Raw genomic sequence first — 57,671 nt, 5'->3', positions numbered from 1 at the left:
GAAAGGGTCGGTTTATCGACTTCTTGTAGATGAGAATTCGAACCTCGTTACGAGAGCCTCAGGTGACCAAACCTTTTTTAAGGGTGACGGTACGATTTCGCCCGAACTGCAAGAGGTCCAGACTTACCTACGAGCCTGTTCAAAAGCTCTAGAGGAAACACAGAGCATATGCCTATCAATTGAGAAGCTCGGCTTGTTTGAACAACTGGACTCTTATGAGAATGTAAGCCTTCCACCAGGTTCTCTTGGAATAGCACCTGAAAAACTTGAAACGTTACCAAAGACAGATAAAGCCAAGTTGCTGGACTGCGGAGCTATCCAGCTGATCTACGCGCACAACGTATCGCTTTCTCACTGCCGAACTCTGGCACAGGCCCAGCTCAGTTTGATTTCGAATTCTACGCCACAAAAATACACCGAAAATTCAGATGTTTCAGCTTTCCTCTACGCCATAGCGAACGCGCAAAACGACGACTTTCCTGAAACCATTGAGGTGTGAAACACCCATGCCAATTCTAAATCACGCTTTAAGAGCTATTTGCGTGCTGCAATTTGCAGCAGCGGTGTCCGCCTGTACCCCCTCACCTGATTTGGTGGGAGTAGAGGAGTCATTTTCGGTTGGATCCGTGGGTGCTGGCGCGACCCCAGTTTCACTTAAACTGACCAAAAGTGATTTTGGGAACCGCATTCGGGTAGCGGTAGAAACCAACCCGGAGTTGGCTCAAAGCAGCAGCAGATTGGAGACCGCCTCAGCGAACGAGGACGCCGCGAAAGGGGCGTTCTTGCCGCAACTTTCCGTTGGAATAAATGCCAGATCTCAAAGGGTAAATTCTGATGTCGCTGATGTAACCCCCTACCTACGGGTATCGCAACTGGTATACGATGGTGGCGCTGCGTCAGGTGATCTAACCGCTGCCAAAGCACGCGTTTTGGAGAGCAAGGGCAATCAAATCCAAACTGCTTCAGCTGCCGCTCTGTCCGCTATTGAAGCTTACATTTTAGTTTTAGACAGACGAGAAATCTTGGAGATTTCTACCCGCAATCTCACCGTCCACAAAGAACTGCTACAGCAAATCTCCAAAAGATCCGCGCAAGGAGTGGGTTCAAACGCAGACGTTCTGACGGCCCGGTCACGAATGGCAGATGCGCGTACGAGAATGGCAGATGCTAAAGCGAGATTGGACCGAGCAAACGCACGCTTCCAAGAGGTGTTTGGATCTGCGCCTGTAGCGCTTGCCCCGCCCGTTACCGCTCCAAAACTCATGCGAACCGACACAGAAATCGTCATGGACAGCCCTCAGGTAAGGCGAGCAGATGCCGCTTTGTTGGCGGCTCGCGCCGATCAGACCGCCGCAATTGCACGGCGGCATCCAGATGTGAGAGTTGCCGCATTTGCTGATCGTGGGGAAGACAACGACCCAAATTTTGGCGTCGACTTTTCGGTCAACTACGAATTGGACAGCACAGGACAAAGGCGTGCGGCAGTCGCCGCCGCCGAAGCACAAGTGAAAGAAGCCGAATTTGTACGGGAGTCCGTAATCCGAGATATCCATCGCGAGTTGGGGTTCGTTCGGTCAGATCAAAAAGCAGGTGCTGAACGTTTGCAGGCCGCACGAATTGCCGTTCGGGCCAATGCCGATAGTGTTGCAGCCGCGCGTTCGCAATTCACTATTGGGCGCCGCAGCATGGTTGAGATTCTGGACGCCCAACGAGACTACGTGAACGCTCAGGAGAGACTAATACTTGCCGAGCAAAGCTTTTTTCTCACCAACTATGCTGTGTTGAGTTTAACGGGTGACATTTTGGATCTGCTTGGAATTTCAACGCTAGATTGGGGCACAGGCTTATGACATCGCTGAGAACTGTGCCGAAGGCATTACCTCTTTCCGCCCTCGAAACCTGCGTTTTGCACATTTCCGCCCATTTGGATCGGCCAATAACATTTGCTGCGCTTTATGCGGCTCAGACCGGAAACGAAGGCGGGCTGAGTATCCGGGATGCTCTTGAAGCGGCACATCGAGCAGGGTTGCAAGCCGCTTACGGCAAGCAAAAATTGTCTGAGTTTGACAACAATCTGACCCCCGCAATCTTGCTGTTAGAAAATGATCGTGCCGTCGTTTTTCACGGCCTTACGCAAGACGGGAACTCGTTGATCTTCGACCCAGAACTAGGTGAGGGAATTGGCGAAATAACAAAGGATACACTGAGTTCAGTTTACACTGGCTACGCCCTTTTGTTTCGACGCGGCCATAGTCAGCCGACTGCGTCGAGCGCCACTTCCTCAATGGGTCACTGGTTTTGGTCAGCAATGGCTGCGAACCGATGGTCGTATGCTCAGGTTATACTTGCCGCTGCACTTGCGAACTTTCTGGGCCTATCCACTTCAATCTTTATCATGGTTGTTTACGACCGTGTTCTACCTAATGAGGCCACAGAGTCCCTGATCGCTCTAACCACCGGGGTCGGCTTGGCACTAGCGTTTGATTTTATTCTCAAACTCTTGCGTGCAGGCTTTATTGATCGAGCGGGGCAAAATGCTGACCTGCTAATGGGGCGGCGCGTATTCGACCAAGTTCTCAACATAAGGATGAAGTCGCGCACAGGATCGACAGGCGCAATGGCAAACACCATTCGAGAGTTTGAAACTCTGCGTGAATTCTTCACGTCTGCGACCCTTGTTGCCTTGGTCGATCTGCCGTTCATCGGCTTGTTTATACTGGTGATCTACGTGGTTGGCGGACCCTTGGCGACTATTCCCGCTCTCGCAGTACCAATTGTACTGCTCACCGGAATCGCGGTTCAACCAGTATTATCTCGTCTGGCCGAGAAGAGTCTTTCCACTGGACAGTCGAAACAATCTGTTTTGGTTGAGACAGTTTCAGGGCTCGAGACTATCAAGACAACAGCAGCTGCCAGATCAATGCGGGCTAGATGGGAAGCTGCAATCGAACAACAGTCCGCCCACGGGACACAAAGTCGAACCGTAACTCAATTCGCGCTTAACCTTACTGGTTTCACACAACAGGCAGCGCAGGTGTTAATCGTATTTTATGGTGTGTTTCTGGTTTCTGATGGACAGGCTAGCATGGGGGCGTTGGTCGCATCTGTAATGTTAACCGGGAGGGCTTTGGCGCCTTTGGGCCAACTGGCGCAAACCTTGACAAGAGTGAACCAGGCACGCAGCGCCTATCGCAATCTAAACAGTTTGATGTTGGCCGAAAGTGAGCGTCCGGAAGGGCGAATCTGGATCAGCCGATCCAACGTCAACGGCTGCATCACTTTCAAGGACGTGAAGTTTTCTTATCCCGACCAGACAGAAGACACATTGAAAGGGGTTTCTTTCACGATTCAGCCCGGTGAAAAAGTTGCGGTTCTGGGCCCTATCGGATCAGGGAAAAGCACTATCACACGTCTATTGCTTGGACTGTACGAGCCCGGATCAGGATCTGTAATGCTTGACGGCGTCGACATCCGCCAAATTGATCCGGGAGATCTTCGGAGAAACGTGGGATCTGTTTTGCAGGACATCTGGCTATTCTCTGGATCGGTCCGAGAAAACATCATGAGCGGGGCTGTTCGCCCAAGAGACGAAGATTTAATTCATGCTGGGAAGGTTGCAGGAGTAGAGGATTTCCTTGCCAGCAATCCGAACGGCTATGATCTCCAGTTGGCCGAACGAGGAGAGGGTCTATCGGGGGGCCAACGCCAAGCTATAGCGCTCGCCCGAGCGCTGATTGGGCGGCCTCCGGTCCTTCTGTTAGATGAGCCAACCAGCGCGATGGATGTCAAAACCGAAGCAGAAGTGATCCAGCGCCTCAAAGAAGCAACAGGGTCTACGACAATGCTGATAGTCACTCACCGGACAAGCCTATTGGAACTCGTAGATCGGGTAATCGTAATCGACAAGGGTCGTATCGGGGCAGACGGTCCGAAGTCTATGCTCGAACAAAACGTGCGCAAATCGCGGAGGCATCTGAATGTCGCGGCATCCTGACCTAGCACAGCTCGCGCGTGAAATGCGCGGCCGTTCTACGCTTAGAGGATCACTGCTATTGCTGGCGATTTGCTCCTGCCTAACGGCCTTGATGCTTTGGGCGCAATGGGCGGAATTGGATGATGTGACCCGGGTGGACGGGCGCATTGTTCCCTCTGCGGACGTGCAGGTCATCGAAGCAACCGAACCCGGTGTGCTGCAATCTCTTAAAGTACGCGAAGGCCAGGTTGTCGATGCCGGCACATTGCTAATGGAATTCGACACCACCCAGATCGACAGTCAGTTGCTTCAAGAACAACAAAAAGCTTTTGGATTAATGGCCCGCGTCCAACGTTTGCAAGCTGAAATCAGCAGCACAGATCTTAGTTTTAGCGCTGCACTGATTGAAGGTGCACCTGAAGTCGTGAAGTCTGAGACCGCGCTGCATCGAGGTCGTCAGACCGAATTACATTCGGAAATCAGTATCTTAGAACGTCAGCGACAACAACGTCAGCAAGAATTTGAAGAAGGGCTGGTAGATCACATTACAGCTGAAAAAACGCTGGATCTGTTGGCTAAGGAGCGGGCGATAATGGAACCGTTAGTAGAGAAGAGAATGGAGCCAGCGACTACTCTTTTGACTCTTCTGCGCAGTGAAGCAGAGTGGCACGGTCGAAAAACCAGAGCAGAAGCTGCCACAGCCAGGCTTAAGACCGGTCTGGATGAAATTGATGACCGCATCCGTGCCACACGAAGCAGGTTTCGCAGCGCAGCATTGACGGATCTTGCTCTAGCTACAACTGAGCTTGCGGCCCTACAGCCAGTTCTACCGGCTTTACAAAACAGGGCTGATCGCGCCCTAATCCGGTCTCCAGTCAGGGGTATTATCAACCGCATCCACCGTACAACAATTGGTGGCCTGGCACGCAGCGGTGAAGAGCTTGTTGAAATAGTCCCAATGAACGACACGTTGTTAGTGGAGGCGTATGTTCGACCGGAGGACATCGCATTCTTGCATGCAGGTCAGTCGGTGAAAGTCAAAATCACCGCGTATGATTTCGCACGTTACGGTGCTTTGGATGGTGAAATAATCCGAATTGGCGCGAGTACGATCACACGATCGGAACGCAATGACGAAGAAGTATTCGTCGTCGAGATAGAGACGCAAAACTCTATGCTGGACGCAAATGGTATTGCCGTCGAGATTATTCCCGGGATGGTCGCTGAGGTCGACATACTCTCCGGGAAGAAAACGGTTTTGGAGTACCTTTTGGAACCCGTGGTAAAAGTGAAAAACAGAGCTCTGAGAGAGTGAAGTCGAGACTTAGTCAGCTTGAACCAGAAGCGTAGCCGTGGCCGAGAACTTCGGCCATGGCTAGCAAATCAAACTATGTTACGACACTGGCTGTTTGAATTGCTGATCAAACAACTTTTTAAACGCACCTTCCTGTTTCGTCAGCGCTGCGAGATCACCTTCTTCAACAACACGCCCCTCTTGGATGACCATAATTTTGTCTGCCTCCAAAACGGTCGAAAGACGGTGCGCGATCACGATGGTTGTGACGTTCTTCGTCAGCTTATCCAAAGCAGTTTTGACCAGAGCTTCGGACTCAGCATCAAGAGCGCTAGTCGCCTCATCCAGCAGAAGAATTTCTGATTTTCGAAGAATTGCACGTGCAATGGCAAGTCTTTGCTTCTGCCCACCAGACAAGAAGGCACCGTTTTCGCCAACCTCAGTGTCATAGCCATTATGCAACTGGGTGATGAAGTCGTGCGCATGGGCCGCTCGGGCTGCCTCCATCACTTCTTCATCCGTCGCATCAGGACGCGCAATACGAAGGTTCTCCATCACCGTTGACGAGAAGAGAAACGTCTCCTGACCCACGTACGAAATCTTCTGGCGTAGAGAAGCGAACGTAATGTTCTGCAAATCCTGATCGTCGATTTCAACCCTACCCCGAGCGGGATCATAAAACCGCATGATGAGCCCGAATATTGTGGACTTACCGCCACCTGACTGACCAACCAAAGCCGTTGTTTTACCAGCTTCGAATGTCACGTTCATATTCTTGATAACATTTGGTTTGCCCGGGTACCCGAACGTAAGGTTCTTGAACTGAATTTTCCCAGGGCCCGGCTCGAGTTCTTTGGCGCCTGGCTTTTCGCGCATTGGTTCTTCTTGATCTAGCAGTTCAAACATCATGCCAATCGGAACCAGCGTTGTTTCGATGACAACACGCATTTTGGACAAACGTTTTGCAGGCTCGTAAGCCATCAACAATGCAGTGATGAAAGACATCAATTGACCAGCTGTTGTCGGTTCGCTTCCCGCAATACCCATCGTGCTGATGATCAGAACACCAGCCACGGCAAGACCGGCGAGAAACTCCATCAGTGGGCTCGCGACAGACTGAAGCTTGGAAATTGAGTTTGCACGATTTTCAACTGACCTGATCGCGCCGTTCATACGCTGTGTCATATGATCTTCCAGCGCGAAAACCTTGATGATCGTGATACCGCCCGAGGTTTCTTGCAGCACTTTGATGATTTCCGAAAGCGCCTTCATCTCGGATTGCATGATGGAGCGAACGCTTTTCAACAAATAGCGTATGCAATACAGCGCAACAGGACCGACGACAAAGAACAGAACCGAAAGAAGCGGCTGCTGATAAACCATCACGAATACAAGGCCGACCAGCGTTAATGCATCGCGCACAAACCCGGTGACAATAACATCAACCAAGCGCCTGGCGGCCTGTGCACCTTGCGTGACCCGCATCAACAGACTGGAGGACTCGGTTCTGGCAAAAAACCCCACACCACGCTTGATCAGCTTTGCAAAAAGCCTCTCTTGTTGAACAGCGATAATCCTGTTGCCGGCGCGCGCCAAGAACACTGATTGAACGAACGAAGCGGCTGCCTTGCAGAAGAACAAGGTAACAACAGCGCCCGCAACCAGATAAACTTGGGACCGCTTATCAGGCTCAGTCATGGTATTGACGATGTTTTCCATCATCCACGCCGTCCCGGCAGTGGTCGCGGCAACCACGACCATCGCGATCATGGAAATCCCATACAACCAACCCTGGCTTCGGAGACTTTCGCCCAGAAGGCGGCCAATATGACCCGAACGCCATTTGGCCCAGGCTTCTTTGATCATTCTACTCTCCAAGACCTTTTGTCGTTTCGATGCCTATCAGTGCTGTTGTCAATTGGTGACCCAAGTGGCTTATAGGAGCGGCAACAGCCGGCAAAACGGGATGCTGTTAGTTATGCGCGACTGTCCAAAGAATCCATAGTTAGCACGCAGAATATAAAATCTGTTGTGTCGATATTGGGCTCTCTTAGCAACAATCTATGGCTATTCCACTGTTTTCAAACGTTTAACCTATGATCTCGACCAGCTATTTTTGCAAGCAGATCGGACCCCATCAGCGCATTACCGCCACTCAACATCACCCAAAAAGATATACCCGGCGCCATAAATCGTTTTGATCAGGCGTGGATTTTTCGGATCTTCACCCAGTTTTGTGCGCAATCGAGAAATACGCACGTCCATCGCTCGGTCGAAACTGTCACCGGCCGCCCCGCCCAACGCTTCTTGCATCTGGGCCCGGCTGATCAGACGCTTTGGACTTTCCAGAAACAACCTCAGAACCTCCCCTTCCGCATGGCTGAATGGGGTTTCAACGCCGTTGCCGTCTTCCAAAATGTATCGATCGAAATGTGCCGTCCATCCATTGAAACGGGCAATTTCAGACTGCAGAGTTTTGGTGCGGGGTGTACGCAGTCGAGCCCGGATGCGCGCGACAACTTCGGCAGGATCAAATGGTTTGGTGATATAGTCGTCAGCCCCAAGCTCGAGCCCAGTCACCCGATCCTGTACTTGAGCGCGACCTGAGATGATTATGACTGCCGCCCCCTGCTCAAGCGCCAGCCTGTGAACCAAAGCCAATCCATCGGTGTCCGGTAAAGACAGATCCACCAAACAAACATCTGGTGTAACACTCTTGAGCGAAGCCTCAAACTCGCGAGCGCGAGAGAAACTGTGCGTCCGAAAACCGGCATCTTCCAGCGCTTCGGTCAAGATGCGGCGGATTTCGGGCTCATCATCTACGATTGTGACCAGCGGTTGTGTCATCAGGCGGCCTCGGTTCGGATCAGGGAAGAAAGTTGTGCCATTGTAAACGGTTTGCGCAAAACCGGCGCCATAGTCAGCGCCTGTCGGTGCAAAGGGTCGGAATACGGAAGCGACGTCATAAGAATACACGGCAGCGCAGACTTAAGCTTAGATAACAAGTCCAGACCGGTTCCCTGCCCTTCTAGCCGAATATCCGACAACACAAGGACTATGTCGTCTATTTCTGCCGTCAGAGACAGCGCTTCGTCTACTGACGTTGCTTCGATGACAGTGAAGCCCATTTCAATCAACATGTCCCTAAACTGGCCGCGCAATTCATCGCTGTCCTCGACCAGCAAAACAAGCCCACTCTGAATTGGCGGCGCAGGACGGTAAGGTAGCCGCAGGATAACGGACGCGCCGGACGGAGTGTTGCGCAGACTCAAGTCACCGCCGGCAAGCTTAACGGTGTCGTAGACCATTGGTAGACCTAAACCCGACCCTTTGTTGCCTTTGGTGGTGAAGAACGGGTTCATCGCCTTTTCCAAAGCCTCGTTTGAGAATCCAGGCCCTGTATCTGAAACAGCTATCTCGATCCAAATCGCACCTATTCTGTGGGCGCTGATCGTGATCTGGCCAAACTCTCCACAGGCGTCACGGGCATTCAGAACCAAGTTTAGCAAGGCGTCCTGCATCATGCCCGGGTCCAGCATCAGCGCCTCGTCCGGCAACGTGTTCACCACCGACAATCCTACGCCACGCGGTAATGAGGGCGACGCCAAGATACGCAGGTCTTCCAACAGACCCCGCATGTCGGTTGCCTGAGGATGCGGCGTCCGGTTGCCGGTCATGTCAGCAATCCGGTTCAAAAGCTGCCCCCCGCGCCGTGCTGTTTGCTGCGTCGCGGACACGAGTTCACGAGCCTCTTCTTGCAAGTCCATCTTCTCCAACCGGGCCTGCATGCCCAGAATAATGGTCAATAGATTGGAAAAGTCATGCGCCAAACCGCTTGTCATCTGTGCGGCCATTGCCCTGCGTCGTGTCTGTTGCAAGGCAACCCGGGCCTGCGTTTCCTCGGTGATATCCACCGACATCACATAGACACCGCCTTCCCCGTCAGGCGTAAAGGACACTCGAATCCGCCGAGAATCCTGATGTTCGGTGAACTCGAAAACCGAAGGTTCACCCGCATACGCCTTGTTTAGATGTGGTTCGACCCGAACGAAGGCCGTCGCACCAAGCGCGTCCGAAATATGCATGTCCAGAATATCAGACGGCCGCCCCGGCAGGACCGCGCTGAGCCTGCGGTTAGAGTAGTCATATCGCCCGTGACGATCCAGATGCGCGATATGCGCCGGCATCATCTCGGTCGTCATTCGCGTTCGGGCTTCAATCTCGGTCAGCTGGTGCTTGGCTTCCTCTAGTGCCGCGTTCGTGGCTGCAAGCTTACGATTGGCCGCTGATAATTCCTCTGCACGGTCCAGCAGTTGGTCGGACAACTCCTCGGATCGTGCGCGCAACAAAGCTTCGGCCTGTTTGGTGTTGGTGATATCGGTGTAAACCGCCACCCATCCCCCTTTCGGCAAAGGAGCACCTTCAACTGAGATTACTTGGCCATCGGCGCGAACACGTTCCAGGTAATGCGGCTCAAAGTTAAGGGCCTGCTTGACCCGTAGATCGACCATTTCTTCGACATCTACGTCTTCGCCGTATTCGCCCCTTTCAGCCAGATACCGGATAGTGTCTGTAAACCGGGCGCCGGGTTGCACCAGCTCGTCCGGCAATTCGAACATTGTCTGGAATGGCCGATTGCTCACCACCAGTCGCAGTTGGCTATCATAGATCGACAAGCCCTGCCCGATCAGGTTTAGACCGGCGGTTGTCATTTCTTTCGCATGTTGTCCGGTAACGTCCAAAATTACCCTCCCCGTAACACATGCGTAACATCGGATTTGTCACAGGTGTAGAGGGCAAAGACGCGACACATTGGGGCCAGTACGAGCGAAATGCAGTTAGTATCTGGTTTTCGACTTAGGCCCGTCAGCCGTAATCGAATGGAGAGACAACGTGTGATCCATGTTCTGCATACGGTGCCGCAACATCTGCCGTCCCAGTCGCGCCAGATCAGCCGCATATTCGGGTTGGTCTGCGACGTTTTCCAACTCCCCCTTGCCCTCATGGTCGAAAAGGATTGGAGATAATTCTGCGGCGAACTCGACGAGAGTAAACCTTTCGTCTCGCAGTATACCCAAGCAAGAGTCGCTGTTGCCCGTACCCAGACGTTGCTGCCAGAGAGTAGGTTTCTCTGGTGCCGCAAAATCCAATTCACTAAATGAATACGCCCGCCAGCTCTCTGGTTTCTGTCCCTTAAGCAAAGGCATCAGCGATCGTCCGTCCATGGAATTCGGAATCGATTGCCCCACCCAGTCAAGTATGGTCGGTGTAATATCGATGGACTCGGTCGGAACAGTTACAATTGACCCAGCCTGTGACTGATTGCCCGGAGCTCGAATGATCAGCGGTGTATGATAAGCGGCGTCGTAAACCGTCATCTTACCCCAGCTATGTCGATCCCCCAGCATTTCACCGTGATCGGCGCTGATCACCACCAGAGTGTCATCGTATTGCCCGCTGTCTTTCAGAAACTGCAAGACACGGCCTATATGGTGATCCACCTCGGTCGCCAAGCCAAGATAAACTGCCCGCAATGCCTGAATATTTTCAACTGTCGGCTCGACGGTATCAAAGCCCTCAACAAAGTCTGCAGGCGTCTGTTTGTCCATTGTCGGACCAAAGAACGGGTGGATAGCCCGTTCCTTTGACGGATCAATATGCCCATTCGGCACCGGCAAACCCGTTGGGTCGTACATGTCATTGTAAGGTGCTGGTGCCACCAGCGGCGGATGGGGCCGGATGTAAGTCAGATGCGCGAACCAACCCTGCCCAGCAAATGGTGCCATGCTGTTGATGAACGCATCGGTCAGAAACGCTGTGTCGCTGTCCTCGGCCTTATATGGGGCCGGGTCATTCAAGCGGGTATCCCCGCCTGTGGGCGAAACCGGTTTATGCAGATCCCAGTAATCCTCGAACACATACCCTTTTTGCATGAGATCCGCTCGCCAAGGATAGGATTCCTCAAGACGCATTTCGATAACTTCATGAAACCCAGTCATTGGTTGTTCATAGGATTTCAGGATCGGGTCGTTTGAGTGATGCGCACGTGGATCAGCGGATGTGTCGGTGTAACCGAACAACATGGGCAGATACCCGGCCTTACGCATTTCAGTTGCTATATTAGGGGTATCGTGGCGCAACGGTGTTCCATTGCGAACCGACCGATGGTTCATTGCATATTGCCCCGTCAGGATCGAAGCCCGGGACGGTCCGCACGGATTGGTCACGGAGAAATGCCGATCGAAGGTTACCGCGTCCTTCATGAACGCACGCAAGTTCGGTAAATCAACATGGGACGCCAAAGCCCCATTGAGGCAATCCGCCCGCAATTGATCAATGATAACAAACAGAACATTCCCGGCGTGCGGCATTTCATTTCCTTTTGATTCCACGATTGTGGGTCGGGCGAACCATGTCTGCGTTCATCAATCCCGACAACCGATTTGTCACGCATGATTTTGTTTGAGCAGCAAAGGGCTGGGAAGAAAAAAGAAAATATGCCGCATACCAATAGGGCAGGTTTACTGGCGCAACTTGGATCACTACGTCTCGAAACTGTCACACCCACGCTATTGCACCATGAGAAATACCATCGACGTTGCAAAAATACATTGCAGCTCAATTTGGTTTCACTTCACATACGCCCATGACGCAGCCAGCGATACATTCAGACCGAACATCTGACGGTGTTCACCTGCGGGTCACGGGCGAGTTGCTGACGCAATCTTTGGCATCTGTTGAAAAGGCCTTCGCTTCGTTTCAACCGGATGGCAGCGACGTCACAGTTGATTTCTCGGAAATTCAGGCGCTGGACACCGGCGGAGCGTGGCTGATTGCGAATTTGGCACGACGCGTCCGCGCATCTGGTGCAGAGGTCACATACAACGGCTTGAGCCCGGCCCATTCTGCGCTGCTCGACACTGTCGCAGACAATATACCTGACGATCCTGGCACTCCGGTTGAGCATCGCAGCATTTTAGGCTGGGTCGCAGGCGTTGGCGAACGCACCGTTGGGGCTTGGAAGGACACGCTGTCGATGGTGGGCTTTCTGGGGTTAACATTGCACAGGCTTGCCCGCACAATTCTGATGCCGCACCGACTGCGAAGAGCCGCTCTGGTATCGCAGATGGAAGAAACGGGTTTCAAAGCCATTCCGATTGTAGCGCTAATGGGCTTTTTGATCGGCGTCGTGTTGGCTTTTCAGGGCGCCACCCAGTTGAAACAGTTCGGAGCCGAGATCTTCGTGGTCGAATTGATTTCGATCTCAGTACTGCGCGAACTGGGTATTTTGCTCACCGCCATTATTGTCGCTGGCCGATCCGGATCGGCATTCACCGCGTCTATCGGCTCCATGAAAGTTCAGGAAGAGATCGACGCGATGCGAACTTTGGGGCTGGACCCAGTCGAAGTGCTGGTTATCCCGCGGGTTGTTGCCCTGCTGATCATGTTGCCGATCCTTGGATTCATCGCCGATATTTCGGCTTTGATCGGAGGCGGCTTGATGAGCTGGATCGACCTAGACGTCAGCCCCGGCATGTTCACGACCCGGCTGAAGGAAAACACTGGCATTTGGCACTTTGCGATTGGGATGATCAAAGCGCCCTTCTTTGCGCTTGTGATCGGCGTCATCGCATGTTGGCAGGCGATGCAGGTGAAAGGGTCGGCTCAGAGTGTTGGCCAAAGAACCACTGCATCGGTAGTGCAGTCGATCTTTATGGTTATCGCGCTGGACGCACTGTTTTCGATCTTCTTCTCGGTTCTGGGGGTCTGACATGGACGGAACCGTATTGGAACAGAACTCTAAAGCCGACGCTCAACGCGAAGCCGTAATTCGCGTGCGCAATCTGACGAACCAGTTCGGCACACAGGTCGTGCACAAGGATCTAAATCTGGATGTCTGGCGCGGAGAAGTCCTGGGCATTGTCGGCGGGTCGGGTACGGGCAAGTCTGTTCTGCTTCGTACTATCGTTGGGTTAAACACACCCGCGGCCGGCAGTATCGAGGTACTTGGGGTCGATGTGCTGAACGGGCCTGAGGAAGAACGCCGCCGCATCGAACGCCATTGGGGAGTGGCCTTTCAGGACGGAGCACTGTTTTCCTCACTTACTGTACTGCAGAACGTCATGGCGCCCTTGCGTGAGCATACCGGGATCAGCGAGAGCCTGATGCAGGCCCTCGGAAGCCTAAAAATTAGTCTTGTCGGTCTTCCCCAGCTCAGCTGTGGAAAGTTTCCGTCCGAGCTTTCCGGCGGGATGCGCAAGCGCGCGGCCCTTGCGCGCGCTTTGGCGTTGGACCCCGAAATCGTGTTTCTTGACGAACCGACCGCCGGTTTGGATCCGATCGGGGCGGCCGCCTATGACGAACTGATCGGTGAACTTCAGCATGCTTTGGGCTTGACGGTCTTTATGGTCACGCATGATTTGGACAGCCTATACGCCATTTGCGATCGGGTCGCAGTTCTTGCTGAAAAACGCGTGCTGGTTGAAGGACCGATTGAAGAAATGACGAAAGTCGAGCATCCTTGGGTGCAGGAATACTTCACCGGCCCCCGGGCGCGCGCAGCGCAAGAGAAGGGGTAGGACAGGTAAAGGCTATGGAAACCCGAGCGAATTACATTCTGATCGGCGCTTTCACCCTTGCGGGTATCTTGGGCGCATTTGGTTTTTTCCTCTGGCTGGCCAAGTTCGAGGTATCGCGGCAATACGCGTATTATGATGTTCTGTTTGACAACGTATCAGGCCTTTCGGCGGCAGGCGGCGTCAGCTTCAACGGTCTTCCGGTTGGACAGGTGATTTCTCTTCAACTTGACGACGACGACCCATCCAAAGTGCGGGTCAAGCTTGAAGTAGATGCGGACATTCCCGTGACCGAAAACACAATTGCGCAATTGCAATCGCTTGGCGTGACAGGGGTTAGTTATGTGGAACTGACCGGTGGTTCCGCGAGCAATGAACGGCTGCCGCAAAACAGCGTTATAAAAAGCAAACGCAGCGCGATCCAATCCCTGTTCGAGGGCGCGCCTAAAGTTCTCGATGAGGCCGTTACGCTCCTCGAAAACCTCAACGCTGTTGTAGACGACAAAAACCGCAAATCTGTCAGCGACATTCTGGAAAACCTCGCCTCTGCGTCCGGCAAACTCGAGAAAACACTGAGCGACTTCGAAAGCCTTTCAACAGATCTGGGTGGCGCCGCATCCAAACTTGGCGATTTCACAACGCGCCTAGACCAGTTGGCTGATACAGCAGAGAAAACTCTGAACGCAGGAACGGATACGCTTACAAGCGTTAAAACCGCGTCAGAGTCAGCAACGGCTGCTTTGGACAGTGCGAAAACGACAATTGAAACGGCCGATCAGGTGATCCGACAAGACGTGAAACCGTTCATCGAACGAGCTTCGGCTTTGGCAGAAAATCTATCGGGGTTGTCTGACGAGGGCGGTGTCGCACTGGCAACCGTCACTGAAACCTTCTTGAACGCGAACAAGACCCTTGGTTCTATCACAGGTGCGATGGAAACAGCCAAGACGACACTAACGTCTGCAGAGCAGGCCTTTGACTCGGCCAACAAGGTTATCAACGAAGACATTGGTACGGTAATGGCCGACGTTCGAAATGCGGCAAACGAAGTTGCGAGCACGGTTAAGAACGTGACCACAAAGCTCGACGATATTTCTGCGGACATACTTAGCGCTTCACAATCCGCATCGGAATTGCTGGGCACCATCGACGGCATCGTTCAGGACAATCGCCGTCAGCTGTCCGACTTTATGCGCGTTGGCCTGCCACAGTTCACCCGCTTTATCGAAGAGGGACAACGCCTTGTCATCAATCTGGATCGATTGGTGGACAAACTGGAACGTGATCCCGCCCGCTTCTTACTGGGAACCCAGGCATCGGAGTTTCGTCAATGATTAGGTTTTTTCTTGTTGTTCTGTCTTTGGCAGCTCTTGCTGGGTGCGCCGGACTTGGAACGCTCAAACAAGCATCAAAACCGAATGATCTGTACTTGCTGACGCCTAAAAGCACGTTCTCATCTTCGTTGCCGCGCGTACAGAAACAGATCGTTGTACAGGAACCGACGGCAACCGCTGCCGTCAACACCGATCAGATTGCCGTCCAACCCACGCCTTTGCAGGTACAATACCTGCCTCGCGCCCGCTGGGTGGATCGGGCCCCACTGATCGTTCAGGCCCTGCTTGTTGAGAGCTATGAAAACAGCGGAAAAGTTGCAGCTGTAGGTCGCTCGACCGTTGGTTTGCGCGCAGATTATGTCGTTGTTCCTGATCTGCGTGAGTTCCAAGGGTTGGTCGTCAATGACGCCGACGGTTCACGCACTGTTCGAGTTGAGGTGCGCATGAACATTAAGATCATCGACGAATTTGAAGACAAAATCATCGCGTCCAGTTCCTTTCAGGAATACGTGGTTTCAGCCAGCGACCAGACACCGGACTTGGTAAATGCGTTTGACATAGCGTTGGGTAAAACAATGCGGGACGCTGTCGAATGGAGTGTTCGCAAAATCAACAATCACGCCGCCAAAAACCCAAGACAGTATTAACGGGCGCTGCTCGGCGGCAACGCCCTTGTGGTAGATCTATTGGTCCAGTGTTTCCGCAAGGCGCATCATGGTGACAGCTTCTGCCCTGTAGCCAAACAGATCTTCCCCTTTTGCCGAATTGGCAAGGTCGATAGCGTCGTCATATGACCACGACCCCAGATATGACCCGCCACGCAGCAGCTCGCCAAACCCAGCAATAGCGTACGAGAACTGAACGTCTTCTGTCACAAAGCCCTGCCCTGCAAAAATCGGCTCCTCAATCAATTGGCTGTTGTGTGTTCCAGGCTCTTTGTAGCGCATTTTGAAGTACCCTATTTCTTCTGATCCTTCTGAAACCGACCGTTCCGCATAGCGCAGCGGACCGTTTCGGATCGCATGAGATCCAACCGGAGTAACCTCGTAAATCGCAGTTACAGTGTGGCCGGCACCTATATCGCCAGCGTCAACCTTGTCGTTCGAAAAGTCTTCGCGTCGCAAAGAGCGGGTTTCATACCCAATCAGACGGTACTCGGCGATTTGGGCAGGATTGAACTCGACCTGTATTTTTACGTCATTTGCGATCGGAAAGAGCGCTCCTGTCAACTGGTCAACCAACACTTTGCGCGCCTCGCCCAGTGTATCGATGTAAGCGGCCTGTCCATTCCCATTTTGCGCCAGAGCCTGCATCGTCGCGTCGTCCAAGTTTCCTCGACCGAAACCAAGAACACTTAGGAAAGTACCGCTGTCGCGTTTACCAGCAATGAACTCTTTCAAGGTCTCTGGGTCCGACAAACCAACGTTGAAATCTCCGTCCGTTGCAAGGATTACGCGCGTTACTTCGCCGTCCGTAGCCATGCTTTCGGCAACTTGGTAGGCCTGTTGCAACCCGGCTTGGCCTGCCGTCGAACCTCCGGCTTCAAGTTGTTCAAGTGCCGCAAAGATTTTCGCTTGGTTCGATGCTTCCGTAGGCTCCAGCACCTGCCCGGCGCTACCTGCATAAGTAACGATCGAGACCTGATCTTCGGGTCGCAATTCCGAAAGCAAAAGGCGGAAGGATTGCTTGAGCAACGGCAGCTTGTTCACATCCTGCATCGAACCTGACGTATCGATCAGAAACACAAGATTTAGCGGAGGTCGATCCTCGATCAGAGGCAGCGCCCCTTGGATACCAATATGAACCAACTGTGTACCTTCGTTCCAAGGTGTAGGGTTGACAGTTATCGTAGGACGAAACGGTGCATCATCTTCTGGAGCGGGGTAGTCGTAAGGGAAGTAATTCACCATCTCCTCCACCCGAATTGCATCTTTTGGCGGTAACTGACCGCGCATTAGCGAAGAGCGGACAATCGAATAGGAGGCCGTATCAACATCAATAGAAAAGGTGGAAACCGGGTCTTCTGCCGTAACTTTCAGCGGATTGGCATCCGCATTTGCGAACACTTCGGTATCGGCTTCGACTGTGACGCCCAAGTCTTGAACAGGTGCAGGTGCCACCAAGGGTCTGACTGCGTTTGATGTATCACCTGAAATGCCAATTCGCGCACTGCGATTGACCTCCGACTCGTAGGAACGCAGTTTTTGCGTAGGCGCGATCTCTTCAGCAACAACAAGCGGGGCCTCAACGACTGGTTCGTCCATTCCCGCAAAATCTGCCTCTAACTGCGATGCTGGCGGCGTCGCAACTCTGCTTTCCTTTAAACCGGTCGGGTTCACCACATAGTCCCGCGTCTGCGGCAGGATCATAACCAGCGCCACAGCGGCAATTGCGGTTGTCGCAGTTAAAGCACCGCGATGTGAGAGGGCATTCAACATGGTTTTCGCTCCTTCTGTCAGGCGGACCTTCAGGCCTCGCTTAACAGTCGGACGTTTCTCAACCGGCGATCCTTGGGTATTGGCGAAGATTTTCTGCGCCTGTTCCAGGTTTTTTGCCCGGCGCTGCGCGTTCGGCGTCGGGGTGGCCGAGCTCATAAGCGTTTTCAGATCTTCAAAGTCGTCTGTCATTCCGCCAACTCCTCTTGCCGCAAAGCGCGCAAACGCTTTCGTATATCAGACATGCGCCAGGAAACTGTGCCCTCGGACACTCCTAGAACTTCGGCGGCTTCGGCATGGGTCATTTCATCTTCTAAGGTCAGTGCCAGCGTATCCTGCAACTCTTGCGGCAAAGACCGCATGGCGCGCTGCAACCAATCGACGGCTTCGGCAGACTCCGCCGCCTCGGCGCGACGCATCTGTTCCACGTCACCCCATCCTTCGGCGGCCCGGTTATGGCTGGTTTGACGGCGACGTGCATCCTCTGCCGCGTTGACGACCACTCGATAAAGCCAAGTGGTGAATTTTGCCTGCCCTCGAAAACCTACGATCTTGACGGGTAAAGCAGCACATATATCCTGCGTCAAATCCTCGGCCTGATCAGCCCGCCCAGTCAGCCGGAAAGCCAGTCGAAACACGCTATCGTAATGCCGCTCCAATAGCGACGCAAACGCATCAGCGTCGCCCCGCGAGGCGGCCTTTGCCAGGTCTTCATCCGTTGTTGTCATACGCATCACATTGGATAAGACGGATCAGATGGGCCATTCCTTGGCGGCTGTCCCCAAAAAAATTAAAAATGATCAGCCGACGCCATCTTCCAATCTGCAGCAAACTCAATCGGGATCTCATTCGACAACAAAATACCCTCGTCTACAAAGTTGTAGAGATCGGCATAAGACTGCTCCCGCTCATCTGCGGTTCGGCGGCGAATGTCCTCGGGCTGAAGTTCCGAAACTCTTTCTTTACCCATCGCGCCCAACAACTCTCGGAAGCTTTCCAGAGTGGCGTCATGATACCGGTGAACGCGTTGACGTTTTTGTGGGACGTTAACGGCCCGTCCCCGTATAGGATCTTGCGTAGCGACACCGGACGGGCAGCGGTTCGTATTACAATGCAATGCCTGAATGCACCCCACGGCAAACATCATGGCCCGCGCCGCGTTGCACATGTCAGCACCCAAGGCAAATTTCTCGACCATGTCATACCCTGTGGCAACTTTGCCGGAGCAGATAATCCTGATCTTGTCTCGCAAACCGACTCCGCGCAGGCAATTGTTTACAAAGATCAGGGCCTCATTCAGAGGCATCCCAAGACGGTTAGTGAACTCAACGGGCGCAGCGCCGGTGCCGCCTTCTGAACCGTCGATGGTGATAAAGTCCGGTAAGATGCCGGTCTCCAGCATCGCCTTGCAAATCGCTAAGAACTCCGATCGTTTTCCAATGCAAAGTTTAAAACCGATGGGTTTCCCATCTGACATTTCTCTTAGGTGTTGAACGAAATGCAACAGACCAGTCGGACCTTCAAAAGCCGAGTGGATCGGGGGAGAGATAACGTCTTGATGTTCAGGCACCCCACGGATCTCAGCGATTTCCTTGTCTACTTTGGCCGCAGGCAGCACACCACCATGAGACGGCTTCGCCCCTTGCGACAGTTTAATCTCAATCGCCTTAACCACGTCTTTTTTGGCCTTCTCTGCAAACAGGTCTTTGTCAAACCCGCCTTCGGATGTGCGGCATCCAAAATAGCCGGTGCCGATTTGCCAAATGATGTCACCCCCTTCGGCCAAGTGATGCGGTGACAAACCACCTTCGCCTGTGTTGTGGGCAAAGCCACCATCCTTTGCACCACCGTTCAGCGCCCGGATCGCATTGGCGCTAAGCGCGCCAAAGCTCATTGCAGATACGTTTAATCGAGATGCGTGATAGGGTTGGGTGCATTGCGGCCCCCCCAGCATTACCCTCTCCTCGCTTTCATCCACCTCTTTCGGCGAGAGCGAATGGTCAGCCCTGTGATACCCCACTGAAAGAATGTCATACTGAGTTCCAAAAGCTTGGGTATCCACCTGCCCTTTCGCCCGAGAATAGACCAGACTGCGTACAATTCGATTGAAGGGACGCCCGCTTTCGTTTGTTTCAACAAAATATTGGCGGATTTCCGGGCTTACAAATTCCAGCATATAGCGGAAGTGACCCAGGACAGGGTAGTTATTCAGAACATTGTGCTTGGTGGTCAACATATCATAGAGACCAACCACAGCGTAAGGGATCAGAATGACCAGCAGCCATAAGGCAGGTGGCCAAAAATATCCCCAAAGCAGGGTTAACGGCAGGCAAACGTAGCTCAGGATGTAATAGAGTCTGCGTACAATCATTCGTGCTCTCCCAAAGTTCCGTTAAGCTGACCGTGCTCCAACCGTGATACAAATCGGCTTTTGATTGCAAGCGTTTGTGGCGCATCTCACGGCAACGAGCGAATTCGTGAAGTATGAAAAAGACTTAGCCAGAGTTGATCCACCCAGAGGCACACGGTATGCCCAGTAAAAGGCGAACCTGGGCAGGAACATCAGCCGTGACACAATCCAAACCTGCAGTGCGGACCACAGCTATTATGTTTGTGTCTGTCTTCGTCGGGGGCGCGGCAGGGTCGTTGCTGCGCGAAGCCTTTGCGGCGCAAATCCCGGGTGCTTCTGTTCTGACGGCCACGTTCGGTATCAATGTAGTGGCGTGCTTTGTGCTGGGGTGGCTCTATGCCATACGCCACCGAGTGCACGCACATGTGCTGCACTTAGGGGCCGTCGGGTTTTGCGGTGGGCTTTCAACGTTTTCCTCTTTTGTTGCCGAACTTAACCGCATGGCGGCGTCCAATATCTGGAATGCACTGACAGCCGCCTCATTAGAAATCGCTGTGGGCCTCGCCGCCGCCGTTCTGGGCGAAGCAATCGGTCGCCGTATGTGGAGGCCACAACAATGAGCGACCTCTATCTGCATGCAATGTTTGGCTTAGGTGGCGGTTTGGGTGCTGTGTTACGACATTGGATCGCATTGCGGATCAATCACGACTTGCCGGTCTCAACTCTGATCGTGAATGTGTTGGGAAGTTTGCTACTCGGTCTATGGATCGGATATTTGGGTGGCCCCATAGACATGAGCGAAGAAGAAAAGCGTTTGGTCTTTGGCTTCTGCGGAGGCTTCACCACGTTCTCAAGTTTCGCATATCAATCATTGGAACTACACAGAGAACGCACCATTGCACTGGCAGCAGGTAACATCCTGTTGAGTTTGGCGATGTGTTGGCTCGCTCTTTGGATGGGCCTTGTCCTGATGCGTTAGTGTGCGTGAACAGCGGCTTGCGTCCCGGGTTTCGGCGCCTTGCAGAAAAACAATAATGGTATTGTCGCAAGTGCTAGTAATCCAAGGTTATTGAACACAGTCAAATAGGAAATCAGTTCGGCCTGACGGCTGATCTCTTGACCCAGAATAGCTGCGCCTTGCGCGCTGTCTGGCGTCAGACCTAGCGGTTGCAAGTACGCCTGGGCCGCGGGGTTGTAAGGCGTAACGTTCTGACTGAGAACAGCCGTATTGGTCTGCAACCCTCTCACGACCCATGTACCGACCAGCGAGATGCCAACCGATGAACCCAATTGCCGCGTTACGTTGAACAGCCCCGATGCCTCATCCTGCCGGGACTTCGAGATACTCTCAAACGCCAGGATCGACATCGGTACAAAGACGAGCCCCATACCAAGCCCACTCACCGCACCAGGCCAGGCGAGCTCCCAGAACCCGGCATCCAAGTTAACCGCCCCCAGCATAAAATTACTTACCGCGGTTAAGAGCATACCAACGCCCGCCAACAAGCGCGGGTCAAAGCGCGTGACCAGAACGGCTCCAGTTCCGACCATCGATATTCCTGCAGCAATGCCCCTTGGTATGAAAAGGTGCCCAGACTCGATAACTGGGTAGTCGAGCAGGTTTTGTACAAAGGTTGGCAGAATGGCGATCCCGCCAAAAAGGGAAATTGCAAACCCGGCAATAACCAGATTGCACAAGGCAAAATTACGATCTGCAAACAAGCGCAGATCGACCACCGAGTGTTTAGTGGTCAGCGCATGGACGATGAACCCCAATGCACCCAGTACTGATGCGATCACCGCCACCTGAATGACACGTGAGGACAGCCAGTCTTTGGTTTCTCCTTGATCCAGAATAAACTGCAAGCACCCGATACCGAGGGCCAGCAACGCCAGACCAATCCAGTCGATCTGAACTTTTTCCGTTTCGTCATCAGGTAGCTCTCCGGCCAACAGCAACAAAGCCATGGCTGCCACCGGCAGGTTTACGAAAAACACCATCCGCCACGAAAAGTACTCGGTCAGGATCGCACCAATCGTTGGCCCCAGCACCGGGGCCACAACGACACCCAGCCCGAAAACCGCCATAGCCTGCCCCCGTTTTTCACGCGGAAAAGCGTCGAACAGGATGGACTGTGATAGTGGGATAAGGAATGCACCAAACATGCCTTGCGCCAGTCGGAAGATCACGATTGTCTCAAGACTCCAGGACAGGCCACACATTATGGACATTGTGGTAAAGCCAATAATAGCAGTCAGGATCAACCTGCGACGCCCAACCCGACGGGCCACAAACCCGGTCAAAGGCATAACAACCACGGCCGAAACGATGTAGCTGGTCAAAATCCAAGTCGCTTGATCCGTGGTCGCACCAAACGCCGCCTGAATATGAGGAAGGGCAACGTTGACAATAGTACTGTCGAGCACTTCAAGAATGGCGCTAAGCACCACGGCTACGACAATCACTGGATTGACGCGGCCTGCCGCCGAAGCTGTCATTTGCCGGCCTGATCTGCGGTGGTGTCCACGGTTACCTTGCTACTGCCGCCAACACGCAGTGGTACGTCGGTCGGGTCCAGCGCAACACGCACCGGAAAGCGACGCGTGACCTTGACCCAATTGCCGCTGGCGTTTTCGGATGGCAAAAGCGAGAAAGTGTCACCTGAACCTCGTCCGATCGACGCCACTTTGCCGGTCAAAGTGACACCAGGTAACATGTCCACCTTTACGGTGACCAACTGACCCGGATGAATCCGAGCCAGAGACGTTTCCTTAAAGTTGGCATCCACCCACCATTCGGCGGATTCAACAATGGAAAACTGTGGTGAATTGGCGGAAACCGCTGATCCGGGTCGCAGGCTCAGATTGGCAATCCAACCATCGGCGGTGGCATAAACCTTGGTCCAGTTCAGATCGGCCTGCGCAATTTCAAGTTGGGCACGGGCGGACAGGACATCATCCTGTTTGGCCGCCAAGCCGCTTTGAAGAGCTAAAAGGCCGGACTGGCTGGTGGTCAGCCGGGCAGAAGCCTGTGCGAACTCTGTCGTAGCCTGATCCAGCGAGACTTGGGCCACATCCCCGTCTGAAAACAACGCCTTGGTACGCTCAAAGTTATTCTTGGCTGTGTTGAAGGCAGACTGGGCAGATTCGACGGCCGCCTCTGCCGCAGTAATCTGCGTGGAATAGGACTGCGCCTGCTGCATAGAACTATCGAGATCAGCCTGAGCCTGATCCACGGATGCTTTGAACTGAGTGTCGTCGATTGTGAACAGAAGATCGCCTGCCTTGATCGGTTGATTATCGGTTATCGGAACCTCGGCAACCTGACCGGTCACCTGCGCCGCGACGTAGATGATGTTCGCGCCGACATAGGCGTCCTTGGTGGACGGGTACCGTTCTTCATGACGCCAAAACAAAAACAGCCCTGCCGCTATGGCGATCAACATGGCTGCAACAGCGATGGCTTTCATAGATTTCATTCTTCAGGCCTCATAAACGTCGCTACATCGGGTAGGTGTGCATCCGCATCGCCAGATTGCCCATGATCCAAACGGTTCCGAGGATGATGATCAATAAGACCAGCGTAGAGAACAAAATCAGGTCAAGGTCTTCCCGGCTGCTGCGGCGGCGGTCGATATGTAGGAAATAAACCAGTTGAACGATCAGTTGCGCCAGCCCAAGCAGCGCGATCGACAGGTAAACCCCTTTGGTTTCAATCCCGTATTTGTAGGCAATCGTGAAAACAGCACCCGTCAATAGAAGCGAACCGCCATAACCAATTATATAACGGCGCCGTTCACGACGATGCATTTCGCTGCGCTTATCCATAGGTCAGGCCTCCGAAATAAACGATAGTGATGATGCCAATCCAAATCAGATCAAGGAAATGCCAAAACAGGGCCAGCCTTACGACACGCGACATCAAAAGGTCGGTCAACCCAAACACTCGGAGTTGAATGCCCAACACAATCAGCCACAAGCACCCCGCCGCAACGTGAAGCCCGTGCAAGGGAACCAAACCGTAGTAGGCCGACAAAAACCCGCTGCGTTGCGGGATACCGCCCTGTTCGGCCATTGCGACGAAGTCTCGGATCTCCAGCACCAAAAAGCTGAGCCCAAGAACCAACGTCACACAGAACCAGAAAACGATCCGCCATCGGGGCAAATTGTATTTCAGCGCCAGCATCGCGAGACCAACCGTCAGGCTGCTTGTCAGCAAGATGAGAGTTTGGGCAAAGATGCTTTTGAGATCGAAAAGCTCGTGAGGGCCAGGTCCGCCGGCCTGTGCATCGATCATGGTGATATAGATCGCGAACATCAGGCCGAAATAGACCAGATCGCTCATCAAAAAGACCCAGAACCCAAAAGTCACAACTTCGGCGGCCTTATGGGCACTTTCATGCCGCCGTCCGAGGTTCAAGCCGGGGTAACTATGGGTAGGTGCACGCTTCATGTCGCAACCTCCAAGTCAGGACGTGCAAGGCCACGGTTTTCCGATGCACTTTCATGGTCCCGATCCACAGCAGTGGAAGTGTGCACTAGCTCCAGCCAAGCTTCGTGCTGCTTACGCACCTCCTCGGCAGGAATGATTTCTTCGAAATCAGTTTTGAATGTCCAGGCAATGAAGGCCGCAAGCATCAGAACTGTTACCAAGGCCGCGAGCCACCAGATCCACCAGACCAGTGCGAACATCCAGACACCGCTGAGCACGCAAAGGATGAAACCGATCCCGGTATTTCGCGGCATCGAAATATCCTCGTATTCCTCTGGCGTCGGATAGGCCTCGCCCCGTTCCTTTGCGGCAGCAAAGTTGTCTCGATCGGTCACCTTGGGGATAACGGCAAAATTATAGGGCGGCGGAGGCGATGGGATCGACCATTCCAACGTACGCGCATCCCATGGATCTCCTACCGGTACGCGGGTCTTTTCTCGGTCGCGGATACTGACCCACAATTGGACGATCACCGACAACAGCGCCGACAGGATCACCAGTGCACCGACAACGGCGATGATCATATATGGGTGAAAGCTAGGGTCGTCCCAACTGAAAGACCGGCGTGGCATTCCCATAAGGCCCACAAAGTAAAGCGGTAGGAAGGTCAGCATAAAGCCGACGGTCCACAGCAACACAGTGATACGTCCCCAGTGCTCGTTCAGCCGGAACCCAAAAGCCTTGGGGAACCAGTAATTGTACCCAGCCAGAAGACCGAAAAGCACACCTGGCAGCAAAACGTTGTGGAAATGCGCCACAAGAAACAGTGTGTTGTGCACCTGATAGTCGACCGTCGGATTCGCAAGGATCACTCCCGACAAACCGCCAATCACGAACAGCATCAGAAAAGACAAACCGTACAGCATGGGCACCGAAAACCGGATACGGCCCCGATACAAAGTCGCCATCCAGTCATAAACCTTCACCCCAGTTGGAATGGCGATCAACATAGTTGCAATCCCAAAGACCGCGTTGATCAGCGCGCTTTGGCCCATAGTAAAGAAATGGTGCAGCCAAACGGTGAACGACAGGACCGCGATACACATCGTGGCAATCACCAGCGAGTTATAGCCGTAAAGCCGTTTGGCCGAGAAGGTGGCAAAAACTTCGGAATAGATTCCATAGGCAGGCAGAACTAGAAGGTAGACCTCAGGGTGACCGAAAAGCCAAAACAGGTTGGCGTAATTCATCATGTTCCCGCCAAGGTCGTTGGTGAAAAAGTGGAAGTCCAGGTACCGGTCTGCCGCCAGCATCAAGGCGGCAACGCCAAGCGGCGGCATGGCAAAGACAATCAGGATCGAGCTGCTGATGATGGTCCAACAATACATCGGCAGCCGCATGAATTTCATGCCCGGCGCCCTTAGCTTGTAGATGGTGACGGCAAAGTTGATCCCCGTCAGCGTGGTTCCAATTCCCGATACAACAATAGCCCAGATCCAGTAGTCCGGCCCTACTCCTGGGTTAAAGGCGGCACCTGTATAGGGTGGATAAGCCGTCCATCCTCCGGTCGAAAACTCACCCACCAACAGCGACACCATCAACATCATGCCTGCCGAGACTGTTAGACCCAGGCTAATCTGGTTCATCACCGGAAAGGCCACGTCTCGCGCGCCGATCATCAAAGGGACAAGGTAATTTGCTAAGCCGAACACAAAGGGCACGGCCACAAAAAACACCATGATCGTACCGTGGGTACTAAAAAGTTCGGCAAAGTGTTCGGCTTCAAGGAACCCCTCTCCCGGCCCGGCCGCCTGCTGCGCCCGCATGACAACACCTTCAAGCACACCCCGCGCCAGCATGACAATCGCAAAGACGATGTACATGATGCCGATCTTTTTATGATCCGCACTGGTTAGCCAGTCGCGCCATAACGGCCCCCACAGGCGGAACCAAGTCAACAAGCCAACCACGGCAACAACACCAACGATGACGATGCCTGCAGCCGCGTTGGCTACGATCTCATTTGCATTGGGGTTTTGGATCAGCCCGACGATCGGAAACGCGTCCCAACTCAGACGGCCAAAGAAACCGGTATCGGTCATTTTTGAGCCTCCTGCCCGAATTCAACGGTGCCCGGCTGTTGATCCACCGGCAGAGGTTTACCTCCGTGATAGCGGTGCAGGATCGACTGAAACAGATCACCCTCCTCCAGAGTGAAATACAGAGCATTGAGTGGCATGAGTGCGGTTCCCAATGCGGCCTGTACCTCATCTCGATCCGTGCGCATGGCCAGAGTTCGATACGTGTCCTCAGTCAACGGGATGCCATTGGTGCGAACACTTTCAACCCAGGCATTGAAGTCCGCGGGCTGCATAGCTTGCGTCAGAAACTTCTGCTTAGTGAAACCACGGCCGTTATATTGCGTGTTTTCTCCTTGCATCGTCTTAGGCATATCCGCCACCAGATGCAGTTTTGTCGTCATCCCCGGCATGGCGTATATCTGCCCCGCCAGTGCCGGGATCATAAAAGACTGCATGACGGTATCTGTCGTCAACGTCATCGCAACCTGCTGTTTGACTGGAATTCCCAACTCGCCCACGGTTGCGATGCCCAATTCTGGATATATAAACAGCCATTTCCAATCGAGACCGACCACCTGAACGTTCAAAGCCGGTGTCTCACCGAAAGCCGTAGTATAAGGATCCAGCCTATGCGTCGCCTTCCACAAATAGAAAGACAAAAGCGCCACGATCACCACCGGAACGCCCCACATGACAAATTCCAGTTTCCCTGAAAAATCCCATTTGGGTCGGTATTCAGCAGAACTGCCTGTGCGACGACGATAACGTAGCGCAATTAAAGGAACCAAAACCAACACCGGGATCACGGCAATCATTATCAAAACAGTTGCGCGAAACAGGTGGACTTTTTGGACAGCGGCAATCGGGCCTTGCGGATCCATAAAGCTGTCGCTCGCCCATGCAACTTGCGTCGTTGCCGCAACAACCACAGTTGCTAACCGGACCGCCGATAACAAAGTTGAATGTCTGAGCAGGGCCACGCCAGATCGTCCTCTTTTCCCTTCAACTCCGGCCAACTATCGGCAGAGTCAGGAATTTTCTCAAGGATTTTTCTAAAACTACCGATTGTCCACCAGATGCCGTACACAACCAGACCAATACGCTTATACAAATTGAGGCGGTGGCCGCTGTTGACTTGTCGCCGGCAGGGGGCGAGACATTCTTGTGATGCGATGGATGTTACTAGCCCTCGGCCTTTGGTGCCTTTCGACCAACGCTTATGCGCAAGATCGCGCAAAGGTTGAGCAGCAATTTCAGGTATGGCTCCAAGACACTGTCTGGCCACAGGCCAAAACCAAAGGCGTATCTCGCCGCACAATGAGTGCCGCATTTGATGGTGTCACTCTGAACTGGAAGCTGCCTGATTTGGTCCCACCGGGCAGCAAGTCGCAAACTCCCAAAAAACAGAAGCAAGCCGAGTTCGGCTCTCCTGGTCGGTATTTCAACGCGGGTTCAGTTCAGGGGGCGACATCGGTGGGTCGTCAGATGGCACGCCGACATGAATCGACTTTGAGCCGAGTGGAGGCCGAAACAGGAGTTCCGGGACGGATCATTCTGGCCATTTGGGGCCGTGAAAGCGGATATGGCCAAGTTCCTATTCGCCACAATGCATTTCAGGTGCTGGGAACTAAAGGGTTCATGAGCACACGTGCCGCGTACTTTACCGACGAGCTCATTGCAGCACTGCAAATCGCGGAGGCCGGTCACGCGAAAGCCGGAGCGTTGAAAAGCAGTTGGGCCGGAGCTTTGGGTCAGCCCCAATTCATGCCTTCGAATTTCTTGACCTACGCGGCAGACGGAAATGGAGACGGACAGTCCGATATCTGGTCATCATCCGATGATACCATCGCGTCTATCGGTAACTTTCTGGCCCAGCATGGTTGGGTTTCGGGACGCGATTGGGGGTTCGAAGTCTCCGTGCCTCCGTCAGTATCCTGCGCATTGGAGGGGCCGGACCAGGGCAGGTCTATTAGCGCGTGGGCCGAAATGGGGATCACCCGCGTTTCAGGTAAGCCGTTTCCCAAGCACGAACTTGAGGGTGAAGGGTATCTAATGATGCCGGCCGGTCGGAACGGGCCAGCGTTCATCGTTACACCGAACTTCTATGTACTGAAGGATTACAACAAGAGCGACCTCTACGCCCTTTTCGTTGGCCATGTCGGTGACCGAATTCAATATGGCGTTGGCGATTTCAAAGGGCGCTGGGGAAACGTGGGCAACCTTTATCGATCGGACGTCGCGACGATGCAGCGCGCATTGGAGCAGCAAGGTCATGATGTTGGTGGCGCAGATGGGTTGCCGGGTTTCAAAACGCGCCGTTCGATCGGTCGCTGGCAGCAAGCAACAGGTCGCTCTCCTACGTGCTTTCCAGAAGCGAGCATGAAGACAGCCCTAAAGCCCTAGCGATTCGCCCTGACCCTTACGCAAACTGGCCGGCGAATCCTTTCCCTTCGGTCAAGTTTTGAGACTTGCCTTCACAAAAGTGTTAAGAACCCATCAAGTTTCATTATTATATTTCGGGAATCCACCGTGTTCGGCTCACAATCCACCTATGGTTGCTCAATTTTCAGGCAAAGGCTTTAACACGATTTGAAATAGTGCCACCTTCGGCGGCAGTGAAAGGCGACTTTCGCAAACACGTTCCTGACTGCAAACCGAAAGACTGCGACGCGGTGTTCATTGCGATCTGACAAAGCAAAATTCGAACCAGTCCCGGTCTCGTTCAGGGTCGGACAAACATGGTGGTCAGCGGCCATCCTGAAAGGGTGCGCGTGCTCAACCCCCAAAAACGGGAGTAAAACAACATGAACAAGTACATTCGAACATCTCTGGCGGGGCTATTGACCTCGACCATGATCACCGGTGCCGCCTTTGCCGCCGGCACGCATCCTGATACCGGCGAAGCGCTGGCTGACGACCAGACCTTTATCTACCGCTTGGGCGATGAGCACAGCTCGGTTGACCCGCAGGTCGTAGAAGATACCTACGGCGCCGAAATTACCCGGGACCTTTTCGAGGGCCTGATGAACCAGGATGAAGATGGTAACCTGGTTCCGGGTGTTGCCACCGGCTACACCACCAACGACACTAATGATGTCTATACCTTTACCCTGCGTGACAATGCCAAATGGTCGAACGGTGATCCGGTAACCGCAGGTGATTTTGTTTATGCCTGGAAACGGGCGGTCGATCCTGAACTGTCCTCGCCCTATGCCTGGTTCATGGAACTGATGTCGATCGAAAACGCGGCTGAAATTATCGCCGGGAACAAGCCAATTGACGAGTTGGGTGTCAAAGCCATCGACGACCACACCCTGGAAGTCACTCTGAGCGCGCCCCTGCCCTATTTCCCGCAGATGACCACACACTCAACCACTTTCCCGGCCCCTCAAAAGGTGATCGAGGAACATGGCGACGCTTGGACCCGGCCCGAAAACATCGTCTCGAACGGTGCATATATCTGGACCGAACATCTGCCTCAGGAACGCTCGGTTCGTGAGCGTAACGAATTGTACTGGGACAACGAAAACACGATCTTGGACAAAGTCGTGACACTGGTCATTAACGATGAAAACGTAGCTTTGACCCGTTATCTGGCTGGCGAACTGGACCGTACTGAAGTTCCCGCAGGGCAGTTTCCCCGTCTGAGCCTGGAACACCCGGATCAGGCCATCAGCTTCCCGCGCCTGTGTAACTACTATTACACGTTCAACCTGACCGAAGACGGCCCTGAGGCGTTCAAGGACCCCAATGTCCGCCAAGCGCTTTCACTGGCCGTTGATCGCGAAATCATCACGGAAAAAGTGATGGCTGGTGGCCAGCCTCAGGCTTACACTTTCGCGCCCGAAGCGACCGCTGGCTTCACAGTCCCCGAAGTCGAGATGGCCTCGATGACACAGCCCGAGCGGGATGAACTGGCCAAGGAACTGATGGCAGGTGCAGGTTTCGGCCCAGACAACCCGCTGAGCTTTGAGATGGTCTACAACACCAACGAAGATCACAAAAAGGTGGCAGTTGCGCTGAGCCAGATGTGGAAACAGAAGCTGGGCGTTAATGTCGAACTGGCCAACATGGAATGGAAAGTGTTCCTGGAGGAGCGTGGCAACCAGAACTTCGATCTGGCCCGGGGCGCGTGGTGTGGCGACTATAACGAAGCGTCCACCTTCCTTGACCTGCTGCAATCACAGTCCGGCTACAACGACGGCAAGTACAGCAACGCTCGAGTTGACGAACTGCTGGCTCAGGCCAAGACTGCTGAAGATCCGGCACCGTTGTACACCGAAGTTGAACGGATCATTGCTCAGGAGACACCGGTTATCCCGATCTACCACTATGCCGGCGTCTACATGATGGACACTGACGTAGGGAACTGGCCCGTCAACAACGTCGAGCAAAACTGGTACTCGAAAAACCTCTACAAGGTTGCCGAATAATCGTCTTTGAACCACGCCCTGCCCCGGGATCGCTCGGGGCAGGGCCAATAAACACGGGGGCATGAAATGCTTGCCTATAGTCTAAGGCGACTGCTGGTCGCCATTCCGACGATCCTTTTGTTGATCGTCGCCTGTTTCTTTCTGATGCACTTCGCGCCCGGAGGGCCATTCACCTCGGAGCGGCCTCTGCCGCCAGCGGTTCTGGCAAATATCGAGGCGCGCTACGGGTTGGACCAACCGCTTTGGAAGCAGTTGTGGGACTACCTGTACAATATTGTCGTGCATTTCGACTTTGGCCCGTCCTTCAAGTTCAAGGACCGGGACGTCAATGATATCATCGCGCAAGGATTTCCGATTTCGCTGACTTACGGATCCCTGTCGTTTCTTGTTGCCACTGCCATCGGCGTCAGCCTGGGGATTGCCGCTGCGATCAAGCACAACAGCTGGATCGACTACTTTGCGGTTGGGCTGGGCATCGCCGCACAAGCCCTGCCGAACTTCATCATGGGCCCGATCCTGATCCTGACCTTTACCCTGTGGCTGGGCTGGCTGCCAGGAGGCGGCTGGAATGGCGGTCAATGGCAATATCTGATTATGCCGGTAATTGCGTTGGCGACGTCCTATATGGGATCGATCGCACGGATCACACGTTCATCAATGCTTGAAGTCTTGAACTCGAACTTCATTCGAACAGCACGGGCCAAGGGGCTGCCGACCAGAACAGTAATCTGGCGTCACGCACTTAAGCCTACGCTTCTCCCTGTTGTGTCCTACTTGGGTCCGGTCTTTGTCTACGTTCTGACGGGTTCGGTCTTTGTGGACATCTATTTCTCAACCGGCGGTCTGGGTCAGGCCTATGTCGGGTCGGCCCTGTCGCGGGACTATGCGGTGCTGTTGGGAGTCACGATCCTTTACGGTGCGCTCACAGTCATCGTGAACCTGCTGACCGACCTGGCTTATGCCTGGTTCGATCCGAAAATCCGATACTAAGGGGCTGGCAATGCTAGGAAAATCACAAAAAGCCGCCCAACTGGCTGAAGATGTCACCGACTACACGGTCATACAGGGGCGTTCGCTCTGGCAGGACGCACGGATACGTTTTGTCCGCAACAAGGCCGCGATGGCCAGTGTGTTCATTCTGGCCTTGATCGTGTTGTTCACGATTGTGGGCCCATATTTCGCTGTTTGGAATAACGAAGAAATCGACTGGAACGTCATGGGCGATGTGCGCGGCATGGGGATGCCCTCGATCGAAACCGGGCACTATTTCGGCGTCGACGATCTGGGGCGCGATCTTTACAGCCGTGTCATTCAGGCGACCACGACATCCTTGCTGGTGGGGCTGATTGGTGCAGCGACCGCCCTGATCGTTGGCACCTGCTACGGTATTGCAGCTGGATATATCGGCGGGCGCGTTGACAGCGTGATGATGCGCTTTGTCGACATTCTTCTGGCCATCCCGGCGACCCTGATCATCATCCTGCTGCTGGTCGTCGCCGGACGATCCTTCATGATGCTGTTCATCGCGCTTGGCGCGGTCGGTTGGCTAACCATGGCGCGGATCGTTCGGGGGCAAACTCTGACTTTGAAGAACCGCGAATTCATCGAGGCAGCCCGCGCTGCTGGTGTCAGCGAGTTCACTATCATGTACCGCCACATCCTGCCCAACCTGTTGGGCGTGGTGATCGTCTATGCCTCGCTTTTGGTACCCGAAATGATCCTGACGGAAAGTTTCATCTCGTTCCTAGGTTTGGGGATTTCGGAGCCTTACACCTCGCTTGGCCGTCTGATTGCCGAAGGCGCGGGAACCATGGCCTATGGAACCCTGTGGCAACTGATGTACCCCCTGACTTTCTACGTCGCCATCATCATCTCGATGTTCTTCATCGGCGATGGCCTGCGTGACGCTCTGGACCCGAAGGATCGCTGATATGAGCCTGTTTTCTGTTAAAGACCTGAGCGTCCAGTTCGACACACCGGATGGAGTAGTCGAGGCTGTCAAAGGCATCAGTTTCGACATCAATCCGGGTGAATGCCTTGGCATCGTAGGTGAAAGTGGGTCAGGCAAAAGCCAGACATTCATGGCTGCAATGGGACTGTTGCCGCCAGCCGGACGCGCCTTGGGGTCGGCCATGTTGAACGGCAAGGAAATTCTCAACCTGCCAATCAACAAGCTGAACAAAATCCGCGGCTCGGATGTTGGCATGATCTTTCAGGATCCGCTGACCGCGCTGACCCCGCATCTGCGGATCGGGCAGCAGATGCGCGAAGTTCTTCAGGTTCACGAAGGTCTACAAGGCTCGGCGGCGCGTGCACGTTGTCTGGAATGGTTGGAGCGTGTGAGGATTCCCGAAGCCAAGCGCCGCCTGGATCAGTATCCACACGAACTGTCTGGCGGTATGCGCCAGCGTGTCATGATTGCCATGTCAATGTTGTGCAATCCGAAACTCCTGATCGCGGACGAACCTACCACGGCATTGGACGTGACTGTTCAAGCTGACATTCTGGACCTGATGGTCCGGCTGCAGAAAGACGAAGGCACAGCGATCGCTTTGATCACCCACGACATGGGCGTCGTCGCTCGTATGTGCGACCGTATTCAGGTCATGCGTCTTGGTCAGTTTGTCGAAGCTGGGGACACACGGGAAATCTTCCGCGCACCGCAGCACGAATACACTCGCACTCTCCTTGAAGCGATGCCTCGCATTGATGCCGGTGATGCGCCTAAAGCGCTGGACAAAGTTGAAGAACCGCTACTCAAAGTGGATGACGTCAAAGTGCATTTCCCAATCCACGTCAAAGGTGGGTTGTTCGGGCGGAATGTACCTTTGAAAGCGGTTGATGGCGTCAGCTTTGACATCCGCAAGGGCGAGACGCTTGGGGTAGTCGGAGAATCCGGTTGCGGCAAGTCCACACTTGCAAGGGCCGTTCTCCAACTGATCGAACCCAGCGCGGGAAATGTCAGTTGGTTGGGCCATCCCATCGTAGGGCTGAAACGCGCCGAGTTGAACAAGTATCGCAAGGATCTGCAAATCGTGTTTCAGGATCCTTTGGCCAGCTTGGATCCGCGGATGACTATTTCGGCCTCGATTGCCGAGCCGCTGAAAACCTATCGCCCCGATCTAACCGACCGTGAACGAAAGGACATGGTCGCGCAAATGATGGAGCGGGTCGGTTTGAACGCTAATATGATCAACCGGTACCCACACGAGTTGTCAGGCGGTCAAAACCAACGAGTCGGTATTGCGCGCGCGATGATCAACAAACCTAAGTTAATCATTTGTGACGAGGCAGTCTCAGCCTTGGATGTTTCAATTCAGGCGCAGATCGTTGAGTTATTGCGCGAGCTGCAGCAAGAGTTCGGTCTCTCCATGATTTTTATCAGCCATGATCTCTCGGTCGTGCGTGCGGTTTCGAACCGAATTATGGTGCTTTACCTGGGGCGGATTGTAGAACTGGGTGACGGTGAAGTCATCTGTTCAGAACCGATTCATCCATACACGAAATCCCTGATTTCGGCGGTTCCGATCCCTGACCCGGATGTCGAACGAAACCGTCAGCGCCTGAAACTACCCGGGGAACTGCCATCGCCAATGGATCCGAAAGCTGCACTTCGATTTTTGCCCAGTCGGCTATCTAAAGGCGAAACGGATTACGTCCCAAAGTTGAGCGAGGTAAAGCCCGATCATTTTGTGGCAGAACACGACCCGCTTGAAGCGATCATGTCCGGAGCATAAAGAACCGCCCCAATGCCTTGCGGCATTGGGGCACGCTTTCGTGTCGAACCTATTTTACTTTAACAAAAAAATTTGTCTGGGACGCCTTTAAGACGTACTCAGGATAGGCAAAAAATAGGCAACCACAGGCGATGTTGCGCGCGATCGTTTTGACTCCGGACGCTCCCGGTGGCACGATTGATCGGTGGTTACATTATTGTTTGTCCGTCGACGTTGAATGTTGAAGTCGCAAGGCCTAAGAGAAACGGCAGCGATCGACGGAATAGTATTTTGTTTTTAGAGAGGTAACATGGCACGCAAGGTCACAAAGGCGATCTTCCCCGTGGCGGGGCTGGGCACACGGTTCCTGCCTGCTACAAAATCGGTTCCCAAAGAAATCATGACATTGGTCGATCGTCCTTTGGTTCAATACGCCATCGATGAAGCCCGAGCCGCTGGCATCACAGAGTTTATTTTTGTGACATCGCGCGGCAAATCCGCTTTGGAAGACTATTTTGATCACAATCTGGTTCTTGAGCAGGAGCTGAAATCCAAAGGCAAAGACAAGCTTTTGGAGACGTTGAACGCGACCAACATGGAAAGCGGCGCCATCGCCTATATCCGCCAACACAAGGCGCTAGGGCTGGGCCATGCTGTTTGGTGTGCGCGCCGATTGATCGGTGACGAACCTTTTGCAGTCATGCTGCCAGATGACGTAATCGCCGGAGATAAGCCGTGCCTTAAACAAATGGTTGAGGCATATGAAGAAACTGGCGGCAACATGGTCGCCGCTATGGAAGTTCCGGAAGACAAAACCAGTTCCTACGGTGTTCTGGATGTTGGTGATAACGTCGGAACCGTTGTCCGTGCAAAAGGAATGGTTGAAAAGCCGAAACCCGAGGAAGCTCCGTCCAACTTGGCTGTAATTGGACGATACGTGCTTGGCCCCTCTGTGTTGTACAACCTGAACCAAAAGAAAAAGGGCAGCGGCGGCGAAATTCAGCTAACCGACGCTATTGCAGAAGACATCCGCAATGGTGTTCCCGTCTTTGGCTACAAGTTTGACGGTCAGCGCTTTGACTGCGGTTCTAAATCTGGGTTCCTCCAAGCGACAGTTGCCTTTGCTCTGGCGCGCGACGATCTTCGGGATGATTTGAACAATTACCTGCAGGATATGTATGCCACAGGTCAGGCGGCTCAGTAGCAATCTGAACACCTAACTCCTGAAAAATTGGGCTCTGGTTGATACGCATCAACCGGTTACGAACACTTGAAAAGTAAGCAAAAGGTTTAGCGGGCGTCCTACCCGGTCAGACGAGATTCATGTTGGCCACAGCACAGTGGCGCGAAATGAACTTGTCGGATCGACAGCCTCAGGAGGACGCCCGTGTCACAAACCTCACCGCGCTTGGAACTACCATTCATACAGCCATCTCAAGCCCAAAAGCACGTAACCCACAACGAGGCGTTGCGTCAGCTGGACTTGATCGTTCAACTCACTGTCGTTTCAACCGGCGCAACGACACCGCCTGCGGCCCCGGAACAGGGTGAAGTTCACGCACTGGGTGCGGCACCTGTCGGCGTATGGTCTGGGCAAAGCGATATGCTGGCGGCGTGGCTGGATAACGCTTGGCACTATTTAAATCCTGCTGCTGGCTGGCGTGCTTGGGACAAAAACGAAGGGCAAATCAAAGTATGGAACGGCAGCTCGTGGGCTGACGTTCCGGTAGATACGCAAAGCATAGATGGCGTCGGTATCGCGACGGACTTTGACGATACAAATCGCCTTTCAGTGCGCTCTCCGGCTAGCCTGCTCAGCCACGACGGGGGCAGTCATCAGTTGAAAATCAATAAGGCCAGCCAGGACGACACAGCTTCCCTAGTGTTCCAATCAAACTGGACTGGTCATGCTGAAATGGGACTATCTGGCGATACAGGTTTCTCGATCAAGGTTTCTCCAGATGGAGGGAACTGGATTGACGCGGTCACCGTAGATCCATCTACAGGAACGTTGAGCGGTGCCGCAGTTCAGGACAGTGCGACAGACACGACGGCGGGTCGTTTGATGCGAGCCGATTACGGCTATGGGCCAGGCAATTTACTTGGGACCGTGTCCCAAAATACAGGCACACCAACAGGATCAGTGATCGAAAGCGGAACAACGTCGAATGGCGATTACGTTCGGTTCGCGGATGGAACCCAAATCTGCACCGCCACTCTTCCTGCGACTGGTTGTACAAACTCAGAAGGCGCACTGTTTGCAAGCGACGAGGGAACCTGGTTTTTCCCAATGGCTTTCGTCTCAAGCGCCAATATTGCCGTAAGTGGCAATGGGGGAACAAACACTCGTTTCTTGGGTTTTGACGCTCCGACAGATACTCAGGTGAGTTTCAAAGCAATGGCGACTGTAAGCGATTCAGCTACAGTTAAACCAACGGCCATTGCGGTTGGCCGCTGGTACTAGTTTTCAAACCGTTCGGGTTCATACCCGGGCGGTTACTTTGCCCGAAGGTCCGCGTCGCCTTGCTCCAGAAACCAAGCATAGGTTTCACGAATACCTTCTTCGAGGCCCACCCGCGCGCGCCAGCCCATATCCGCTAGGCGAGACACGTCCATTAGCTTGCGCATGGTTCCGTCCGGCTTGCTTAAGTCCTGTGTAATCCGCCCAGTGTATCCTGTGGTTTTCGCTACAAGCGCGGCCAATTCAGCGATCGAAACATCTTCGCCGCAGCCTACGTTGATGTGGCTCAGCATAGGCTGAGTGTTGGCTTCGTAAACGTCGCGAGGCAGTTCCAAAACGAACAATGACGCTTCGGCCATATCATCGACATGCAAGAATTCGCGACGGGGCTTGCCTGTGCCCCAGATTACCACCTCATCCAATCCATCACGTTTTGCTTCATGAAAACGGCGGATTAATGCAGGCAAGACATGGCTGTTTTCCGGATGGAAGTTATCGCCCGGCCCATAAAGGTTGGTCGGCATAACCGAACGATAATCGACACCGTGCTGACGATTGTAGCTTTCACACAGTTTGATTCCTGCGATTTTGGCCACGGCGTAGGGCTCGTTAGTCGGCTCCAACACTCCGGTCAGCAGGGCATCTTCTCGCATAGGTTGCGGCACTGCACGCGGGTATATACACGAGCTGCCCAGCTGTAATAGGTGTTTGACACCAGCAGCAAAAGCCTGATGGATCACGTTACACTCGATCATCAGGTTGTCGTAAATGAAATCGGCCGGGTAAGTGTTGTTGGCATGGATGCCGCCCACCTTGGCCGCTGCCAAAATTACAACATCCGGACGTTCGGTCTGCATGAAATCGCGAACCGCAGCCTGATCCGTCAGATCAAGTTCGGAATGGGTGCGGGTGATCAGCTCCAGTGCCTCGCCCGCCGCCTTCCGGTCCTGCAAACGGCGCAAGATTGCACCACCGACCATGCCGCGATGACCTGCTACATAGATCTTGCGCATTTCGCCCTCCTCAGCCGTTTTCAAGGCTTACCGGCAGTTCATAACCATGCTCTTTCAACAACGCATGGCGTTTCGCCGTTTTCAGGTCTTCCCGTACCATTTCAGCGCACATTTCCTGCACGGTCAGTTCGGGTTCCCAACCAAGTTTGGTTTTAGCGTTCGAGGGATCGCCAAGCAGTGTTTCCACTTCCGCCGGGCGGAAGTACTGTGGATCGATGCGCATAATGACGTCGCCCGCCTTCAAGGCAGGGGCGTTATCACCTTTGATCGACTTGACCGTCGCAATCTCATCCACACCTTCACCCGAGAATTCTACGGTCACACCCAATTCTGCGGCCGACCACTCGATGAACTGACGAACCGAATACTGAACACCAGTCGCGATCACGAAATCTTCTGGATTGTCTTGCTGCAGCATCAGCCACTGCATCCGCACATAGTCTTTCGCATGGCCCCAGTCACGCAGGCTGTCGATGTTACCCATATACAGGCAATCTTCGAGACCTTGAGCAATATTCGCCAATCCACGGGTGATCTTACGCGTAACAAAGGTTTCGCCACGACGCGGGCTTTCGTGGTTAAACAGAATGCCGTTACAGGCATACATGCCATAGGCTTCGCGATAGTTCACTGTGATCCAGTACGAATAAAGCTTGGCCACCGCGTATGGCGAACGGGGGTGGAATGGGGTTGTTTCACGCTGCGGAATCTCTTGCACCAGCCCGTACAGTTCAGACGTAGATGCCTGATAGAACCGGGTTTTCTTTTCCAGCCCCAAAAAGCGGATGGCCTCCAGCAAGCGAAGCGTACCAATCGCATCAACATCAGCTGTATATTCCGGAGATTCAAAGCTGACTGCGACGTGAGACTGCGCGCCAAGGTTGTAGACCTCATCCGGCTGAACTTCCTGAATGATTCGAGTCAGGTTCGACGTATCGCTCAGGTCGCCATAGTGCAGTTGCAACTTTGGGTTGGGTACGTGCGGATCCTGATAAATATGGTCAATCCGTTGTGTGTTAAATGAGGAAGCACGACGTTTAATCCCGTGAACTTCATAACCTTTTTCCAACAAAAACTCGGCCAGGTAAGAACCGTCCTGCCCAGTAATACCAGTAATCAACGCTTTTTTTGTCATCGTCATTTCCCACGGAATTTCGTATTCAGTATTCACATTGCAAAAACAGCAAGAATAACAAGATTGCAACCCAACGAAGTTCATTGTCGTTGAAATCGGCAAAACTTTCCTGAATGTTTGCTGCAAACGAATAACGATTGGCCGGAAAGGTGTTTTTTTAAATGCGTATTGCGATGATTGGCACCGGCTACGTTGGCCTTGTGTCAGGTGTTTGTTTTTCTGATTTTGGTCACGACGTAATTTGTGTCGACAAAGCCGAAGATAAGATTCGCACGTTGCAAGCCGGTGAAGTTCCCATCTACGAACCCGGTTTGGATGTGCTAATGGCTAAAAATGTAGCCGCCGGACGACTGAGCTTCACAACAGATCTGGCTGCCGCCGTTGACGGCGCAGATGCAGTTTTCATTGCAGTTGGCACGCCGACACGCCGCGGGGACGGCCATGCCGACCTTACTTATGTGATGGCCGCCGCAGAAGAAATTGCTCAGTCCATAACCTCTTACACAGTAGTTGTGACTAAATCGACCGTGCCCGTCGGGACAAACCGAAAGGTGCACGAAGTCGTTGCCGCCTCCAATCCTGACGCTGAGTTCGATGTTGCCTCTAACCCAGAGTTCCTGCGGGAAGGCGCCGCGATAGACGACTTCATGCGTCCTGACCGCGTTGTTGTTGGTGTAGAAAGCGACCGTGCAGCAGATGTGATGGCCGAGATCTATCGGCCGCTATACCTGCGTGATTTTCCAATCCTGACAACCGATTTGGAAAGCGCCGAGATGATCAAATACGCAGCAAATGCGTTCTTGGCGACCAAGATTACATTTATCAACGAAATCGCCGGCCTGTGCGAACGCGTTGGCGGAGATGTGAAAGAAATCGCTCGCGGCATTGGTTTGGATGGCCGTATAGGCAACAAGTTCCTACATGCAGGCCCCGGCTATGGCGGATCTTGTTTCCCAAAGGACACTGCGGCGTTGGCCCGCATAGGTCAGGAACACGCGCACCCGATGCAGATTACCGAAACCGTCATTCGTGTGAATGACGAGGTAAAGAAGCGAATGATCGATAAGATCCGCGATGCTTGCGATGACAGCTTCAACGGAAAAACCATCGCGGTTCTGGGCGTGACGTTCAAACCCAATACAGACGACATGCGCGATGCGCCGTCGCTGACAATTGTCCCCGCCTTGATCGGCGGAGGCGCTAGCGTCCGTGTTGTCGATCCCCAAGGTAAATCCGAAGGCGAACACCTCTTGCCAGGCGTCCAATGGGAAACCGATCCGTACAAAGCGGCAAAAGATGCTGACGCTGTTGTTTTGCTGACGGAATGGAATGAGTTCCGCGCTCTGAATCTGGCTGACCTTGCGGGAGCAATGGCAAACCCCCGCATGGTGGATTTAAGGAATATCTATTCGCCTAGAAAAGCGCTGGATTCAGGCTTCGATACTTACGTTGGGATTGGTCGGTAAACGCCCTTCTTCAGGTGGACGCATATAGGGGAACTGAGTCTTTGGCACCTTCTGCCAACGCTTTACTCTGATCGCGGCGCACCTGCTCATACAGTGTAAGGGCATCCTCTGAGAACAATGTGCTCGGAGGCTCAACGTGCACGAAGTTCGACTGTTCGTCTTTTCCACGTGCCAAAACTGCATAGTCCCGGTCCGCCACCAACTGTTTTGCATTAGGGTTTAGATATCGGATCGCCAACCCTATCCTTCGATCATCGGAACGGTTCGGTCCAGACCCGTGGATAGTCAAACCGTGATGCAGTGACATTTGCCCCGGAGAGAGTTCGATATGAGTCTTGTCTTCTTCGGCGACATCGACGGCGACCTCCTGGCCACGGGATAGCAGGTTTGTATCCGAATAGGTGTCGTTATGCGGCAGGATCGGGTTCTTATGGCTGGCTTGCACAAAGTCCATACATCCGCTTTCGACGGTTGCTGGGGACAAGGCTATCCAGGCAGTCACCTGATCTGGCGTCTCTCCCATTCCCCAATAGGTCAGATCCTGATGCATACCTACAGTGTGATCCGTGTGAGCCTCTTTGATGAAAAACTCAGCCGACCAAACCATGATGTCAGGTCCAAGCACACCTTCGACGACATCCAGCACGCGCGGATTTAAGGCGATTTGTGCCGCTAAAGGTATCACCAGATGCGCATTCACGCGCTTATAAGTATTGAATGGCAGGGGCAAATCAGCCGCCAGCCAGTCTTTTTCGATCTGCTCAAGATCGGCCCGGAAATCGGCCGCTTCGTTTTCAGAGAACACTGTCAGTGGGAAAAGAAACCCATCTTTCCAATATTTGGCAGACTGCTCTTCTGTCAGAGCAGTGTTAGGCGTGGAACCAGCTTGCATTGTTGGAGACCCCGTTAAAGCTTGTCCTTTCAGGATATATCAGGAGGTCAATCTGTCAGAACGCAAACTCTTGCCCGTTAGGATAAGTTCAGCTTAGCCTGTTACTATGTCGTCCCGTATCCCTTCGCTAAACTGGCTGCGCGTTTTCGAGGCCGCTGCTCGAACCGAGAGCTTTGCCCGCGCCGCCGCGCAACTCAACATGTCCGCAGCCGCGGTCAGCCAGCAAGTTAAGGCTCTGGAAACCCGATTGGGAACTCCTTTGTTTCATCGTCATGCTCACGCAGTGACTCTGACCGAGGCAGGTCGTGCCTATCTGCCATCCGTTCAGCAATCCTTGCTGATGTTGGAAACAGCCACCACCGGACTCTTTGGTGAAACGCGGGAACAACGACTGTACGTCCAGTCCGTTTTGCTTTTTGCACATGGAATACTGGCGGGTGGATTGCCTGATTTTCAAACCATCCATCCACATATCAATTTGTCCCTCACCACTGGCAATCTAGAGGCGGATTTTGCCAATCGATTTACCGATTTGCAGATCGTGTTTGGAAACCCAACTCTATTCGGGACGGAAGGAGACGAATTGCTGCAAGAGCGTCTGTACCCGGTAGCGCCACCAGAAATCTCAGAGCAAATTCAACGGCCTCAGGATTTGTTTCAGTTCCCTCTGATCGAAGTTTCAACCCATCGTGCCAGTTGGCTTCACCTATTCGATACTCTGCGCTTGCCATCTGGACAGGCCCGTTTTTTCTTCGCTGACAATTCCCTTATGGCTGCCGAGCTCTCTGCCAGCGGCGGTGGAATCGCTTTGGCCCGGGCGCCTGCGTCAGACAGAATTATGAAATTGTCAGGCTTGGTTCCCTGCCTGCCCGAAATTGAGGTCGCAGGGCAAGAAGCATACCACCTTGTCTACCCTTCTAAAGGCGCACTGCGCCCTGCCGCTCGTGCGTTTCGCGAGTGGTTGCTGGACTATAATGCCGCCGTCCAAACCCGGTAGCGCCCCTGCCCCGTGACTTCTCGGATTAAGCCGCGCTCGGAAAACCGATCGATATTGCGTTGAACTGCGGCGCGTGAGGCCTTCGTCAATTCTTCGGCCAAGGGAGCGGAAACCATGGGCCACGCTGTCAGGACATCAATCAAACGCGGAGGTGTACGTCCGCTAAGTCCGCTCGTTGCTTCTCGAGCGCGTTGGTCCCAGGCACTGATCCGATCCAGATGCAAAAGCGCAGACAATGCCGCCTGCCCCGCCCCCCTGATCCAGGCCGAAAGCTTTTCACGAGGTTCCCCAAAACCTCGCAGCGCACCCGGTCCGGACAAAGCTATCGGCATAAACATTGCCCCGCCCCGCCCCATCGTCGCAGCGTGCCGGGCAGCAATGATGGCAGCCTCTGTATCCTGCCCGATCCCTGGTGAAAACGCGCGCCATGCATGAAACCCGATTGCAGCCTGCGTTACCGGATGTAAGCCGCTGGCGTTCTGCATTACTTCAGCAAGGTCGGCGACCGCCTCTGGAATCTCTTCTATACCCTGCGCCGTGCGATCCAAAAACGCAGTCAGACCTGTTTCCCATCCCCCTTCGGACGGGCCCGACCCCGCAGTCAACCTGCGCACGGCCCAACCGGCCCGAAACAACGCCTGAACATCATCACCGGTGGCGCCTATCCGTAGCCCTGTCCATAAAGCAAGGCGGTCTACACTGATCCTATCACCCGTCCACCAACCCAAATCGGACACGTCCATCAGAGCCAAACGATGGGTCCATCCATTGGGCCCTGCGCGCAAACGTTCGTCTAACGCACCGAAAGTAGCTGCTAAGTCGGCCAATTCATAAGACAGTTCCGATTGCGCCTCACGCCAATCCCTGGGGTCGAACAACAAACGCTGTTCTGCTTTGGGGCTGGGTGACAGAAAGTCCTCAATCGCTTCTTCATCCTCGGGCGGCAAAAACCAGAGATCGTCATCGTCAGCAGGGTCTGCGTCATAGATGCTGGGAGGACCGACCGCATCGGCGTCCTCATCTGGATCTGGGATGACAGGTTTCGGCGTCATACCCGGTATATTTCTGAGATTTGGCGGGGTTCACAAGGCGTTTTTGCGCCTTTTACCCTCAGCTTGCAAAACGTGTCGTCAGAAAGTCCAGTTGGCCGCTCAGATCTGTTTGGTCGCTGCTGCCTAGCAACATGTAACCATACCCATCCTGCGCCCATGTTGCCGTAGCCAAACCACTGAGGACCGCTTGCTTCACATCCTTACTTGGCGCGCCCTCGCCCTGTCGGATCACACAGAACGCAAACGGCTGGCCGTTTGCATCAGCAAACACCACTTGAACAAGCGGCTTTCCATTGAACGACAGGACCTGAGCGCGCTTAAGCTCCATACCCGGCAATGCCTCAAGCGCTTCGCGGTTAAGTGAGCGGCCCAACTGTTCCTCAGCCAAAGCAAACTGTGCGTCGAGTGCTTCGGATGAGCTGTCCAGCGACGCAATCGTATCCGGGACATACAGAGATTGGTAAATCGCGGCCTGCTGGGCCCAACCCATCGGTACGGGCCGCGTTGCCCAAAAAGTTGCCGAAACGGCGATTACAGCAACCGAAGCCGCAACGGCCAACAAACGCAACCCTCCGCTGGCGGGGGGCACCGAGACCGAAGGTTCTAGATCGGGCAAAACGACCTCAGGTGTTTCGGCGGGCAAGCCTTCAAAAACCGTTTGCACAACAGGCGCGAAGGGGTCCAGCGCCATCAGGCGTTGTTCAAGTTCGGGATCAGCTTCGACTGCGCTTTCAACAGCGCTTGTTTCGGCCTCATCCAGATTGCCTTCCAGATACGCCAACAGCGTCTCATCGGAAAACTTCATTTGCCCCTCCGTCGAACGGTGTTCGCCGCCTCATGCTGCATAACGCTTTTCAGTTTCTGCCGGGCGTTGGACAACCGGCTCATGATAGTTCCTATCGGCACCTCCAGCAACGCGGCGGCCTCGCGATAGCTATAGCCCTCGACGAACACAAGCATCACCGTTTCCCGCTGCGCTTCTGGCAACTGCATCACTTGTGTAAACACTTCAGCAGCGAAAATATTCGTTTCCGTATCGGGTCCGGTTGCAATTAATTCCGCCTCGGGCGTGACAGACAGCGCCTGCGCCTTTCGGACCGACCGCGATCGTACTTCGTTTAGCCAGATCGAACGGCAGATCGTCATTAACCAACTGTCCAAACGAGCGTGCGAAGTGATCTGATGATGCCGTTCCAGCGCGCGCAGACAGGTGGATTGCAAAAGGTCGTCGGCCACATCTGAAGCGCCCGACAGAGCAAGCCCGAACCGCCAAACACGTTTCGAATGCATTTGGATGGCGCCGCGCACGGCCTGTTCCGAGCTTATTTCACCACTCATCGAATAAATCGCGACCTGTGTGTGTTTGTCATTCACGGACCGGGCCCGCGGGCTCAGATTTGACATAACCCGAGGAGGAATGAAATGAAACTTCTGTTGAAGGCAGTCACGATTGCGTCGGCAATTGTTGCAACCCCCGTGCTTGCCGAAAGCTGGACACTGGCTCCGGAAGGCTCTCATCTGGCCTACGGCACCATCAAAAAAGACACCGTGGGCGAGGTTAACTCCTTCACCAATCTTAGCGGTCACGTCGGCCCGGATGGCAAAGCTGAAATCGAGATTGATCTTTCCTCGGTCGAAACCAATATCGACATTCGCAACGACCGGATGATCGAATTTGTTTTCCGCAAAGCTGGCACCGCATCGCTAACGGCCCAGTTCAACATGAGCAAAGTCTCAAACTTGAGCGTGGGTGAAACCACCACGGTCGATGCCGAAGCTGTCCTGTCTTTGGCAGGAACTGATGTCGAGTTTGATACCGAAATGTTTGTAGCCCGACTGTCCGAAACGTCGGTGATGGTATCGACCAATGATATGGTTTTCCTAAGCACCGAAGATGCCGGCGTGAATGCGGGAGTCAACAAACTGATGGAACTGGCCGACTTGCCGGGCATCACCCGCACGGTTCCCGTGACTGCGCGTCTGATTTTCAACATGGATGACAAAAAGGCCGAAGCGGCCCCCGCTGCCCCGGTCACTGTGGCCGCGGTTGTAGGAGACGTAAAGGCGGGGAAAAAAGTGTTCCGCAAGTGTAGCGCTTGCCACAAGCTGGATCAGGATAAGCACACTGTCGGCCCCTCTTTGCACGGGATTATCGGCGCAACTGCTGGACAGGCAGATGGTTTCCGGTATTCAGGCCCTATGCAAAACTCGGAAATCGTCTGGACACCTGAAACACTGACTGCATTCCTGGCTGACCCTAAAGGCACCGTTCCCGGAAACAAAATGCAGTTTCGCGGCCTGAAAAAGGAAGACGATATCATCAACGTCATTGCTTACCTTCAGGAGAAGTCTCAGGGAGACTCCTAAAGGGTGAATGCCCATTCAACTCTCATTAGCTCGTTATCAGCCTGATGGGAGCTTTTCGGAGTTTCAATCGGCGCGCCAAGTGAAACGGTCATCAGAACACAGACCAATTCAATGCGCGCGCCAACTCTTCAATGGCCTTCAAAGCCAGAACAGAGTTCCCCTTTTCATCCAAGCCCGGGCTCCAAGCGGCGATCGAGCCAACACCGGGCGCAATGGCAACGACGCCTCCTCCGACCCCACTTTTACAGGGTAACCCGATCCGGAAAGCAACTTCACCCGAAGCATCGTAACAGCCGCATGTCATCATCAAAGCGTTTATCCGGCGGACACGCTCTGGTGTGACAGCGGCGGTTTCGGCATTCGGTCCTTTGGCACCCGATGCCAGGAACCGGGTGGCAACGGCAAGTTGTAGGCAACTCATTGCAATACTGCATTGTCGAAAATAGCTTTCGGTGACTTTACGCACGTCACCTTTGATATTGCCCTCGGCAAGCATGAAGTAAGCCAACGCTCTGTTCCGATCCCCCGTTGCGACTTCCGAAGCGAACACGTCTTCATCCACCGAGATATCCTGCGCTTCGGCCAAACGTCGGCAAAGATCCAGAACCGGATGCACATCCTCTTCATCCGAACGATGCTCAAGTATCACGTCAGACACCACGATCGCCCCGGGATTGATGAAAGGATTCCTTGGCTTACCCCGTTCGAACTCCAGCTGAACTATAGAGTTGAAGGGATCGCCCGAAGGCTCGCGCCCGACCCGCCGCCATAGTGTTGCCCCTACATGTTCAAGCGCAACAACCAGGCCAAAGACTTTGGATATACTCTGAATCGAAAATGGGACATCTCCATCTCCGGCAATAAGCGGAGGACCTTCGAGCGGTGCGACAGCTATCCCAAATTGGTTCAGCGAAACATCAGCCAATTCGGGTATGTAATCAGCAACCTCGCCACGATTTGCCTCTCCGGCCATGTGGTTCGTGATCTTGTTGAGCGTTTCCTGAACAAGTGTCGGATCAAGAGGTTTGCGCATCTTCATTCCAGATTTTGGCTGAGACACCTTTTGGTGAACCCTCAAAGTCCGCCAATACGAAAGTCGGTTCTTGACCGGCTTTCCTTTGACTGAAGTAGTCCTGCGTGAGACGGTAGACAGTGCCGGACAACAACAAGATCGCAGTCAGATTGATAACGGCCATTAGCCCCATTGCAGCATCGGCAAAGTTGAAAACGGTCGCAACGGTTTGCATTGCGCCCCAAACCACCATTGCCAAACACGCCGCCCTGAGCAGAGACATCGCAAACTTGCTTTCCAGCCCAAGGAAAACCATCGCGTTTTCGGCGTAGGAATAGTTCCCAAGAATGGATGTGAACGCGAAAAAGATGATCGCGATGGCAATAAAGTAGGTTCCGATCGGGCCCAGGTGAACGTCCAGTGCGTTCTGTGTCAGCTGCATTCCTGTGGCTTCGCCCCCATCCAAAGCCCCAGATAGCAAAATCAACAGTGCGGTTGCAGTACAGACGAGGATCGTATCCACAAAGCAACCAAAGGCCTGAACCAATCCTTGGCTAGAGGGGTGATGCGGTGACGGTGTAGCAACGGCCGCGATGTTTGGGGCAGAGCCCATACCGGCTTCGTTTGAGAAAAGTCCGCGTTTGATGCCGTTCAACATCGCTGCCATTACACCGCCTGCTACTCCGCCAGCGGCCTCTTCCAAACCCAAAGCGCTGGACACGATCAGCCACAACAGGCCCGGCACCTCAGATATATTCAAGATCATCACGATCACTGCGATCAAAAGGTAACCACCTGCCATGAACGGCACCAATATCTCGGCGACCTTAGCAATAGCTTTAATGCCTCCAAAGATGACAACTGCCGCAGCAGCAGCGACTGCGATACCGACCCAGAGCTTTTCTATCCCAAAAGCGCCGCTCAAGGCCTCGGCAATCGAATTCGATTGAACCGCTACGAAAATCAGCCCGAAGCTGAGGATCAGACAAACCGAAAACAGTACACCAGCCCATGGGGCATTCAGACCCTTGGAAATATAGAATGCCGGCCCGCCGCGGAAGTCACCGCCCTTTGTGGTGATTTTATAAAGCTGCGCGAGAGTACTTTCGGAATATGCAGTGGCCATTCCGACCAAAGCGACCATCCACATCCAGAAAATAGCGCCGGGTCCACCCAACGTCAGTGCGACCGCAACACCGGCAAGGTTTCCGGTGCCAACGCGTGATGCAAGACTGACAGTTAGTGCCTGAAATGGTGTGATGCCGCGTTTGTCCGTACCAGGGGCCGAGGTAATAACACGCAGCATTTCACCGAAGTGTAGAAACTGTGGTGCTCCCAATCGAATGGTAAAATAGAGACCCGCGCCCAGAAGGCCGTAGAGGAGGACATAGTTCCAGAGGATGCCGTTTAATCCATCAACAAAAAAATCCATTCTTGACCCTCAACAATCCCAAAGACTGTGCGCAAGTTCCAAAAAGACTGCGCAAAAAAAATCAATTACTAATGCACCTTAGCACTTAAGCATTATATTTGGGATTTTTTCATTCTGGTCAGACAAAACGAACCAACGTGCCGTCCCTGCTCGGCTTCTGCCTATAACTGGTTGGCTGAGAAAGTATCGCAACTGTTGGGGTCAGCGGTTTTATAACCACGATAAAACCAATTCTGTCTCTGCTCACTGGTGCCATGTGTGAAGCTGTCGGGGACAATCACACCCTGTTGCGCCCGTTGGAGAGCATCATCTCCGATAGCGGCAGCAGTGTTCAGCGCTTCTTCAATATCACCTGGCTCCAATACGCCAAAACGTTGGTCGACGGCACGTGCCCATACGCCGGAGTAACAATCAGCCTGAAGTTCAACACGGACAGAAAGTGCATTCGCCTGGACCTGACTGGATTGGCTTTTGGCGCGGTTAACCTGCTCGAGAACACCCAAACTGTTTTGCACGTGATGAGCCACTTCATGTGCGATCACATATGCCTTGGCAAAATCGCCCCGTGCACCCAGACGCTGCTCCATCACCTGAAAGAAAGAGGTATCCAGATAAACGCGCTGATCAACCGGGCAATAGAACGGGCCGGTTGCCGCCATCGCATTTCCACATGCCGAATGAGTCCGACCTGCGAAAAGGACCAGTATCGGCGGAGTGTACTGAATTCCGGATTGCTGGAAAATCTGCGACCAGACCGCTTCGGTATCCGCCAAAACCACGGCGACGAACTCTTCGGTTTCATCGTCAATTTGCACCGGCGCATTGGCCTGCGGGGACGTTAGCTGACCACCACCTGTCAAAAACGGGGTTACATCCACGCCAAGGAACAAACCGATGACAATCACCGCAATCAGGCCAAAGCCACCTATGCCAGCGCGGGATACACCACGAGATCCATGGCGCCGATCTTCAATGTTTCGGCTTGTACGTCTTCCTCGCCACCGCATGAGACCTCCTAACCTAATGGACATCTTAACATAGTTTTTGCGATGTTCCTTGCTCTTCAAAGCAAACTCAGGAAACGGTCTTGATGCCCTGTCGGTTTGATGCGTGCCTTGGGATGGGCAAACTCAACAAGGCTCAGCATACGGATTGCAGACAATCTCTAACAAATGCACGCAGCCCTCTCACCGAAGCACGAAACGTGACTATTGATGGCCAGCTTTGGAATTCTGAACGAACGATTGCGGGAGATTGCCCATGTGGTTTCTCCCCCTTTCCCTTAGGGATGCGGCTGGCTAAGAAGTTTCTCCATACATTTTCAGGAGGCCCCTTTGGACCGCATTGCCCGCACCATCGCCACCGAGATCAATGCCCGCCCCGCACAGGTGGGCGCCGCGGTGAAACTGCTGGACGAAGGGGCCACCGTCCCCTTTGTCGCCCGATACCGCAAAGAGGTCACAGGCGGATTGGACGATACCCAACTACGCACATTGTCCGATCGCCTGACCTATCTACGCGAACTTGAGGCGCGACGGGAAACGATCCTTGGCTCAATCAAGGATCAGGGTAAGCTTACCGACGATCTGGCTAAGTCAATCGCGCAGGCTGACACCAAGGCTCAGCTTGAAGACATTTATCTGCCCTACAAACCAAAGCGCCGGACCAAAGCAATGATCGCGAGGGAAATCGGACTCGAGCCGCTTGCAGATGGCATTCTGAACGATCGCTCCGCCAATCCTGAAACGCTGGCGCAGGATTTTGTGACAGAAGCTGTACCCACAACCAAAGACGCGCTGAACGGTGCGCGCGACATTATAACTGAGCGTCTGACAGAAAACGCCGTTCTGTTGGGTGAACTGCGCAGCTTTATGCAGCGAGAGGCTTTGCTGACCTCAAAAGTTATCGATGGCAAGCAACAAGAAGGTGCGAAGTTCAGCGACTATTTCGATCACTCTGAACTATGGTCCAATGCACCATCCCATCGGGCGTTGGCCATGTTGCGGGCCTCGAAAGAGGGGATCGTAACACTCGATATTGCACCCGAACCTGAGACTGGTGCAGCCCGGGCTGAGGCAATTGTGGCAGCGCAATTGCACACCCGAAGCGAAGCACCGGGAGATCTTTGGCTTCGCAAAGTGGCTGGGTGGACTTGGCGAGTGAAGCTGTCCTTGTCGATGATGGTCGAACTGATGGCGGATCTAAGGAGCCGTGCTCAAACCGAAGCAATTCAGGTTTTTTCTCGCAATCTCAAAGACTTAATGTTCTCTGCACCCGCTGGCGCGCGTGCAACGTTGGGTTTGGACCCTGGAATACGCACCGGTGTAAAGGCTGCTGTTGTTGATTCAACAGGCAAGGTGGTTGCAACGGAAACACTCTACCCCTTTCAACCAAAAAATGACTTGCGCGGTGCACAGTCTTCTATCCTGAAACTGATCGCCACGCATAAGATTGAACTCATTGCTATCGGCAACGGCACCGCCAGCCGTGAAACAGAAAAGATGGTGGCAGACACCCTTAAACTTCTGCCAAAAACCGTTACGCCTCCGACCAAGGTTGTCGTCTCTGAGGCTGGCGCTTCGGTCTACTCAGCGTCAGAACTCGCTGCTCGCGAGTTTCCAGATCTAGATGTTTCACTGCGTGGGGCGGTTTCGATCGCAAGGAGGCTGCAGGATCCATTGGCCGAATTGGTCAAGATCGAGCCAAAATCCATCGGCGTTGGACAATATCAGCATGACGTCGATCAGCATCGATTGTCCCAATCGTTGGAATCTGTAATCGAAGACGTTGTGAACGCCGTTGGTGTTGATTTGAACACCGCCTCTGCGCCACTGCTTTCTCACGTATCAGGCCTAGGGCCGGGTTTGGCTGAGGCCATCGTTTTGCACCGCGATTTGAATGGCGCTTTTCAATCGCGTAAGGAGTTGCTGAAAGTTGCTCGGCTTGGTCCGCGCGCCTTTGAGCAATGTGCCGGATTCTTACGTATTCGTGACGGATCAGAGCCACTCGATGCCTCTTCGGTTCATCCGGAATCTTACGAAGTCGCGCGCCGCATTGTTGCCGCATGTGGCCGGGATATTCGTCAGATCATGGGCCATGACGGTGCCTTGAAAGGATTACGCGCCGAGCAGTTTGTTGACGACAGGTACGGATTGCCCACTGTTCAGGATATCTTTGCAGAACTTGAAAAGCCTGGACGTGATCCTCGGCCGAGTTTCGTAACTGCGTCCTTTACGGACGGAGTTGAAAACATCACCGACTTGAAGCCCGGAATGGTTTTGGAAGGCACAGTCACCAACGTTGCCGCATTCGGAGCATTTGTGGACATCGGAGTGCACCAGGACGGTCTGGTTCACGTCAGTCAGTTAGCAGACCGATTTGTCAAAGACCCCCACGAAGTGGTCAAGACAGGACAAGTGGTGAAAGTCTCAGTCGCTGATGTTGACGTTCAGCGTAAACGGATTGGGTTGACCATGCGCAAGGATGGCGGTGCTTCAGGTCGCGAAAGTCGCCCTGAACGTACGTCAAATAAGTTCCGCCAGCACTCAGGGGGAAAGCAACCACAACGCGCAAAATCTCAGCGAAATGCGCACAACAACGCCATGGCAGACGCACTAAAATCTGCGATGAAGGATCGTTGATTAGCTAGATACCGCTACCTCCCTATCTGCATTCTGATACCCGGCGCTTTAATCGAAGGCGTCGGGTTCTAATTCTTTCCAAAAATCGAAAATTGCCGAAGCGTTCAAACCGGAGCGCCACCCGTGCGCACGGAAATGTTCGCGATCCAAGTCATTGTCCAGCCCTGCCAGAAACAGCCGTTTGTCCGCATCCCTCTGCGTAGGGTTTCGTCGCGAAACCAGTGTTTCGACGATAGAGAGCTTTCTCGATCGCTCAGCACGTTCAGCGGCGCGCGTTTCATAGGCCATGTCCTCCTGCGCCTTTTGCGCCGCTCTTTGTTGTGCGGCCTCTATAGCTTCGGGACTTGGCTCAGCAGGCTTTTCTTCCTCTGGCGTTTGATAATCGTCTCTCAGTGCCGCAGACAGGTATCCCACGGTGGATTTCACACCCCCCTGCCCGCTTACATAGTCAAGCTTCTGCTGAACATAGTCCTCCCCATGTTCGGCAATCCACTGTCGGGCAAGTCTGTCCGAGACACCCCGCTCACGTAGCGATCTATAGACGTCCAGGTTTCTTACACCGTCGCTGTCATCAATCTCGAACATCGCCTTTTGAGGGTTTCCCTTTATGAGGAAACGAATGTCCGTGACAGTTCTGCCCTTTTTCTGAAACTCTGGCTCGATCAAGATATCAGAGCTTTTATTAACCTCAGCGACCGCGGGTTTGATGATCTTCGCGTTGAGATGTTTAAAACTACTGTAGTAGTCACTACCATCGACTCCCATAAGCTTTCGGAACACATCCAACGGCCACCATCCGGTGGAGCCTGTCCGCACGAACCGGTAGCAGTTTTCATACAAAGCCAGCCCGTGCCCGGAGCTAAAGTTTCTTTGAATCTGGACGTTGATTAGTGCGTATATCTTTGGATCGTACAGCTTTTGAGCAAGAGCTGGAGAATAAGCGTATTCACAGACACCGTTCTTGAGCTTTGCAAAACTCAGAAGCGAAGACACACCCCATTCCTGACGCCCTTGTTCATCCAACATGTCCCATTCGGCAACTGTTTCGGCCAAGGCACGCAGACTGGCCCGTAGTGTGTCAAAGTCATTGGAGTTGTACCCAACCATCATGGCCAACGTCCGGGCATCGATTGTGTGAGTCGATGCTGAGGTTAGAGCGTCATAGGCATTCAACAGCAAGACGTTCGACAGCTTACGCTGCAACAACGTAAGTTTACCGCTGATATGAATCGCGGCTACGTTCTTCTTCACCGTCTCCCTGCGCAATGCGCCAGAGAGGTGATCCATGTCCAACTGTGTTTCCGGCATGATTCTGCCTGACTGCTCATTTTGCTAATTTCTGCCATGAAAAGTACCTTTGGATCAATCTAATTTGGGTACCCAAATACAGGAGAAGGGGAATCCCGCGTTTGGGTACCTAAGTGAGTCACGCAGTGAGTTATCCCCAGGTAGGCAACAAAATGGACATCTCGAGGTGCCGATTACGATAGTTATCCCCGGCAACATCCTACGAATTAGGGTCTAAAACAGTTAAAAAATCAAAGTCCTGCGAATCGGGCCCCTTCTTCCCGGACTCGGCTACTCTTCAACCTGCTTACGGGCACCCTTCGTCCTGTATCTGGGTTCTTTTGATCCCGCAAAGGGGAACCCAAAAGCACTTAAGTGCATGGAAAATAACAATTTATATTCAGCAAATATTATAAACTATCTAAAAGAAATAAACTCTTTGTTCCCCTTGGTGTGCTTCTTTTTATTGGTTTCGTGGCGAAACCGGGTCCCAATGGCTTTTTCTGTGGAAAATTAACCTTCTGAGGATAGCTTCACAGCTTCATGTTCGCTATGTTCCTAAATATACGCCGTGAAGGCGAACATTATTCGAGGCATCGACAGTGACGAAATCAAACCAACCTCCCTTACCGCCATACTTGAATCTAGACCCGGAAGTAGCTGCAGGTAAGTTGCCGGATCCTATCGGCACATCTCGATTCGCAAAAGCAGCCAGTTTCTGCGCGAAAGGACGTGAGGACCTTGCTCGCCGAGGTTACGCTCCCGACGGTGAAAAGCGGCTTCGGCGTTTCTCGATTTGGGAGATAACAAAGTATCTCATACCAGTGGCTCCTGCACATTTAAGACGCGTTCTGAAAGCAAACCCTGACCTTCCCCAGGGGGAGGGGGAAGCTGGATCGAAGTGGTTCACCCTTGACGAAGTATTGCAGCTCAGAAAGCACTTTGCGGCTGAGGGAGTCAGCACCAAGGAATACCTGCCTTATCGTCCAGAAGGACTGCCGGCTAAAGTCGTCGCAGTCGCTAATTTTAAGGGCGGTGTCGGGAAAACGTCGACTGCGGCCCATTTGGCAATGTCGGCTGCGCTAGATGGTTATAAGGTCCTGGTTATTGATTTGGATAGCCAGGGATCGATGACCTCTATTCTGGGCGGTAACGTTGCTGATGAATGGCAGACTGTTTTCCCACTTATCGCCAAGGATTACGCCCGCGCTGTGCAGGAAGAAAATCGGGTGCGTGTCGCCGGAGCGCAGCCTGAAATTCCTTTAGACGAAACACTGCAAGAAGCCTTGAACACCCTGCCCCGTGACGTAATTCAAAAAACGCATTGGCCAAACATTGATTTAATTGGCGCCCAGCTGAACCTCTACTGGGCTGAATTTCAGATCCCGGTGTGGCGTATGGGCTTGCGAAGCTGGCCGCTGTGGGATGGATTAACCAACTTCCTGCAGGACGAAGGTGTTTTGAACGATTACGACATCGTAATCCTGGATACGCCTCCTGCACTTGGGTACCTAACTATTAATGCCCTAGCCGCAGCTGACATTCTTTTGGTGCCTTTGGGGGCTTCTTTCCTCGAGTTTGATTCAACCGGGCGCTTTTTCGACATGCTCTATACCACCTTCGCAAGTATTGAAGATGGAGAGAACGCAGCGCAGAGAGCTGCTGGGTTGCCTGAGTTGAAGTTCGAATGGGATGTAGTGCGGGCCATCATTACGCGATTTGATGCCAGTCAGCAGACGGATATGGCAAATGTTATTCAGGCCTACTTCGGGGACTTTATGAACGCGTATAGGCAGGACTACACCGCTTTGGTCGGGCAGGCCGGAGAGCAGGTGAACGGAATCTACGAGGCCGACTACCGTGACTTTAACCGCGAGACATACGTTCGTGGTCGGGAAACATTCGATAGAACCTATGCCGAATTCAAAGAAGTGTTGATCGGGTGTTGGTGGCGCGATGCTCAGATGGGAGGAGAAGCAGATGGCTAAACGCAGAAGACTGACAGCACCTGACACCGCTGAGCTTGAGCAGATGGAAGCAGGTTTCGTCGCGAAACCATCAATTAGTCCGTTTGAGTCGAAGAATTCAGCACCACCGATTGCACAGGTGGCCGCTGAAGCTGCAACATTAAATGGTATGGCCGGTGTTACAGACAGGCTGGCTTTGGCACAGGATCAAGGTGATGCTGCGCGCTGGCGACAAGCTCAGGACGCGGGTTTGATCGCCGAAGAATTGCCTACCGACAAGATCGATGCGGACTATATTCGGCGCGACCGTATGGTCGAAGACGAAGAAGCCATGTTGGAACTTCTGGAGTCTCTGCGAGCTCACGGATTGCGCACACCAATTGAAGTCACGCGCAACGGCGAGGAATACGGTCTTATCTCGGGCTATAGACGCCTCGAAGCATTCAGGCGACTTGCTGAAACAGACGATAGGTTTACTCAGATTCCAGCATTTATTCGTGAAGCTGGTTCGGGGCAGGGCGCTTATGTTTCGATGGTTGAGGAGAACGAGCTTCGCGCTAACCTTAGCCCATATGAACGTGGGCGTATCGCGGTGTTGTCCGCAGGGCAGGGGGTATTTGCGTCAACTGAAGCAGCGGTAGACGCTCTTTTCGCAGCGGCATCCAAAGCGAAGCGATCGAAAGTTCGCAGCTTTGCGATGGTCCATGAAGCTCTCGGAGATCTACTTCAACATCCAGTGGCTCTGTCGGAGAAAGCCGGGTTGAAACTGGCGTCGGCTTTGCGGGACGGGGCCCAGGGAAAACTACGTCAAGCGTTAGCCGGGGTAGGGGAGTTGGATGCAAAGTCTGAGTGGGCTTTGTTAGAAGCTACTCTGAAATCAACGCCAGAGGCGTCGAAGGATAAATCCAGAGGGGGGCGCCCTCAGCAAATTCAACGCCTGGCCCAAACTGCTTTGATTGGAGGGGGTAAGGTTACCGCAGAGCTTTCTTCCGGTGAACTGCGAATTCGAATCCAGGGCAGAGAACTTGAAGAGGCAGAGGCTAAGGAGATTGTTGAGCAGATCTGCCAGCGCCTAAACTAGTTTCGCTACGAAACCGGAGCTCGAATAGCTTTGGGCTCCGGTTCATCAAAAAATGTAGGATTCTATGCGCTTAGCCCGAGGTCGAGCAAAACATAGAATCTCTCCATCAATAGGGTAGTGGTCATAAGTAGTAAATAATGAGCATTACGAGAAAAATAGAGCTAAGAGGCAAGCGCTACGACTGATTGACGATAGCGCTCAGTCGTTCGTCGATAATGGTTCTTCCAAAAGTTTCAGGCGCTAGATGCAAAGCTAGCTCCATGTGGTGCCGAGAGCATCAAACGCTGCCGCAATATTCGGATCCGCTTTGCGGGAGGCAAGGGATACAAATCGCAGCGAGGTTTCAATTCTGACCGTATCGGACACAACCAGCCCGCGCGACTGCATCTCCTCCAAAGCGATTGACTCCCTGCAAAGGCTCAACCCGATACCAGAGCGGACCATCGCAAGCATCGACGGTTCTTGATCAACCAAGCAGACAGGCTCCGGTTGGCAATCAAGGTCGGCGTAAATGCTCTCAAGCAAGCGGTAGTGTACCGAGTTCTCTGGTGTTCCGATCCAAGGCAGCGAGGCCAGTTCTGACCAGTCCTTGCCCACTATGCGTCGTCCCCATCCGGCCGGAGCTATTACTCGATAAGTAAATTTGGTCAGCTCTCTTTGAAAGAAGATGGATTGGCTCGGACCTTCTCCACCAAGCTCATAACATTCGAGGTCACCCAGAAAAAAACCTACGTCTACCTGACCATCGACCAACCGGTGTATGACATCGCCGCTTATACCATGAACCAACTTTGTTTGCAGATCAGGGTAGCCATCTACAAGCGCTGCCAGGAACGCACCGAGACGAATAAAGTCTGGATCGACGATCGTCCCAAGTCGCAAAGTGCCCCGGACATTTCCGTTTACCCGGCGGGCTGTTTGGCCGAACTCCGCGATGGCAGCTTGGACTTTTTCTGCTTTTGCTACAAGGGCTTCGCCATCCCTGGTTAACTCTACACCTTTGGATGTCCGATGGAACAATTCAAGTCCCGTGTCTTGAGCCAGACGTTTCAACTGCAGGCTGACTGCGGGCTGTGTGAGATGCAATCGCTTGGCTGCGCGCGAGATGTTCCCTTCTTGGGCAACGGCGACAAAAGCGTTGAGAATTCGGATGTCAGAGATGGGTTTCATATTAATTTTGTTTATAACAGTTGGTTTCATTAGTCATTGGATTTCTGGGTGGTGGTTCGAGGAAACTGCTTTGA

At 53.4% G+C, this 57,671-nt stretch carries 47 protein-coding genes (1 of these 47 running past the window's edge); 23 read left to right on the top strand and 24 right to left on the bottom strand.

Going from position 1 to position 57,671, the window contains the following annotated elements; translation table 11 throughout:
- The 4 genes in view from ACR0EO_RS20255 to ACR0EO_RS20240 are tightly spaced (at most 58 nt apart) and all read left to right on the top strand, a layout consistent with a single transcriptional unit that may run on beyond the window.
- On the top strand, window positions 1-499 hold the 3' portion of the coding sequence (locus tag ACR0EO_RS20255) for a SapC family protein (protein WP_480692650.1). The gene continues 305 nt to the left of window position 1, outside the view; only the last 499 of its 804 coding nucleotides appear in the window; its start codon lies beyond the left edge, outside the window; the stop codon is at window positions 497-499.
- A 43-nt stretch (window positions 500-542) separates the two neighbouring features.
- On the top strand, window positions 543-1,850 hold the full coding sequence (locus ACR0EO_RS20250; RefSeq protein ID WP_480692649.1) for a TolC family protein: 1,308 nt from the start codon (window positions 543-545) through the stop codon (window positions 1,848-1,850).
- The gene (locus tag ACR0EO_RS20245) at window positions 1,847-3,994 is read left to right on the top strand and encodes a type I secretion system permease/ATPase (RefSeq protein WP_480692648.1); all 2,148 of its coding nucleotides are present in this window, start codon (window positions 1,847-1,849) and stop codon (window positions 3,992-3,994) included. Before ACR0EO_RS20250 ends, ACR0EO_RS20245 begins: the two co-directional genes overlap by 4 nt.
- A 58-nt stretch (window positions 3,995-4,052) precedes the next feature.
- Window positions 4,053-5,288 (top strand): HlyD family type I secretion periplasmic adaptor subunit, encoded by a 1,236-nt coding sequence (locus ACR0EO_RS20240; RefSeq protein WP_480692646.1) that lies wholly within the window; start codon window positions 4,053-4,055, stop codon window positions 5,286-5,288.
- Between the two features lie 78 nt (window positions 5,289-5,366).
- On the opposite strand, the gene ACR0EO_RS20235 is transcribed toward ACR0EO_RS20240, so the two are convergent.
- From ACR0EO_RS20235 to ACR0EO_RS20220, 4 genes are all read right to left on the bottom strand, one after another.
- Complete coding sequence (locus tag ACR0EO_RS20235; RefSeq protein ID WP_480692645.1) at window positions 5,367-7,133, bottom strand: ABC transporter ATP-binding protein; 1,767 nt, start codon at window positions 7,131-7,133, stop codon at window positions 5,367-5,369.
- 279 nt (window positions 7,134-7,412) lie between these two features.
- Window positions 7,413-8,114 carry a response regulator transcription factor gene (locus ACR0EO_RS20230; RefSeq protein WP_480692644.1) on the bottom strand — a complete coding sequence of 234 codons (702 nt, stop codon included), beginning with the start codon at window positions 8,112-8,114 and terminating at the stop codon, window positions 7,413-7,415.
- The gene (locus ACR0EO_RS20225; protein WP_480692642.1) at window positions 8,114-9,979 is read right to left on the bottom strand and encodes a PAS-domain containing protein; all 1,866 of its coding nucleotides are present in this window, start codon (window positions 9,977-9,979) and stop codon (window positions 8,114-8,116) included. The genes ACR0EO_RS20230 and ACR0EO_RS20225 overlap by 1 nt, the downstream gene beginning before the upstream one ends.
- Before the next feature lie 126 nt (window positions 9,980-10,105).
- A complete protein-coding gene (locus tag ACR0EO_RS20220; RefSeq protein WP_480692641.1) occupies window positions 10,106-11,638 on the bottom strand; it encodes a sulfatase-like hydrolase/transferase in 1,533 nt (510 codons plus the stop codon).
- Between the two features lie 275 nt (window positions 11,639-11,913).
- On the opposite strand from ACR0EO_RS20220, the gene ACR0EO_RS20215 reads away from it, so the two are divergent.
- The 4 genes from ACR0EO_RS20215 to ACR0EO_RS20200 are packed head-to-tail and all read left to right on the top strand — an operon-like array spanning window position 11,914 to window position 15,824.
- Window positions 11,914-13,038: an ABC transporter permease gene (locus ACR0EO_RS20215; RefSeq protein WP_480692640.1), complete on the top strand. Its 1,125-nt coding sequence runs from the start codon at window positions 11,914-11,916 to the stop codon at window positions 13,036-13,038.
- 1 nt (window position 13,039) lies between these two features.
- The gene (locus tag ACR0EO_RS20210) at window positions 13,040-13,846 is read left to right on the top strand and encodes an ABC transporter ATP-binding protein (protein WP_480692639.1); all 807 of its coding nucleotides are present in this window, start codon (window positions 13,040-13,042) and stop codon (window positions 13,844-13,846) included.
- A gap of 14 nt (window positions 13,847-13,860) precedes the next feature.
- A complete protein-coding gene (locus ACR0EO_RS20205; RefSeq protein WP_480692638.1) occupies window positions 13,861-15,177 on the top strand; it encodes an MlaD family protein in 1,317 nt (438 codons plus the stop codon).
- A complete protein-coding gene (locus ACR0EO_RS20200) occupies window positions 15,174-15,824 on the top strand; it encodes an ABC-type transport auxiliary lipoprotein family protein (protein ID WP_480692637.1) in 651 nt (216 codons plus the stop codon). The genes ACR0EO_RS20205 and ACR0EO_RS20200 overlap by 4 nt, the downstream gene beginning before the upstream one ends.
- A gap of 36 nt (window positions 15,825-15,860) precedes the next feature.
- Here ACR0EO_RS20200 and ACR0EO_RS20195 read toward each other — a convergent pair whose 3' ends face one another.
- The 3 genes from ACR0EO_RS20195 to ACR0EO_RS20185 form a co-directional block, all read right to left on the bottom strand.
- Window positions 15,861-17,804 carry a vWA domain-containing protein gene (locus tag ACR0EO_RS20195; protein ID WP_480692636.1) on the bottom strand — a complete coding sequence of 648 codons (1,944 nt, stop codon included), beginning with the start codon at window positions 17,802-17,804 and terminating at the stop codon, window positions 15,861-15,863.
- On the bottom strand, window positions 17,801-18,340 hold the full coding sequence (locus tag ACR0EO_RS20190; RefSeq protein WP_480692634.1) for an RNA polymerase sigma factor: 540 nt from the start codon (window positions 18,338-18,340) through the stop codon (window positions 17,801-17,803). The genes ACR0EO_RS20195 and ACR0EO_RS20190 overlap by 4 nt, the downstream gene beginning before the upstream one ends.
- Before the next feature lie 62 nt (window positions 18,341-18,402).
- Window positions 18,403-19,983: an FMN-binding glutamate synthase family protein gene (locus ACR0EO_RS20185; RefSeq protein WP_480692632.1), complete on the bottom strand. Its 1,581-nt coding sequence runs from the start codon at window positions 19,981-19,983 to the stop codon at window positions 18,403-18,405.
- Between the two features lie 197 nt (window positions 19,984-20,180).
- Here ACR0EO_RS20185 and ACR0EO_RS20180 point away from each other — a divergent pair, with 197 nt between their 5' ends.
- Both ACR0EO_RS20180 and crcB read left to right on the top strand, forming a co-directional pair.
- Window positions 20,181-20,582, top strand: a complete 402-nt coding sequence (locus ACR0EO_RS20180) for a fluoride efflux transporter FluC (RefSeq protein WP_480692630.1) — start codon at window positions 20,181-20,183, stop codon at window positions 20,580-20,582.
- Window positions 20,579-20,941, top strand: coding sequence for a fluoride efflux transporter CrcB (crcB, locus tag ACR0EO_RS20175; RefSeq protein WP_480692629.1), 363 nt, complete (start codon window positions 20,579-20,581; stop codon window positions 20,939-20,941). The genes ACR0EO_RS20180 and crcB overlap by 4 nt, the downstream gene beginning before the upstream one ends.
- On the opposite strand, the gene ACR0EO_RS20170 is transcribed toward crcB, so the two are convergent.
- From ACR0EO_RS20170 to ACR0EO_RS20145, 6 genes are read right to left on the bottom strand one after another with little or no spacing between them, the layout of a single operon-like run.
- Window positions 20,938-22,461: a DHA2 family efflux MFS transporter permease subunit gene (locus ACR0EO_RS20170; RefSeq protein ID WP_480692627.1), complete on the bottom strand. Its 1,524-nt coding sequence runs from the start codon at window positions 22,459-22,461 to the stop codon at window positions 20,938-20,940. The genes crcB and ACR0EO_RS20170 overlap by 4 nt on opposite strands.
- Window positions 22,458-23,441, bottom strand: a complete 984-nt coding sequence (locus ACR0EO_RS20165) for an HlyD family secretion protein (protein ID WP_480692626.1) — start codon at window positions 23,439-23,441, stop codon at window positions 22,458-22,460. Before ACR0EO_RS20165 ends, ACR0EO_RS20170 begins: the two co-directional genes overlap by 4 nt.
- Window positions 23,442-23,463: 22 nt before the next feature.
- Complete coding sequence (locus ACR0EO_RS20160) at window positions 23,464-23,790, bottom strand: cytochrome o ubiquinol oxidase subunit IV (RefSeq protein ID WP_480692624.1); 327 nt, start codon at window positions 23,788-23,790, stop codon at window positions 23,464-23,466.
- The gene (locus tag ACR0EO_RS20155) at window positions 23,783-24,415 is read right to left on the bottom strand and encodes a cytochrome c oxidase subunit 3 (protein ID WP_480692622.1); all 633 of its coding nucleotides are present in this window, start codon (window positions 24,413-24,415) and stop codon (window positions 23,783-23,785) included. The genes ACR0EO_RS20160 and ACR0EO_RS20155 overlap by 8 nt, the downstream gene beginning before the upstream one ends.
- Window positions 24,412-26,496: a cbb3-type cytochrome c oxidase subunit I gene (locus tag ACR0EO_RS20150; RefSeq protein ID WP_480692620.1), complete on the bottom strand. Its 2,085-nt coding sequence runs from the start codon at window positions 26,494-26,496 to the stop codon at window positions 24,412-24,414. Before ACR0EO_RS20150 ends, ACR0EO_RS20155 begins: the two co-directional genes overlap by 4 nt.
- Window positions 26,493-27,455 carry a cytochrome ubiquinol oxidase subunit II gene (locus tag ACR0EO_RS20145; protein WP_480692618.1) on the bottom strand — a complete coding sequence of 321 codons (963 nt, stop codon included), beginning with the start codon at window positions 27,453-27,455 and terminating at the stop codon, window positions 26,493-26,495. Before ACR0EO_RS20145 ends, ACR0EO_RS20150 begins: the two co-directional genes overlap by 4 nt.
- Before the next feature lie 187 nt (window positions 27,456-27,642).
- Between ACR0EO_RS20145 and ACR0EO_RS20140 the strand changes: the two genes are divergently transcribed.
- The 7 genes from ACR0EO_RS20140 to ACR0EO_RS20110 all read left to right on the top strand — a co-directional run bounded on the left by ACR0EO_RS20140 (window position 27,643) and on the right by ACR0EO_RS20110 (window position 37,088).
- Entirely contained in the window at window positions 27,643-28,878 is a 1,236-nt protein-coding gene (locus ACR0EO_RS20140; protein WP_480692617.1) for a lytic murein transglycosylase, read from the top strand.
- Between the two features lie 401 nt (window positions 28,879-29,279).
- Entirely contained in the window at window positions 29,280-30,908 is a 1,629-nt protein-coding gene (locus ACR0EO_RS20135; RefSeq protein WP_480692616.1) for a peptide ABC transporter substrate-binding protein, read from the top strand.
- A gap of 66 nt (window positions 30,909-30,974) precedes the next feature.
- The gene (gene oppB / locus ACR0EO_RS20130) at window positions 30,975-31,898 is read left to right on the top strand and encodes an oligopeptide ABC transporter permease OppB (protein WP_480692614.1); all 924 of its coding nucleotides are present in this window, start codon (window positions 30,975-30,977) and stop codon (window positions 31,896-31,898) included.
- A gap of 10 nt (window positions 31,899-31,908) precedes the next feature.
- Window positions 31,909-32,838, top strand: coding sequence for an ABC transporter permease subunit (locus ACR0EO_RS20125; protein WP_480692612.1), 930 nt, complete (start codon window positions 31,909-31,911; stop codon window positions 32,836-32,838).
- A gap of 1 nt (window position 32,839) precedes the next feature.
- Window positions 32,840-34,645 (top strand): ABC transporter ATP-binding protein, encoded by a 1,806-nt coding sequence (locus ACR0EO_RS20120; RefSeq protein WP_480692610.1) that lies wholly within the window; start codon window positions 32,840-32,842, stop codon window positions 34,643-34,645.
- A gap of 289 nt (window positions 34,646-34,934) precedes the next feature.
- Complete coding sequence (gene galU / locus ACR0EO_RS20115) at window positions 34,935-35,828, top strand: UTP--glucose-1-phosphate uridylyltransferase GalU (RefSeq protein ID WP_480692608.1); 894 nt, start codon at window positions 34,935-34,937, stop codon at window positions 35,826-35,828.
- Between the two features lie 183 nt (window positions 35,829-36,011).
- Window positions 36,012-37,088, top strand: a complete 1,077-nt coding sequence (locus tag ACR0EO_RS20110) for a DUF2793 domain-containing protein (protein ID WP_480692606.1) — start codon at window positions 36,012-36,014, stop codon at window positions 37,086-37,088.
- Window positions 37,089-37,120: 32 nt separating this feature from the next.
- Here the strand turns inward: ACR0EO_RS20110 and fcl are convergent, their stop codons facing one another.
- Window positions 37,121-38,098, bottom strand: a complete 978-nt coding sequence (gene fcl, locus ACR0EO_RS20105) for a GDP-L-fucose synthase (RefSeq protein WP_480692604.1) — start codon at window positions 38,096-38,098, stop codon at window positions 37,121-37,123.
- 10 nt (window positions 38,099-38,108) lie between these two features.
- Window positions 38,109-39,233, bottom strand: a complete 1,125-nt coding sequence (gmd, locus tag ACR0EO_RS20100; RefSeq protein WP_480692603.1) for a GDP-mannose 4,6-dehydratase — start codon at window positions 39,231-39,233, stop codon at window positions 38,109-38,111.
- Window positions 39,234-39,394: 161 nt separating this feature from the next.
- Between gmd and ACR0EO_RS20095 the strand changes: the two genes are divergently transcribed.
- On the top strand, window positions 39,395-40,699 hold the full coding sequence (locus ACR0EO_RS20095; protein WP_480692601.1) for a UDP-glucose dehydrogenase family protein: 1,305 nt from the start codon (window positions 39,395-39,397) through the stop codon (window positions 40,697-40,699).
- Between the two features lie 10 nt (window positions 40,700-40,709).
- Here ACR0EO_RS20095 and ACR0EO_RS20090 read toward each other — a convergent pair whose 3' ends face one another.
- Window positions 40,710-41,591 carry a phytanoyl-CoA dioxygenase family protein gene (locus ACR0EO_RS20090; protein WP_480692599.1) on the bottom strand — a complete coding sequence of 294 codons (882 nt, stop codon included), beginning with the start codon at window positions 41,589-41,591 and terminating at the stop codon, window positions 40,710-40,712.
- 106 nt (window positions 41,592-41,697) lie between these two features.
- Here ACR0EO_RS20090 and ACR0EO_RS20085 point away from each other — a divergent pair, with 106 nt between their 5' ends.
- On the top strand, window positions 41,698-42,588 hold the full coding sequence (locus tag ACR0EO_RS20085; protein ID WP_480692598.1) for a LysR family transcriptional regulator: 891 nt from the start codon (window positions 41,698-41,700) through the stop codon (window positions 42,586-42,588).
- On the opposite strand, the gene ACR0EO_RS20080 is transcribed toward ACR0EO_RS20085, so the two are convergent.
- The 3 genes from ACR0EO_RS20080 to ACR0EO_RS20070 are packed head-to-tail and all read right to left on the bottom strand — an operon-like array spanning window position 42,561 to window position 45,014.
- Complete coding sequence (locus ACR0EO_RS20080) at window positions 42,561-43,640, bottom strand: helix-turn-helix domain-containing protein (protein WP_480692596.1); 1,080 nt, start codon at window positions 43,638-43,640, stop codon at window positions 42,561-42,563. The two genes, ACR0EO_RS20085 and ACR0EO_RS20080, sit on opposite strands and share 28 nt — an antisense overlap.
- A 58-nt stretch (window positions 43,641-43,698) precedes the next feature.
- Window positions 43,699-44,445 (bottom strand): anti-sigma factor, encoded by a 747-nt coding sequence (locus ACR0EO_RS20075; protein WP_480692595.1) that lies wholly within the window; start codon window positions 44,443-44,445, stop codon window positions 43,699-43,701.
- Window positions 44,442-45,014 (bottom strand): RNA polymerase sigma factor, encoded by a 573-nt coding sequence (locus ACR0EO_RS20070; protein ID WP_480692594.1) that lies wholly within the window; start codon window positions 45,012-45,014, stop codon window positions 44,442-44,444. Before ACR0EO_RS20070 ends, ACR0EO_RS20075 begins: the two co-directional genes overlap by 4 nt.
- Window positions 45,015-45,062: 48 nt before the next feature.
- On the opposite strand from ACR0EO_RS20070, the gene ACR0EO_RS20065 reads away from it, so the two are divergent.
- The gene (locus ACR0EO_RS20065) at window positions 45,063-46,007 is read left to right on the top strand and encodes a c-type cytochrome (RefSeq protein WP_480692593.1); all 945 of its coding nucleotides are present in this window, start codon (window positions 45,063-45,065) and stop codon (window positions 46,005-46,007) included.
- Window positions 46,008-46,098: 91 nt separating this feature from the next.
- On the opposite strand, the gene ACR0EO_RS20060 is transcribed toward ACR0EO_RS20065, so the two are convergent.
- From ACR0EO_RS20060 to ypfJ, 3 genes are all read right to left on the bottom strand, one after another.
- A complete protein-coding gene (locus tag ACR0EO_RS20060; RefSeq protein WP_480692592.1) occupies window positions 46,099-47,040 on the bottom strand; it encodes a glutaminase in 942 nt (313 codons plus the stop codon).
- Window positions 47,024-48,451 carry an alanine/glycine:cation symporter family protein gene (locus ACR0EO_RS20055; protein ID WP_480692591.1) on the bottom strand — a complete coding sequence of 476 codons (1,428 nt, stop codon included), beginning with the start codon at window positions 48,449-48,451 and terminating at the stop codon, window positions 47,024-47,026. Before ACR0EO_RS20055 ends, ACR0EO_RS20060 begins: the two co-directional genes overlap by 17 nt.
- A 161-nt stretch (window positions 48,452-48,612) precedes the next feature.
- Complete coding sequence (gene ypfJ / locus ACR0EO_RS20050; RefSeq protein WP_480692590.1) at window positions 48,613-49,458, bottom strand: KPN_02809 family neutral zinc metallopeptidase; 846 nt, start codon at window positions 49,456-49,458, stop codon at window positions 48,613-48,615.
- 327 nt (window positions 49,459-49,785) lie between these two features.
- Here ypfJ and ACR0EO_RS20045 point away from each other — a divergent pair, with 327 nt between their 5' ends.
- On the top strand, window positions 49,786-52,092 hold the full coding sequence (locus ACR0EO_RS20045) for a Tex family protein (protein WP_480692589.1): 2,307 nt from the start codon (window positions 49,786-49,788) through the stop codon (window positions 52,090-52,092).
- A 48-nt stretch (window positions 52,093-52,140) separates the two neighbouring features.
- Here the strand turns inward: ACR0EO_RS20045 and ACR0EO_RS20040 are convergent, their stop codons facing one another.
- Window positions 52,141-53,400, bottom strand: a complete 1,260-nt coding sequence (locus ACR0EO_RS20040; RefSeq protein ID WP_480692588.1) for a replication initiation protein — start codon at window positions 53,398-53,400, stop codon at window positions 52,141-52,143.
- A 581-nt stretch (window positions 53,401-53,981) separates the two neighbouring features.
- Here ACR0EO_RS20040 and ACR0EO_RS20035 point away from each other — a divergent pair.
- Window positions 53,982-55,367 (top strand): AAA family ATPase, encoded by a 1,386-nt coding sequence (locus tag ACR0EO_RS20035; RefSeq protein WP_480692587.1) that lies wholly within the window; start codon window positions 53,982-53,984, stop codon window positions 55,365-55,367.
- Complete coding sequence (locus ACR0EO_RS20030; RefSeq protein WP_480692586.1) at window positions 55,360-56,427, top strand: ParB/RepB/Spo0J family partition protein; 1,068 nt, start codon at window positions 55,360-55,362, stop codon at window positions 56,425-56,427. Before ACR0EO_RS20035 ends, ACR0EO_RS20030 begins: the two co-directional genes overlap by 8 nt.
- A gap of 252 nt (window positions 56,428-56,679) precedes the next feature.
- On the opposite strand, the gene ACR0EO_RS20025 is transcribed toward ACR0EO_RS20030, so the two are convergent.
- Window positions 56,680-57,597 (bottom strand): LysR family transcriptional regulator, encoded by a 918-nt coding sequence (locus ACR0EO_RS20025; protein ID WP_480692585.1) that lies wholly within the window; start codon window positions 57,595-57,597, stop codon window positions 56,680-56,682.
- Window positions 57,598-57,671 lie beyond the last annotated feature (74 nt).

The organism is Ruegeria sp. BE9 (genome assembly GCF_056538765.1).
Note: the sequence above shows the minus strand (reverse complement) of the source record. Positions and strands in the feature narration are given on the sequence as shown.

What these genes read in the sequence shown, in the direction of transcription:
- fcl (WP_480692604.1), bottom strand. Translation starts at nt 38,098, where the DNA reads ATGCGCAAGATCTATGTAGCAGGTCATCGCGGCATGGTCGGTGGTGCA.
- ACR0EO_RS20155 (WP_480692622.1), bottom strand. Translation starts at nt 24,415, where the DNA reads ATGAAGCGTGCACCTACCCATAGTTACCCCGGCTTGAACCTCGGACGG.
- ACR0EO_RS20170 (WP_480692627.1), bottom strand. Translation starts at nt 22,461, where the DNA reads ATGACAGCTTCGGCGGCAGGCCGCGTCAATCCAGTGATTGTCGTAGCC.
- ACR0EO_RS20195 (WP_480692636.1), bottom strand. Translation starts at nt 17,804, where the DNA reads ATGACAGACGACTTTGAAGATCTGAAAACGCTTATGAGCTCGGCCACC.
- ACR0EO_RS20185 (WP_480692632.1), bottom strand. Translation starts at nt 19,983, where the DNA reads ATGATTGTACGCAGACTCTATTACATCCTGAGCTACGTTTGCCTGCCG.
- ACR0EO_RS20085 (WP_480692598.1), top strand. Translation starts at nt 41,698, where the DNA reads ATGTCGTCCCGTATCCCTTCGCTAAACTGGCTGCGCGTTTTCGAGGCC.
- crcB (WP_480692629.1), top strand. Translation starts at nt 20,579, where the DNA reads ATGAGCGACCTCTATCTGCATGCAATGTTTGGCTTAGGTGGCGGTTTG.
- ACR0EO_RS20235 (WP_480692645.1), bottom strand. Translation starts at nt 7,133, where the DNA reads ATGATCAAAGAAGCCTGGGCCAAATGGCGTTCGGGTCATATTGGCCGC.
- ACR0EO_RS20125 (WP_480692612.1), top strand. Translation starts at nt 31,909, where the DNA reads ATGCTAGGAAAATCACAAAAAGCCGCCCAACTGGCTGAAGATGTCACC.
- ACR0EO_RS20205 (WP_480692638.1), top strand. Translation starts at nt 13,861, where the DNA reads ATGGAAACCCGAGCGAATTACATTCTGATCGGCGCTTTCACCCTTGCG.
- gmd (WP_480692603.1), bottom strand. Translation starts at nt 39,233, where the DNA reads ATGACAAAAAAAGCGTTGATTACTGGTATTACTGGGCAGGACGGTTCT.
- ACR0EO_RS20160 (WP_480692624.1), bottom strand. Translation starts at nt 23,790, where the DNA reads ATGGATAAGCGCAGCGAAATGCATCGTCGTGAACGGCGCCGTTATATA.
- ACR0EO_RS20080 (WP_480692596.1), bottom strand. Translation starts at nt 43,640, where the DNA reads ATGACGCCGAAACCTGTCATCCCAGATCCAGATGAGGACGCCGATGCG.
- ACR0EO_RS20220 (WP_480692641.1), bottom strand. Translation starts at nt 11,638, where the DNA reads ATGCCGCACGCCGGGAATGTTCTGTTTGTTATCATTGATCAATTGCGG.
- ACR0EO_RS20210 (WP_480692639.1), top strand. Translation starts at nt 13,040, where the DNA reads ATGGACGGAACCGTATTGGAACAGAACTCTAAAGCCGACGCTCAACGC.
- galU (WP_480692608.1), top strand. Translation starts at nt 34,935, where the DNA reads ATGGCACGCAAGGTCACAAAGGCGATCTTCCCCGTGGCGGGGCTGGGC.
- ACR0EO_RS20055 (WP_480692591.1), bottom strand. Translation starts at nt 48,451, where the DNA reads ATGGATTTTTTTGTTGATGGATTAAACGGCATCCTCTGGAACTATGTC.
- ACR0EO_RS20230 (WP_480692644.1), bottom strand. Translation starts at nt 8,114, where the DNA reads ATGACACAACCGCTGGTCACAATCGTAGATGATGAGCCCGAAATCCGC.
- ACR0EO_RS20150 (WP_480692620.1), bottom strand. Translation starts at nt 26,496, where the DNA reads ATGACCGATACCGGTTTCTTTGGCCGTCTGAGTTGGGACGCGTTTCCG.
- ACR0EO_RS20225 (WP_480692642.1), bottom strand. Translation starts at nt 9,979, where the DNA reads ATGACAACCGCCGGTCTAAACCTGATCGGGCAGGGCTTGTCGATCTAT.
- ACR0EO_RS20135 (WP_480692616.1), top strand. Translation starts at nt 29,280, where the DNA reads ATGAACAAGTACATTCGAACATCTCTGGCGGGGCTATTGACCTCGACC.
- ACR0EO_RS20075 (WP_480692595.1), bottom strand. Translation starts at nt 44,445, where the DNA reads ATGAAGTTTTCCGATGAGACGCTGTTGGCGTATCTGGAAGGCAATCTG.
- ACR0EO_RS20060 (WP_480692592.1), bottom strand. Translation starts at nt 47,040, where the DNA reads ATGCGCAAACCTCTTGATCCGACACTTGTTCAGGAAACGCTCAACAAG.
- ACR0EO_RS20245 (WP_480692648.1), top strand. Translation starts at nt 1,847, where the DNA reads ATGACATCGCTGAGAACTGTGCCGAAGGCATTACCTCTTTCCGCCCTC.
- ACR0EO_RS20215 (WP_480692640.1), top strand. Translation starts at nt 11,914, where the DNA reads ATGACGCAGCCAGCGATACATTCAGACCGAACATCTGACGGTGTTCAC.
- ACR0EO_RS20030 (WP_480692586.1), top strand. Translation starts at nt 55,360, where the DNA reads ATGGCTAAACGCAGAAGACTGACAGCACCTGACACCGCTGAGCTTGAG.
- oppB (WP_480692614.1), top strand. Translation starts at nt 30,975, where the DNA reads ATGCTTGCCTATAGTCTAAGGCGACTGCTGGTCGCCATTCCGACGATC.
- ACR0EO_RS20190 (WP_480692634.1), bottom strand. Translation starts at nt 18,340, where the DNA reads ATGACAACAACGGATGAAGACCTGGCAAAGGCCGCCTCGCGGGGCGAC.
- ACR0EO_RS20120 (WP_480692610.1), top strand. Translation starts at nt 32,840, where the DNA reads ATGAGCCTGTTTTCTGTTAAAGACCTGAGCGTCCAGTTCGACACACCG.
- ypfJ (WP_480692590.1), bottom strand. Translation starts at nt 49,458, where the DNA reads ATGCGGTGGCGAGGAAGACGTACAAGCCGAAACATTGAAGATCGGCGC.
- ACR0EO_RS20040 (WP_480692588.1), bottom strand. Translation starts at nt 53,400, where the DNA reads ATGCCGGAAACACAGTTGGACATGGATCACCTCTCTGGCGCATTGCGC.
- ACR0EO_RS20165 (WP_480692626.1), bottom strand. Translation starts at nt 23,441, where the DNA reads ATGAAATCTATGAAAGCCATCGCTGTTGCAGCCATGTTGATCGCCATA.
- ACR0EO_RS20095 (WP_480692601.1), top strand. Translation starts at nt 39,395, where the DNA reads ATGCGTATTGCGATGATTGGCACCGGCTACGTTGGCCTTGTGTCAGGT.
- ACR0EO_RS20025 (WP_480692585.1), bottom strand. Translation starts at nt 57,597, where the DNA reads ATGAAACCCATCTCTGACATCCGAATTCTCAACGCTTTTGTCGCCGTT.
- ACR0EO_RS20200 (WP_480692637.1), top strand. Translation starts at nt 15,174, where the DNA reads ATGATTAGGTTTTTTCTTGTTGTTCTGTCTTTGGCAGCTCTTGCTGGG.
- ACR0EO_RS20090 (WP_480692599.1), bottom strand. Translation starts at nt 41,591, where the DNA reads ATGCAAGCTGGTTCCACGCCTAACACTGCTCTGACAGAAGAGCAGTCT.
- ACR0EO_RS20065 (WP_480692593.1), top strand. Translation starts at nt 45,063, where the DNA reads ATGAAACTTCTGTTGAAGGCAGTCACGATTGCGTCGGCAATTGTTGCA.
- ACR0EO_RS20140 (WP_480692617.1), top strand. Translation starts at nt 27,643, where the DNA reads ATGCGATGGATGTTACTAGCCCTCGGCCTTTGGTGCCTTTCGACCAAC.